The organism is Kitasatospora sp. GP82 (assembly GCF_029892105.1).
In the GTDB taxonomy this organism is placed as follows: domain Bacteria; phylum Actinomycetota; class Actinomycetes; order Streptomycetales; family Streptomycetaceae; genus Kitasatospora.
In genome coordinates this window covers 115,344-172,567 of sequence record NZ_JARZAJ010000015.1, presented here as the reverse complement: position 1 = coordinate 172,567, position 57,224 = coordinate 115,344, and the positions used below count along the sequence as shown (strand labels likewise).

Sequence of the window (57,224 nt, the reverse complement as noted above, 5' to 3'; positions counted from 1 at the left end):
TGAAGGAGACCGGCCACACCCTGGTGCCGCTCTCCCTCTACTTCAAGGACGGCCGGGTCAAGCTGGAGCTGGCGCTCGCCGTCGGTAAGAAGCTGTACGACAAGCGGCAGACGCTGCGTGAGAAGCAGGACCGCCGCGAGTCCGACCGCGCGGTGGCCGCGGCCCGCCGCCGCCAGCGCTGACCTTCTACACGACTGTCGCAGTTCTGTACCAAGGAGCCCTCGCTGTCGGAACCGGTGTTTCCCGTCAGTACGATCGCCCGGTGAACGTCTCCCTGCTTCAAGGCTGGCTCCCGGCCACGATGAAGGCCGTGGCCGTGCTGGCGCTGCTGGCGGCCATAGGCTGGCGCGACTCCGGCTGGCGGCTGCGCCGACTGCCGATCGCGCTGGGCGTGGCCGTCCTGCTCACCGTGCTCTCCGCGCTGGGTGTGCTGTACCTGTCCGGGGTCACCGACCCGCTGCCGGTCAGCCTCTGGATCTGGCTCGGCGTCGCGATCCTGGCGCTGGCCGTCCTGGTGGTCGGCTGGCGCGGGGCGCGCTGGTGGCAGCGCGCGACCGTACCGGTGGCGGTGCTGCTCGCGGTCGCCACCGGCGCGAACGTGATCAACCAGGAGACGGGCTACTACCCGACCGTCGGTGATGCCATCGGCGAGCTGAGCGACCAGCCGTTGCCGAGTCAGATCACGGTGGACCAGGCGAAGGGCATCACCGGCAAGACCGCCACCGGCCGGATCGTCACGGTGGACATCCCCAACACGGTCAGCGGCTTCGCCCACCGTCAGGAACTGGTCTATCTGCCGCCGGCCTGGTTCCGCAGCAAGAACCGGCCCAAGCTGCCGGTGGTGGAGATGGTCGGCGGCGAGTTCTCCGCTCCCGACAACTGGGTGCGGATCGGCAACGCCGCGCAGACCGCCGACGCGTACGCCAGGAAGCACCACGGCTACGCGCCCGTGATGGTCTTCGTGGACCCCAGCGGCGGCTTCAAGGTGGACACCGAGTGCGTCAACGGTCCGGCGGGGAAGGCCCAGGACCACCTGACCAAGGACGTTCCGCCCTATGTCGAGACCACCTTCGGCACCGCCACCGACCCCCGCAAGTGGGGCGTGGCCGGCTGGTCGATGGGTGGCACCTGCGCCCTCACCATGGCGGTGACCCACCCCGATCTCTTCGGCCACTTCCTCGACATCTCCGGCGACCTCGGCCCCAACACCGGCGACAAGCAGCAGACGATAGCCAAGCTGTACGGCGGTGACGCCGCCGCCTGGTCCGCCAACGACCCGCTCACCGTGCTCGCCCACCACCCGAAGTACCGGGGGATGACCGCCCTTCTGCTGGCCGGTGACCAGGAGAGCCGCCAGACCGGCCAGATGAAGCAGCAGCTCGAACCCGCCCTGCACAAGGCGGGAATCTCCACCCGGGTCGCCGTCCTGCCCGGCAAGCACGTCTGGCAGTTCGCCGCCACCGCCTTCGAGCACGACTTCGCGATGCTCGCCGAGCAGGTCGGCACCCCCGGCTCCCGCCCGGCCGCCACCCAGCCGCCGGCGGTCGCGCCCGCCCTCCCTTAATGAGCTGGACCCCTGCCCGTCACTGCGCGTACCATGACTGAAGCACCACCGGAGCGGCTTGCCGGTCCGGAGATGCCAGTAAATAGTTGCTTGCCAACAAAACATGGGGATGATCGGTTTCGACAGGGGAAGTCGAAACAGGGGAAGCGAGCCGAGGAACGCGGCAATGATCTCGTTAACCATCTGCCGCAAAAATATAATCGCCAACTCTAAGCGCGATTCCCAGCAGTTCGCTCTCGCAGCCTGATCTGCGAAAGTGAATGGGTGTCAGACCGGGGAGTTCCCGACCCGGACCCTGGCATAATCTAGGGAACTCAACCCGCCACTCGGGCTGCGAGGGTGGTGGGGAAATCAAACAGCAGCTGGGCCTGTTGGCGGCTTGTCCGCGTGACTGCCAGGGCCGAGAAAATCACAGCGGACTGCGCTCGGAGAAGCCCTGAATCCACTCCACTGGACCCGGGTTCGATTCCCGGCATCTCCACCAGACCCATGTGCATGTGAGCCGTCCTCCGTCCCGGAGGGCGGCTCTCGTGTTTTCGCGACCGGCTCGGGTCCGCTCCCGCGACGGGCTCGGCCTGCCGCGCAACACGACGGAAATCGGAGCGACCCGGGGGCGTCACCGCTGCGCGGGAGGATGACCGTTCCCACCCGATGACCCGGATCACCCCCGGACGGCCCGGGAGCACCCCGCCCGGACCCCTGCGCGGCCGGCCCCGGGAAGCCCCACCCGAAGGACCCCGACCATGGATGTCCCGATCCCAGGCACCGCCCACGTCCCGCCGCTGGCCGGCTTCACCATCGGTGTCACCGCCGCCCGCAGCTCCGACGAGCTCACCACCCTGCTGCAACACCGGGGCGCCGCCGTACTGCGCGCCCCCGCGCTGCGGATCGTGCCGCTCGGCGGCGACACCGAACTGCTCGCCGCCACCCGCGCCCTGCTGGCCGCCCCGCCCGACCTCGCGGTCGCCACCACCGGGATCGGCTTCCGGGGCTGGACCGAGGCCGCCGAGGGCTGGGGTCTGGGCGACGAGCTGGCCGCCTGCCTCGGCAAGGCCGCACTGCTGGCGCGTGGTCCCGAGGCCGAGGCAGCGATCCGGGCCGCCGGGCTCCGGGAGCAGTGGTCGGCCCGGTCGGAGTCCTCCGTCGAGCTGCTCGAGCGGCTGCTCGACCAGGGCGTGGACGGCCGCCGGATCGCCGTCCAGCTGCACGGCGCGCCGCAGCGCGACTTCGTCGACTCGCTGCGGGCCGCAGGTGCGGACATCGTCGAGGTTCCCGTCTACCGCTGGCTGCCGCCCGTCGACAGCGCCCCGCTGGACCGCCTGCTGAACGCCGCCTTCACCGGCGCGCTGGACGCCGTCACCTTCACCAGCGCCCCCGCCGCCCTCGGCCTGCTCGACCGCGCCGCCCGGCGCGGCCGTACCGCCGAACTGCTGCACGCCCTGCGCCGCGACGTCCTGCCGGTCTGCGCCGGCCCGGTCACCGCCGCGCCGCTGGAAGACCTGGACGTACCCACCGTCCGGCCCGAGCGGACGCGGCTCGGCGCCATGGTGCAGACCCTCACCGCCGAACTTCCGCTCCGGGCCCGCCGTCTCGCCGTCGCCGGACACCGCCTCGAGCTGCGAGGCCAGGCCGCGCTGGTCGACGGCCGGCTGCGGCACGTACCGCCCACCGGGATGGCCCTGCTGCGGGCACTGGCCCGACGCCCTGGCTGGGTCGTACCGCGCGCCGAACTGCTGCGGGCCCTGCCCGGCAGCGGCGGCGACGAGCACGCCGTCGAGACCGCGATGGCCCGCCTGCGCGCGGCCCTCGGCACACCCCAACTGGTCGCCACCGTGGTCAAACGCGGCTACCGCCTGGCCACAGACCCTTCGGCTCCGGGACGGTGAGCAGGCAGCGCTCTCAGGGGCGCGGGGAACTGCGCGAGACGGAAGGGGCTCATGCTCTGTTCCCCGGAGCGCAAGCGGTCGCGGGGTGCGACGTGACGCCCGATCCCGGCTGACCGCCACCATCTCCCGTTTCGCGCAGTTCCCCGCGCCCCTGAAGGCCTGCGGCCCCCGCGCCCCTGAAGACCTGCGGCCCCCGCGCCCCTGAATGCCTGCAGCGCCGGGTTTCCGGGCTGACGGTTGGCATCGGGGGGTTTGCTGCGCCCGTGGGGAGGGCTGTCTGGCGTAGGATCATCCGTCCGCCTTCTGTCCCAGGGGCGGCGATCCATCACCCGCAGACGCACCTCAGGGGGCTCTTTGGGCGCGCACGGCTCAGCCCAGCATTTCACCGCCGCAACCACCGAGGCCATGCACAGCACCGCCATGCACAGCACCAGCACCGCCGACACCACCGCCCACCCCGACAGCACCGGCGTTCTCGCCGTCGGCACCGACATCGGCACCGACATCGGCACCGACATCGGCACCGACATCGAGGTCGACGGCGACACCGTTCGCGATCGCGAGATCGCCGAGGAGCAGCGCCACCTCGACACCGTCTACCACCGTCTCGAGGAGAAGCTCGCCGAGGCCGAGTACATCCTGGAGGACGCCGTGAAGCGGGTCCAGGTCGGTACGCCGGGTGCGCTCGCCGAGCGCGACGCCCAGGTCTACCGCGCCGGTGCCCACCTGCACCGGCTCAACAGCGAGTTCGAGGACTTCCTGTTCGGCCGGATCGACCTCCAGCAGGCCGACGCGCCCGAGGAGCACGGCATCCCCTCGCAGACCCCGCTGGACGCGGCAGACCCGGCCGTCGCGGAGACCCTGCACATCGGCCGCCTCGGCGTGCTGGACGCCGAGTTCGGCCCGTTGGTGATCGACTGGCGGGCTCCCGCCGCCGCGCCGTTCTACCGCGCCACCCCGGTGGAGCCCGGCCGGGTGATCCGCCGCCGGGTGATCCGTTCCAAGGGCCGCCGGGTGATCGGGGTCGAGGACGACCTGCTGCGCCCCGACCTGACCCCCACCCTGGACGGCCGCGAGCTGGCCGTGGTCGGCGACGGTGCGCTGATGGCCTCGCTCGGCCGGGCCCGCAGCCATTCGATGCGCGACATCGTCTCCTCCATCCAGAAGGAGCAGGACGAGGTCATCCGCGCCGCCGCGGCCGGGGCGACCCTGGTCACCGGCGGCCCGGGCACCGGCAAGACGGCAGTCGCCCTGCACCGGGCCGCCTTCCTGCTCTACCAGGACCGCCGCCGCTACGCCGGTGGCATCCTGGTGGTCAGTCCGACCCCGCTGCTGGTCTCCTACACCGAGGGCGTGCTGCCCTCGCTGGGCGAGGAGGGCCAGGTGGCGATCCGCGCGGTCGGCAGCCTGGTGGACGGCGTCGAGGCGGAGCGGTACGACACGCCCGAGGCCGCCCACGTCAAGGGCTCGGCCAGGATGGTGCAGCTGCTGCGCCGGGCGTCCCGCGCCGCGCTGGAGCTGAACGCGCCGACCGAGCTCAGGGTCTTCGCCCGGGGCGAGGCGCTGCGCCTGGACGCCGGCCGTCTCAAGGCGGTGCGCGGCAATGTGATCGGCAGCGGCGGCACCCCGCTCAACCTGCTGCGCCCGCGTGCCCGCCGGCTGCTGCTGGACGCGCTCTGGCAGGAGGCGATCAGGCATCTGCCCAAGCCCACCGACCACTACGGCCGCGAGCAGCGCCAGGAGGAGAAGGAGTCCTTCGACGAGTACGTCTCGGACGAGGCGTCCTTCCTGGACTTCCTCGACGCCTGGTGGCCCGTCCTGACGCCGCGCCGGGTGCTCGCCACGCTCAGGCACGCCCGGCACACCAACCGGATCGCCCGTCGCACGGTCGCCCCGGACGAGGCGCGGCTGCTCGGCGCGTCCTGGCGTCATCTGACCGACCGGGGCGAGGGCACGCTGTCCACGCACGATGTGGCGCTGATCGACGAGCTGCAGCTGCTGCTCGGCGAGCCGGCCCGCCCGAAGGCGCGAGAGGTGGACGCGGTGGACATGCTGACCGGTCTGGACGAGGTCACCACCTTCGCCGATCGCAGTGCCCACCAGCGCGAGCGGGTGCCGGTGGAGCGCCGTGAGTACGCGCACGTGATCGTGGACGAGGCGCAGGACCTCACCCCGATGCAGTGGCGCATGATCGGCCGCCGTTCCCGGATGGCGACCTGGACCATCGTGGGCGACCCTGCGCAGTCCTCCTGGCCGTACCCGCAGGAGGCGCAGGCCGCGCTGGACGAGGTGCTCTCCGGCAAGCCGCGCCGCCGCCACACGCTCACCGTCAACTACCGCAACCCGGCGGAGATCGCCGAGGTGGCGGCCAAGGTGCTGGCACTGGCGGCACCCGGTACGCCCTCACCGAGCGCCGTCCGCTCGACCGGGACCGAGCCGCGCTTCGCGGCGGTGCACGACCCGGCGCCGGAGGCCTTCGCCGCCGCCGCCCGGGCCGAGCTGACCCGGTTGCTGGCCGAGGTGGACGGCACGGTCGCCGTGGTGGTCCCGATGGACCGCCGGGCCGAGGCCGCCGAGTGGACCGCGGGTCTGGGCGAGCGGGTGGTCGCGCTGGGCAGTCTGGAGGCCAAGGGCCTGGAGTACGACGCCACGGTGGTGGCCGATCCGACCGGGATCGCCGGTGAGTCGGAGGCCGGGCTGCGGGTGCTGTACGTGGCGCTGACCCGGGCCACCCAGCGTCTGACGGTGCTCTCCGGGCCGGACGACCTGCCGGACGCGGACGGCGTCCCGGCGCTGCTGCACGGCTGAGCGCCGGGGCCTGGGGAGAGGCTCCGGACGGCCCGTCAACGACGAAGGCCCCCACCGTCGGTGGGGGCCTTCGCCTGTTATGTCAGTGACACCGACCCGCCATGCTCGCCTCGCGGCAAGTGGTCGCTCGAAGCGACGAAGGTTGGGCCCGGGGGCTTGGATCGAGCCGGTGTCTCGTCCAATGTAACGCATCGCTGCGGGAAGGCCAGCGGCTCGCGGCAGATTTTCCGCGTCCGGATGCCGTGACCGGAGGGTCCGTTGTGGACCCCGTGCAATTAATGACCAATATTTCTGGCTACTCACTGGTAGGTGCGACCATCGAGGTCTAGCATGCGCTGGGCAGTCTTCAACAAACTGTTGAACAACTGGCCCTGCTGCCAACCCTCTCAGTGGATGGAAGAAGGACGTCGATGGCGACGGTGCCAAGTGTCTCGAACTCGATCACGGTGCGTCTGGAGGTCCCGGCCACCGGCAACGCCGTGAGCTCGATCACGACGGCCGTCGAGTCCTCCGGCGGCTCGGTGACCGGCCTGGACGTGACCGCCTCGGGTCTGGAGGCGCTGCGGATCGACGTGACGGTGGCGGCCGCCTCGGTCGCGCACGGCGAGGAGATCGTCGAGAAGCTCCGGGCGATCGACGGGGTGACCATCGGCAAGGTCTCGGACCGCACCTTCCTGATGCACCTCGGCGGCAAGATCGAGATGTCGTCCAAGCTGCCGATCCGCAACCGTGACGACCTGTCGATGATCTACACCCCGGGTGTCGCCCGGGTCTGCATGGCGATCGCCGAGAACCCCGAGGACGCGCGTCGCCTCACCATCAAGCGCAACAGCGTCGCCGTGGTCACCGACGGCTCCGCCGTGCTGGGCCTGGGCAACATCGGCCCGCAGGCCGCACTGCCGGTGATGGAGGGCAAGGCGGCCCTGTTCAAGCGCTTCGCGGGCATCGACGCCTGGCCGATCTGTCTGGACACCCAGGACGCCGACGAGATCGTGGCCATCGTCAAGGCGATCGCCCCGGGCTTCGCGGGCATCAACCTGGAGGACATCTCCGCGCCGCGCTGCTTCGAGATCGAGGCCCGGCTGCGCGAGGCCCTGGACATCCCGGTCTTCCACGACGACCAGCACGGCACCGCGATCGTGGTGCTGGCCGCGCTGACCAACGCGCTGCGCGTGGTCGGCAAGGAGATCGGCGACATCCGCGTGGTGATGTCGGGCGCCGGCGCCGCCGGTACCGCGATCCTCAAGCTGCTGCTGGCCGCCGGTGTCGAGCACGCCACCGTGGCCGACGTCCGCGGCGTGGTGCACAGCGGCCGTGACGACCTCAACGACAGCCTGCGCTGGATCGCCGAGCACACCAACCGCTCGGGCCGTACCGGCAGCCTGAAGGAGGCCGTGGCCGACGCGGACGTCTTCATCGGCGTCTCGGCCCCGAACGTGCTGGACGGCGACGACATCGCCACCATGGCCGACGGTGCGATCGTCTTCGCGCTGGCCAACCCGGACCCGGAGGTCGACCCGGCCGTCGCCCGGCAGACCGCCGCCGTGGTCGCCACCGGCCGCAGCGACTTCCCCAACCAGATCAACAACGTGCTGGTCTTCCCGGGGGTCTTCCGCGGTCTGCTGGACGCGCAGAGCAAGACCGTCAACACCGACATGATGATCGCCGCCGCCCGTGCGCTGGCCACCACCGTCGCGGACGACCAGCTCAACGCGAACTACATCATCCCCAGCGTCTTCCACCCGGACGTGGCCAAGACCGTGGCGTCCGCCGTCCGTGAGGCCGCGCTGGCAGCTCGCGAGGGCGAGCCGATCCCGGCGAAGCCCACTCCGGGCATCGTCGGGACGCTCGACACGACGTCCTTCCCTGCCGTTCGAATCTGACCGGAGTGTCGCGCCCGGTGTGTTGCACAGTCGGTCAAATGTGCGATTAGCCACCATACCCGCCCTTACATGCCCCGAACCCTTGCGACACAAGGGGAAGGGGCGTGTTTGGGCTTGTCGGTGCCAGGGCGTACGGTAGCCCTGCACGGGGCGGCGTGTCCGACAAGTACGGAACGTCCCCTCCGGCCTCTCGGCGTGTCGTCCCGACCGCCGCCCGCTCCGGTCCGCCGGAGCCGACGGAGCGTCACAACTCCGTCCGGCGGGCGCTGTTCGGGTCAACCACGCCGGGGCCCGATTGGCTTTCTCAGTGCCGGTCGGGGCAGGATTCGTACCCAGGCAGTGCGGTTTGAGGCGCTTCGGGGTGCAAGCCCGACCCCTGACCAACCCTCGCCTGAACGAGCACAGTGTGCGGACCAGCGGCCCGCCGGGTGCCCCCGGAGGGTAACCGATGGGGCCCCCGCACACGCAACGCGAACAGACCACAGGAGTACACATGAACCGCAGTGAGCTGGTGGCCGCTCTGGCCGACCGCGCCGAGGTGACCCGCAAGGACGCCGACGCCGTGCTGGCCGCCTTCGCCGAGGTCGTCGGCGAGGTCGTCGCCAAGGGTGACGAGAAGGTCACCATCCCCGGCTTCCTGACCTTCGAGCGCACCCACCGTGCCGCTCGCACCGCCCGTAACCCGCAGACCGGCGACCCGATCCAGATCCCGGCCGGCTTCAGCGCCAAGGTCAGCGCCGGTTCGAAGCTCAAGGAAGCCGCCAAGGGCAAGTGACGTCAGGCTCTGCGGAGCCTCGTCCACCAAGACGGTGATGGCCGGTCTCCCCTCGGGGAGACCGGCCATCGGTCGTTGTACGGCGCTTGGTCAGGCCGTGACGAGCTCCTCGGAGGGCAGCTCGACGTGGGCGCCGAGGTCGCGCAGCTTGGCCATGAAGTTCTCGTAGCCGCGGTTGATCAGGTCGATGCCGTGCACGGTCGAGGTGCCCTCGGCCGCCAGCGCCGCGATCAGGTACGAGAAGCCGCCGCGCAGGTCCGGGATGACCAGCTCGGAGCCGATCAGCTTGGACGGGCCCGAGACCACCGCGGAGTGCTGGAAGTTACGGGCACCGAAGCGGCAGGGGGTGCCGCCCAGGCACTCGCGGTACAGCTGGATGTGCGCGCCCATCTGGTTCAGCGCGCCGGTGAAGCCGAGGCGCGACTCGTACACCGTCTCGTGCACGATTGACAGGCCGGTGGCCTGGGTCAGTGCGACCACCAGCGGCTGCTGCCAGTCGGTCTGGAAGCCGGGGTGCACGTCCGTCTCCAGGGCGATCGCCTTGAGCTCGCCGCCCGGGTGCCAGAAGCGGATGCCCTCGTCGTCCACCTCGAAGGCGCCGCCGACCTTCCGGAAGGTGTTGAGGAAGGTCATCATCTCGATCTGGCGGGCGCCCCGGATGTAGATGTCGCCCTTGGTGGCCAGGGCGGCGCAGGCCCAGGAAGCGGCCTCCAGGCGGTCCGGCAGGGCGTTGTGGTTGTAGCCGCCCAGCTCGTCCACACCGGTGATCAGGATGGTGCGGTCGGTGCCCATCGAGATGATCGCGCCCATCTTCTGCAGCACGCAGATGAGGTCGACGATCTCCGGCTCCACAGCCGCGTTGCGCAGCTCGGTGACGCCCTCGGCGAGCACCGCCGTCAGCAGCACCTGCTCGGTCGCGCCGACCGAGGGGTAGGGCAGCTCGATCTTGGTGCCGTGCAGCCGCTGCGGGGCGACCAGGTAGGTGCCCTGCGGGTGCTTCTCGATGGTGGCGCCGAACTGGCGCAGCACCTCGAAGTGGAAGTCCACCGGCCGGCCGCCGATGTCGCAGCCGCCGAGCCCGGGGATGAAGGCGTGGCCGAGGCGGTGCAGCAGCGGGCCGCAGAACAGGATCGGGATCCGCGAGGAGCCGGCGTGCGCGTCGATGTCCGCGACGTTGGCGCTCTCCACGTGCGAGGGGTCGAGGATGAGCTCGCCGTCCTCGTCACCGGTGCGCACCGTCACACCGTGCAGCTGGAGCAGCCCGCGCACGACCTTGACATCCCGGATGTCGGGGACGTTGCGCAGTCTGCTGGGGCCCTGCCCGAGCAGTGCGGCGACCATGGCCTTGGGGACCAGGTTCTTCGCTCCGCGGATCTGGATCTCGCCTTCCAGCGGGTTACCGCCGTGGACCAGCAGCAGGTCGTCGGTCATCGTTCTCGCAATCACGGGATGCCATGGGGAAGGGGCAGGGGCCTGCGGAGGCGCTGTACGAGTGGCAGCAGGCACGCGGCAACCATGGCTCGATCGAGACAGGGGGCCACACCACCTGTAGATGGTAATGGCCGGGTGATTGGTTCCCTTGCGCCCTATTGGTGATCGTGCTCTCTGCGGGCGCGACGCGGCGGTCGGGTTGGGCCGTACGAGTGTTCGTCGGCCGCTGCGGGGTTTCGTGTTGGGCGCCCGCCGGAGCCCCGACTGCGGGATCATGTGGGCATGACACCGGCCCTCTCGCACACCGGCCGACTCCTTGTCGCGACGCCCGTACTGACCGACCCGAACTTCCTCCGGTCGGTGGTGCTGCTGCTCGACCACGATGCCCAGGGCGCGCTCGGCGTGGTGCTCAACAGACCCACCCCGATCGAGGTGGGCAGCGTGCTCGACGGGTGGGCCGACCTGGCCGGTAGGCCTTCGGTGGTCTTCCAGGGCGGTCCGGTGGCGCTCGACTCGGCGCTCGCCGTCGCGGTGGTGCCGGGCGAGCCCGGGCAGGCCGAGCCGCTCGGCTGGCGGCGGGTGCACGGGGCGATCGGGCTGGTCGACCTGGAGGCGCCGCCCGAGATCCTGGCCGGGGAGCTGGGCGGTCTGCGGGTCTTCGCCGGGTACTCGGGCTGGTCGCCGGGACAACTGGAGAACGAGGTCGCCGAGGGCGCCTGGCACCTGGTGGACGCCGAGCCGGGCGACATCTTCTGCCCCGACCCCGAGCGGCTGTGGCGCTCGGTGCTGCGCCGGCAGCGCGGCCCGCTCGCGATACTCGCCACCTACCCCGACGACCCGACGCTGAACTGACCCCCTGGACCGGGCGAGCGGACCCGCCCCTCGACGTGCTGGCCCGGTCGAGAGCCGCCCCCATAGACTTGGCACCTATGAGCACTCTTGAGCCCGAGCGCGGCCTCGGCACCGGCACCCTGGTCGAGCCCGTCCCCCAGGTGTCCAGCGGGGACGGCGACCACGAGCGCTATGCCCACTATGTCCAGAAGGACAAGATCATGGAGAGCGCCCTGTCGGGCACTCCCGTGGTGGCGCTCTGCGGCAAGGTCTGGGTGCCCGGCCGCGACCCGAAGAAGTACCCGGTCTGCCCGATGTGCAAGGAGATCTTCGAGGGGATCGACAAGCCGCAGGGTGGCGACGGGGAGCAGTAGCCCCTGGCCGTACCGGTCAGTGGTCTATGCCAATACTGCCCGCGCGGGGCGGGATGGTCCGCATGGCTGACATCCCTGTGGATCCCGTCCCTGCCCCGTTGCGTGCTGTCCGGGCACAGCCCGCCGAGGAGTTCCCCCTCGGACCGGCCACCATGCTGACCGCCGAAGCCGGCCTGGAGGACGCCGAGTCCTGGCTCAGGTCCGCCCTCACCGCCGCCACCGGCCTGCCGCTGCGCCCGGGCTCGGCCGGTACGGCCGACGCCGTCGAACTGCGCCAGGACACCGCTCTCGCCCCGGAGGCGTACCGGCTGACCGTCGCCGACCGGCGCGCCGTCATCACCGCAGGCGGCCCGGCCGGGGCGCTCTGGGGTGCCCAGACCCTGCGTCAGCTGCTCGGCCCCGACGCCTACCGGCGGACGCCGCTGCGCCGCACCGGCTGGGCGCTGCCGGTCTGCGAGATCGAGGACGCCCCCAGGTTCGGCTGGCGCGGCGTCCTGCTGGACGTCTCCCGGTACTTCCCGCCCAAGGCGGACGTGCTGCGCTTCCTCGGCCTGATGGCCGTGCACAAGCTCAACGTCCTGCACCTGCATCTGAGCGACGACCCGGGCTGGCGGATCGAGAACCGCTTCGAGCCCGTCCCGCCGCCGGCGCTCTGACCGGCACGTGCGCCCCGCGCCCCGGGAGGTGTCACTTCTGCTCCGCCGGCCCAGTCGCCCCCGCGCCAGGGCGGAAAATGCGACCGAGATCATCCGCCGGGCCGGTGACACGGGGGCCCGGCCGGGCGAAGATGGATCCCCCAGGAATGCCGGTGCGGGGAACTCGCCCGGGTGGCGGCGCGTCAAGAACTGGTGACCATCCGATCCCGTTCGGACGGCATCACGACGGACTCCGGCCGGATTCGTCCGGGATTCCGCCAGCTTGCCCGCGTAGGCCGGAAAATGATCACCGCGCTTTGTGTGCCAGAGTTGCCCAACCCGCACCGATCGCCCGTACCCTACGGGCCAGGCTGTACTGCGGGGACGGGGCCCAGCAGTTGATGAGCAAGTGGAGCACGGTGGAATCCTGGTGAACCGGACGATCATGCTGCCGGCCTCGCTCGACGAGGCCGTCGAGGCACTGGCCGCCACCCCCGGCGCGGTGCCGGTGGCCGGAGCCACCGACCTGATGGAGGCCGTCAACGCCGGACGGCTCCGCCCGGCCGCGCTGATCGGCCTCGGCCGGATCACCGAACTGCGCGGCTGGCGCTACGAGGACGGCGGCACCGCCGTCCTGGGCGCCGGACTCACCCATGCCCGGATGGACCGCCCCGACTTCGCCGCGCTCATCCCCGCCCTCGCCGACGCGGCGCGTACCGCGGGCCCGCCGCAGATCCGCAACGTCGGCACCCTCGGCGGCAACATCGCCACCGCCGCCCCCGCCGGTGACACCCTCCCGGTCCTCACCGTCCTGGAGGCGACCGCCACCCTCGCCCGCGCCGGCGGAACCCGCGAGGTGCCGATCAGTCACCTGCTCACCGGCCTCGATCCGCTGCGCCCGGGTGAGCTGCTCACCTGGGTGCGCGTCCCGCTGCTGCACGCCCCGCAGGTCTTCCTCAAGGCCACCGGCCGCAGCGGCCCGGCCAGGGCCAGCGCCTCCGTCGCCCTCGTGCTCGACCCGGCCCGGCGCGCCGTGCGCTGTGCGGTCGGCGCCGTCGCCCCCGTACCGCTGCGGCCGCTGGAGGCCGAGGCCTGGGTCGCCGGGTGCATCGACTGGGACGCCCGGGGCGAGGAGGGCGCCGCCCTGATCGACCCGGCGGCGGCTGCCGCCTTCGGTGAGTACGTGGCCGGGGCCTGCATCCCCGACGGTGCGCTGGACGGCCCCGAGGGGGCGGGCGCACTGGCCGCACGGCTGCGGCGTACCGTATCGGTGCTGGCCCGACGGGCACTGGGAAGGGCGCTGAAGTGACGACGACGGACCCGATCGACTCCGGCGCGATCGACCCCGGCACGGTCGACCCCGGCCGGCTCGGCTCAGGACCGGTCGAAGCCGACCCGCGCGGACCCGGTCCGCTGGATCCGCTGGGTTTCAGCCCGGTCGAGTTCGGCGGCGACGGACGGCCCTGCGCCTCGTACATCCTGCGCGTCAACGGCTTCGAACGGCCCGTCACCGACGCCTGGATCGGCGAGAGCCTGCTCTACGTGCTGCGCGAGCGACTCGGCCTTGCCGGGGCCAAGGACGGCTGCGAGCAGGGCGAGTGCGGGGCCTGCTCGGTGCTGGTGGACGGTCAGCTGGTGGCCGGCTGCCTGGTACCCGCCGCGCTCGCCTCCGACAGCGAGATCGCCACGGTCGAGGGCCTCTCCGCGGGCGGCGCGGCCAGCGATGTCCAGCAGGCGCTCGCCGACTCGGGCGCCGTCCAGTGCGGCTACTGCACCCCCGGCCTGGCCGTGGCCGTGCACGACCTGCTCCAGCGCAATCACCGGCCCAGCGAGGTCGAGGCCCGCCAGGCGCTCTGCGGCAACCTCTGCCGCTGCACCGGCTACCGGGGCGTACTGGCGGCGGTGCAGGCCGTCGCCGAGGCGCGCGGAACCGAGGAGGAGACCGGCGAGGACGCGGCGGTGGCCGAACCGGCGGCGGAGCCCGTTGCCGGGGCACCCGAGACCACCGAGCCGCTCGCCGCCCCCGTCGAGGACACCGGCATCGCCCAGCCGTCGGCCACCCAGCCGGTGGCTCCCCAGCCCGTGCCGCCCGTGTCCGCCCAGGTCGCGGCCGACCTGCCGCCGGCCGGGGAAATGCCGCTGTACGCCGACTCCGAAGCCTGGGTGGAGGCCGAGGCCCTGTACCCGGCCGAACCCACCACGGCGGGCACCGGTGTCGGCATCGACTACGGCACCGTCACCGTCCACCAGACGGGTATCTACGAGCCCTACCCCGGCTACACCGCCACCCCGGCGCACGGCACGCCGTACGACTCCTCCTACGAGTCCCAGTCCTCGTACGAGGCCCCCTACGACGCGGCCTACGACACCGGGTACGGCCAGAGCCACTACGAGGCCACCCCCGCCCATGGCACCGCGGCCGACGGCCCGGTCTACGACGGCGCGCCCGTCCACGGCACCCCGTACATCCCGACCCCCGCGCACGGCACGGCCTACGCGGAGACCGCCGCCGGGTACGAGGGCTACGACGGCACCACCCCAGCCCACGGCATCCACCTCCAGCCTTCGGCCGGAGGGACCTCCATCTCCGAGGACGACCACGCATGAGCAAGCGATGCGAGCGAATTGTTGACGGGTGCGCGTTGAGCGAAGCGAACACCGGCCGTAGCGAGGTGGACGCATGAGCGAGCGGAGCGAGCGAATCATTGAGGGGTGCGCATTGAGCGAAGCGAACACCGAGCGCAGCGAGGTGGACGCATGAGCTCGCCGACCGACATCTCCTCGCCGGCCGAACTCTCGCCGGCCGGCGCCGAGGAGGCGCAGGGCGCCGAGCCCTTCGGCCTCGGTGGCTCGGCCCTGCGCAACGACGCCCTCCCCAAGGCGCTCGGCATCTATCCCTATGCCGCCGACCTGTGGGCCGAGGGCCTGCTCTGGGGTGCCGTCCTGCGTTCGCCGCACCCGCACGCGCGGATCGTCGCCATCGACACCACCCCCGCGCTCGCCCTCCCCGGTGTGCACGCCGTGGTCACCGCCGCCGACCTGCCCCTCGGCCCCGAAGGCATCCCCGACGGCGCGCCGTCGGGTCCGATCGTCGCCGACCGGCCGATCCTCGCCTCCGGCGTGGTCCGCCACCACGGTGAGCCGGTCGCCGCCGTCGCCGCCGACCACCCCGACACCGCGAGGCTCGCCGCCGCCTCGATCCGGGTCGAGTACGAGCTGCTGGAAGTGGTCACGGACCCCGAGCAGTCGTTCAACGTCCCACCGCTGCACCCCGAGGGCAACCTCTTCCGGCACCTGCCGCTGCGCACCGGCGACCCCGAGGCCGTCGGCGAGATCATCGTCGAGGGTCTCTACCAGGTCGGCCGCCAGGACCCGGCCCCACTCGGCGCCGAGGCCGGACTGGCCGTACCCCGCCCGGACGGCGGCGTCGAACTCCACCTCTCCTCCACCGATCCGCACGGCGACCGCGACCGCACCGCCGCCTGCCTCGGCCTCGAACCCGACCGGGTCCGGCTGGTCGTCACCGGCGTGCCCGGTGCCACCACCGACCGCGAGGACCTCTCCTTCCAGGTCACCCTCGCGCTGCTCGCGCTGCGCACCGGCCGTCCCGTGAAGATGACCCTCACCCGCGAGGAGTCCTTCCACGCCCACACCAGCCGCCACCCCGCCCTGCTGCGCTACCGCCACCACGCGGACGCCGAGGGCCGGTTGGTCAAGGTCGAGGCCCAGATCCTGCTGGACGGCGGCGCGTACGCCGACGTCTCGGCGGAGGCACTGGCCGCCGCCGCCGCCTTCTCGGTCGGGCCCTATGTGTGCCCGAACGTCTTCGTGGACGCCTGGGCCGTCCGCACCAACAACCCGCCCGCCGGGCGGATGCGCGGCGAGGGCGCCCTGCAGACCTGCTTCGCCTACGAGTCCCAACTCGACCAGCTGGCCGCACAGTTGGGCGTCGACCCGCTGGAGATCCGCCGCCGCAACGCCATGGCCACCGGTGACCCGATGCCCACCGGGCAGGCCGTCACCTGCCCCGCCCCGGTCGCCGCCCTGCTGGACGCGATCGCCGACTCCCCGCTGCCCGCCCTGCCGCTCGACGACCCCGAGGCCGACTGGCTGCTGCCCGGCGGCCCCGGCGGTGCCGGTGACCCCGCCGCCGTGCGGCGCGGCATCGGCTACGCCCTCGGCATGGTGCACATGCTCGGCGCGGAGGGCGAGGACGAGGTCTCCACCGCCACGGTGCGGGTCAGCGGCGACCACGCGACCGTCATCTGCGCCGCCGTCGACTCCGGACAGGGCTTCGCGACGCTGGCCCGCCAGATCGTCCAGTCGGTGCTGGGCGTCTCCGAGGTCTACATCGCACCGGTGGACAGCGACCAGTCGGCCGCGGGCCCGTCCGCGCGCGGGCGGCACACCTGGGTGTCGGGCGGTGCGGTGGAGCGCGCCGCGCTGATGGTCCGCCACCAGCTGCTCCAGCCGATCGCAGCCAACTTCGGCATGTCGGTCGAACTCCTCACGATCGCCGACGGCAAGATCAGCTCGTACGACGGGGTCCTCGGGATGCCGGTCAGCGAGGCCCTGGAGGGCAAGGAGCTGTGGGCGACCGCCCAGTGCCGCCCCCACCCCACCGAGCCCCTGGACGAGTCCGGGCAGGGCGACGCCTTCGTCTCCATCGCCTTCTGCGCCATGCGCGCGGTGGTGGACGTCGACATCGAGCTCGGCGCCGTCCGGGTCGTCGATGTGACGGTGGCCCAGGACGTCGGCCGCGCCCTCAACCCGCGCCAGATCGAGGACCGCATCGAGGCCGCGGTCGCCCAGAGCATCGGCCTGGCCCTCCTCGAAGACCTCCGCACCGAGGGCGGCCGCATCCTCAACCCCTCCCTCACCGGCTACCGCCTGCCGACGGCTCTCGACACACCCGACGTCAGGATCGCCGCCCTGCTGGAGGAACGCGACGTCGTCGCCACCTTCGGCGCCAAGGCCGTCAGCGCCGTACCCGCAGTGGTCGCCCCGGCGGCCGTCGCCGCAGCCGTACGCGCCGCCACCGGCCTGCCGGTCGGACGGCTCCCGATCCTGCCGGAGGACGCCACCGTCGGCTGAGCCGCGGCACCCGCCGATGGTGAGCCAACTACGGCGTGCAGAAGCCGTGCAGAGCCGTGGGCCCCTGCCCCGTTCCGGCTCGGCGGGCGATACGATCGAAGCGCCGTCTGCTTGTACTCACGCCGGTACAGGCGGACTTCGGATGTCTACTGACGGGGTGACGGGGAAGCGATGACGCTCAGCAGGACCATGCGCGCACTCGGCGCCACCACACTGGCCGGCGGCCTCCTCCTGACCGCCACCCCCATCGCGAGCGCGGACCAGGTCCGCGACGCGCAGTGGCCGAACCAGTACTTCGACCTGCAGAAGGTCTGGTCGGTGAGCCAGGGTGACGGCGTCATCGTCGCGGTCATCGACAGCGGAGTGGACGCCAGCCACCCTGACCTGACAGGGCAGGTGCTGGACGGTTACGACCCGAGCGGCAAGGGCCTCAACGCCCACCCGACCGATCCGCACGGCACCAGTATGGCCAGCGCCATCGTGGGCCATGGCCACGGTGCCGGAAACGCGGAGGGCGCGCTCGGGTTGGCGCCAGGCGCAAAGGTCCTGCCGATCTACAAGGCGGACGCGAGTGACAGAAGCGCTGATGCCGAAGACATCAAATGGGCCGTGGATCATAACGCCAAGATCATTAATATGTCCATCGGTGGCACAATGCCGGATGCTCAGATGGCCGATGCGGTGGCCTATGCAGCCAAGCACGATGTACTGATCGTGGCGGCGACCGGGAACAACGGGGTCACTCCTGTGGATTACCCCGCGAGGTACCCGGGGGTCCTCGCGGTCGGCGCATCGGATCAGGACCGCAAGATCTGGTCCCAGTCGAACTACGGCCCGGAAGTGCTTCTATCAGCTCCTGGGACGCGGATCGTCGGCGCTGGGAGCTGTAGTGGAGGCCAGTACTGCATCGGTGACGGCACTTCTGGATCTACCGCCTACGTGTCTGCTGCCGCAGCCCTCATCCGGGCGAAATTCCCCAATCTGACGGCTGGCCAGGTGGTAAACCGGTTGGCGAAGTCGGCGTACGTTCCGGCTGGACTGCAGGCATCCAAGCTTCCCGACCAGCACTACGGATACGGCATCATCCGGCCGTACGAGGCGCTGACCCAGGACATTCCAGACGGTTCGGCCCAGGGTCCGCTTGCCAAGCCCGATGGTGCCGGTGACACAGCGAGTGCTACAAAGACGCCCGCCGCAACGGCTTCTGGTACTAGCAGCCCGGGGGTAGTCGGCCCTGGGCCCGTCGCGCAACCGCCAGTGATCAAGTCGAACTCGACCGCCTCCACCGTGCTCTACGCCGCCGGTGTCGGTGTCGTCCTGCTGGCCGGTCTGATCGCGGTGATCGTGGTCGTCTCCCGCCGCCGCAAGGCCGCTGCCCAGCCTCCCGCCTACGGCTCCCAGCAGCCCTACGGCACACCGCCCGCGTGGCCGCAGCAGGGCCAGCCGCCGTACCCGAACCAGCCGCAGCAGCCCTACGGCAACCAGGTTCCGCCGCCCGGCTACCCGCCGCAGCAGCCGCACCAGAACAACCCGTACGGCCAGGGTGGGAACCAGCAGCGCTGAGGGTGTGTCAGCACCCAGAGAGTAAGCGCTACCATCGAACGCCCTAGCCATCAAGCTGTCGCCCGGGCATTCGGGCACCATTACCACCCGCCGGAGCCAGTGCCAGACGGGGAAGCATCGACACTCCAGGGGGAGAGAGCCGCATGTCCAGCGGATTCCGGGTAGATACAAGCGAGTTGGAGGCGGTCGTCAGGCGACTGCGGGCCCTTCAGCAGAACCTTGGCCAGACCGCGAACAAGTCCAAGTACAACACCGTCATCTCGCGCAACGATCTTGGCGGCGACTTCGCCGAGGCGCAGACGCTCCACTCGGCGCACGACGGTATGCAGCAGTTCCTGGCCGGGATGATCTCGGACCTGGACTCCTTGATCAACGACTTCGGTGACAAGACCAAGGCGGTCAACGACGCCTACCGGAACGACGACGAGGCGCAGAGTGCCAAGATGAAGCAGCAGGAGGGGTCTGTCTGATGGCCGGCGAGAAGACGAACTTCGAGCAGTACGACCTTGTCCCGCTCAAGCAGATGCTCGCGAGCTCCAACCCCGGGCGGGTCTCGGAGGTCAGCGACCACTGGCAGAGCGTCGAGACGGAACTCCGCAGCGCGGCCGACGAACTCCAGAAGGCGGTTGAGCACGCCACCCAGAGCTGGGAGGGCGACGCCTCCCAGGCCTTCGTCAAGCGGTCCCAGGTCATCCAGACCAGCATGACGAGCACGGCCGACCACGCCGGGAGCACCTCCCGGGCGATGAAGTTCGCCGGCACCGCGCTGGACCAGGCCGCCCAGACGATGAAGCAGATCCAGGTCCCCAGCTCCCTGGACAGCGGGCTGAAGTTCATGGGTGACCTCGGCGACCGCTCCGACGCACAGTTCAAGGCGGACGTGGCGGGCGGCATGGACCGTTTCACCGCCGTCAACAAGAACTACGACCAGCTGTCGGCGACCGAGATCTCGCACCAGTACGCGATCGGCGTCATGGAGCAGCTGGGTCCGCAGTACACCCAGGCTGCCAGCTACCTCACACCGCCGGTCCAGGATGGTCATTCGAAGCAGGAGGGCTTCCCGCCCCAGCCCGACAACCCCACCCCGCCCGGTGTCGCCCCCTCCCCGATGCCCCCCATGCCGCACAACCCGTCCCCGTCGGGCCCCGGTGGTTCGGGTGGTCCCGGTGGGGTGGATCCGGGTGGTGCCGGTGGGGTGAACCCGGGGGGTCCCGGGTTCCAGCAGCCGCACATCCCGGCTCCGTCGGGGCCGGGGCACTCGGGCCTCCCCGGTGGTCCGGGGACGCCGGGCAACCCGCTGCCGGGGATGCCGACTTCGCCGATCGTTCCGCCCAGTCACACCGGGATCGACTCGCTCCCGCCCTCGTCCACGCTGCCCCAGCCGGGCACCGGCACGCTGCCTGGCGGCGGCCTGCCCGGTGGTGGCCTGCCGGGCGGTGGTGGCCTGCCGGGTGGCGGCGGTCTGCCGAGTGGCAACGGCGGTGGGCTGCCGGGCGGTGGCCTTCCGGGCGGTCTCGGTGGCGGCGGAGTCCTCGGTGGCGGCGGCGGTCTCGGCGGTGGCAGGACCGCTCCGACCAGCCGTCCGGGGTCCGGGTCCATCGGTGGCACGGGTGCCGGCGCGGGTGCCTCGCGTGGCGGTGTCGGCGGTGCTGGTGCGGGTTCGGGTTCCGCCGCGGGTACGGGTGCCGGCCAGGGCCGTCCGGGTATGTCCGGCATGGGCGGCGCGCACGGTGGTGCCGGTGCCGGTGCGGGTGGCAAGGGCGCGGCCGGCAAGAGCGGCAGCGGTCTGGTCCGGCGCAGTGGCGGTACCATCGGCGGTGCTCGTGCGGGTGGCGCCAGTGGGCGGGCCTTCACCGAGGGCGGTTCGGGTCTGGGCAAGGCTCGTGCCCAGAACGGTGCCCCGGGTGCCGGGGGTGCCCACGGGGCTCCCGGTGGCGCGGCGGGCAACAAGAAGAAGGGCAAGAACGGCAACCGCCCGGACTACCTCGTCGAGGACGAGGACACCTGGCGTACCGGCGGTTCGGCCAACCCGCCGGTGATCGAGTAGCGGATCGAGTAGCCGGCTCTCCAGGGCCAAGGCCAGGGCCAAGGCCAGGGCCAAGGCCAAGGTGTGGGGCGCACCCGAGTTCGGGTGCGCCCCACGCTGTTTTTTCGGGCGACGTTCGGCGAAAAGAAATACCGAATTACCGATCGGCGGCAATTCGTCGACCGGTAATTCGGCAGGTGGTGCATGGAGGCCATGACGGGAATCGAACCCGTGTAAACCGCTTTGCAGGCGGTTCCCTGAACCACTCGGGCACACGGCCGTGGCAGGCGACGGACTCGGTCCGTGCCGGGCAAGAGGATGATCGGGCGCAACAGGTGCAACAGCCCTGACAGATGCAACGGCCCTAGCAGGCGCAACAGGCGCGACAACAACAGCGAGCGGCACAGGTGCGCGGCGTCGCGATGCTCGCCGTCCTCCTGCTCATGGCCTGCTCCTGTCGTTTCGGCCCCGATTCGATCGGGGCGCCGCGTCGATGAATTCATCATATGCGGCGGCGACGGGGAAGCGTCAATATCCGAATATGAATTCTGTGTGTCGGCGTGTGCTACGGTCGACCGGAAGAATCGAACGCAGGTGAGTTGATCGCCCCGGACGAGGCGCGTCGTACCCGGTATGACAAGACGGCGCAGTACAGCGGCAGAGCCCAGTGAGGCTCGGCCGTCCACAACTGCGGAGGAGAGTCGGGTCATGGCCTGGGTGGTTCTGATCGTCGCCGGTGTGCTGGAGACGGTGTGGGCGGTTGCCCTGGAGGCGTCGAAGGGGTTCTCGCGGCCGGTGCCGAGCCTGGTGTTCACGGTGGCGCTGGCGCTGAGCATGGGCGGGCTGGCGTATGCGATGCGCGGCATCCCGCTCGGTACGGGCTATGCGGTGTGGGTGGGGATCGGCGCGATCGGTACGGCGCTGTACGGCATGGCGGTGATGGGGGACGCGGTGACGGCGGCCCGGGTGACCTGTCTGGTGCTGATTCTCGGCGGTGTGGTGGGGCTCAAGGTGCTGCACTGACGCCTGTTGCGGTCTCGCGGTCCTAGGACCGAAGGGGGAGGAGCTGCGGGACTGCAGGTCAGGAGTCAAACAGCCAATAGGCACTTACGATTATCGGCATGACCACAGCCTTTCCCACCTCCGAGACCCCGCCCAGGACACCTACGCCGGCAGTTGGCACGGACACCGGAGGCGTACTCAGCAGCCCGTACCGGGCGCTGACGCTGGGGATCGTCTCGGTGGTGCTGCTGCTGGCCTTCGAGGCGACCGCCGTGAACACCGCGATGCCGGTGGCGGCCCGGCAGCTGGACGGCCTCGGGTTGTACGCCTTCGCCTTCTCCGGCTACTTCACCAGCACGCTGTTCGCGCTGGTGGTCTCCGGGCAGTGGTGCGACCGCAGGGGCCCGATGGCGCCGCTGTTCACCGGGATAGTGGTGTTCGGGGCCGGGCTCGTGGTCGCGGGAACGGCCCCGGACATGTGGCTGTTCGTGGCGGGCCGGGCGATCCAGGGGCTCGGCGGGGGGCTGGTGATCGTCGCCCTGTACGTCGTGGTCGGGCGGGCCTTCCCGGAGCGGTTGCGTCCGTCGGTGTTCGCGGCGTTCTCCTCGGCCTGGGTGCTGCCCTCGATCGTCGGCCCGCTGGTGTCCGGTGCGGTGACCCAGCACCTGGGCTGGCGCTGGGTGTTCCTGTCCGTACCGGTACTGATCCTGCTGCCGCTGGCCGTGATGGGACCGGCGCTGCGCCGGAGCGAGCAGGAGCAGAGGAAGCTGGAGACGGCGGCGGGCCCCGAGTTCGACCGGCGGCGTACAGCGCTCGCGGCGATGGCGGCACTGGGTGCGGGACTGCTGCAGTACGCGGGTCAGCGGCTCGACCCGCCGGCGCTGGTTCCGGCGGTGGCGGGGGCCGGGCTGCTGCTCCCGGCCGTGCTGCGGCTGCTGCCACCGGGGACACTGCGGGCGGCGCGCGGACTGCCGACGGTGATCCTGCTGCGCGGGGTGGCGGCGGGTGCGTTCTTCGCGGCGGAGGCTTTCATCCCGCTGATGATGGTGACCCGGCGCGGGCTCTCCCCGACGATGGCCGGGCTGACCCTGACCAGCGGTGGGCTCTCCTGGGCGCTGGGTTCCTGGCTCCAGGGCCGTCCGGGTGCGCAGCGCTACCGGGAGGCGATGATCAGGACCGGCTTCGTGCTCACGGCGGTGGCGATAGCCGGAGCGGCGCTGGTGCTTGTCCCGGCGGTCCCGGTCTGGGTCGCGGCGCTCGCCTGGGCCGTGGGCGGGGTGGGCATGGGCCTGACGGTGGCGAGCGTCAGCGTGCTGATGATGAAGCTGTCGGCTCCCGAGGACGCCGGTGCCAACTCGGCCTCGCTGCAGATGAGCGATGCGCTGGGCAATGTGCTGCTGATCGGCCTGGCCGGAGTGCTGTTCGCGGGCCTGGGCGGCGGCTCGGTGGCGGCCGCCCAGGACTCGCCGGTACCGGCGGCCGCGTTCGCGGTGATCTTCCTGGTGATGACCGCGGTGGTGCTGTTCGGCGCTCTGGTCTCGGGACGGGTACGGAACCGGACCTGACCGCGGGACGGCCTGACCGCGGGTCGGAGGCTCAGGCCCGTGCCGAAGGCGAGGCCGGCGCGGGAGCCGGGCGGGGGACGCCCAGGAGGGTCTTCCAGCCCCCGGCCGGCGCTTCGCCGGGGCTGAGCGACTGGAGCTTGCGCAGCACCGCCGGGTCCTGGACCTCCAGCCACTCCACCAGCTGACGGAACGACACCAGCCGGACCTCGGGCCGTCCGGCGATCGTTTTGAGGGTCTCCTCGACGGCGTCCATGTAGATGCCGCCGTTCCACTGCTCGAAGTGGTTGCCGATGTAGAACGGTGCCCGGTTGGTGGCGTACGCCCGCTCGAAGCCCGCAAGGTAGGAGTCACGCGCCTGGGTGCGCCAGGCCGAGTACATACCGGAGTCGCCCTTGGTGTTGGCGCCGGACTGGTTGTACATGATGTTGTAGTCCATCGACAGCACCTGGAAGCTGTGCCCGGGGAAGGGGATGGACTGCAGCGGGAAGTCCCACAGTGCGCCGCCCTGGAACTTCTGCGGCCACATCTGGAGCCCGCCGGGCCCGCTGCTGTCGTACTTCCAGCCGCGCTGGGCGGCCGTCGGCAGCAGGGTGCGCTGGCCCTCCAGACACGGGGTGCGGCCGCCGATCAGCTCCTTGCGGTAGTCGAAGGGCAGCGCGGGCAGGTCGGTGAAGCCGGTGTTGGTCTTCCAGTTCATGACGAAGTCCATCGCCTGCCCGATCTCGCTGTCCCACTCCTCGGGGGACCAGTTGGCGACCCCGGTGGTGCCGCAGAAGTGGCCGTTGAAGTGGGTGCCGATCTCGTGCCCCTCCGCCCAGGCGGCGCCGAGCTGCTCCAGGGTGTCGTGGATGTGCTGGTCGCTGAGGTAGCCGATGTCACTGGCACCGGTCGGGTGCTGCGGCGGGTTGTAGAGCTCCCGTTTGGACTCGGGCAGCAGGTAGAGGCCGCTGAGGAAGAAGGTCATCGAGGCCCGGTGCTCCTTGGCGAGCTTCCGGAAGCGGCTGAACAGCCGGTTGTCCATCTCGCCCGCGCCGTCCCAGGAGAAGACCACGAACTGCGGTGGCCGTTCGCCGGGCCCGAGCGGTTCGGCCTTCGGCTGGTGCGGCTGGGGGCCGGTGTCGGAGGTGGAGCCGTCCCCGATCAGGACGGCGGCGGGCTTGGGAGGTCCACCGGGACGTCCCGCGGCGGCGTCCTCGGGCGGGGGGGCCGCGTGCTCGCCGTTGCTGCCCCTGGTGCCCGCGCAGCCGGCGGCCAGGGTGGCCGCGGCACCGGCGCCGGCGGCGAGCAGGGTCCTGCGGGAGAGCGCGTCCATGATCACGTCCGTTCCTGGGGCCGGCCACGCGATGGGGTGGCCGTGCGGTGGGGTCGGCGGTCCGAGAACTCCGATCGCTGCATCGGTGCGGGCCGGATCGGGCCACAGCATCGCATGTGACGCACCGTCGGCTCGGGGAGGCGGGGCGCAGGCGTAGGGTGATCTCCAGGCCCGCGGCCGTACGACTCACCCGCCCGGCGCAGCTACCGGTCGGCCCGGGACCCGGAGGTGCGCCAGTCATGTGGCAGCCGGTACTTGACGCCTACCGGGACCGGATCGTCGAGTCCGGTCGTCAGCCGCTCTTCCTGCTGCTGCTCGGGCTGATCGGCTCGTTCCTGTTCATCCGCTTCGGCGTCCGGATGATCCGACGCGGCACCAGCTGGTGGCCGGGCAATGTCACTCCGGGCGGCCTGCACATCCACCATGTGGTCTTACTGCGGCTCTCCCGCTCGGTGCTGCGCTTCCTCTCCCGCTGGTGGCAGCTGGAGTCGCTCTACCGCGCCAACGCCAAGTACCAACCGGTGTGGGAGCCGCGCTTCCTGCTGTACGAGAAGTCCTCCGAGCTGCCCGCGATCGCCCTGGCCAACGCGCTCGCCGAGGGCTTCCTGACCTGGCCGCGGCTGCGCACGGCCCCGCGCCCCTGAGGCTCCCTCGAGGAGCTCACCCGTTCGGGGCAGGGCGGGAGGGGGAGTGCGGGTGACCGGACGTCAGGGCGGTGAGCTGCGGTCATCGGTGCCGCCCCGGCCGAATGGGGGGTAGGGGATCCGACCGGTTGCGGATGTCCCGGGCCGATGACGGCGGTTGACTGGGGTGGATCGTCGGACAGCGGAGCGCAGAGGGAGTACGGGTGGGCGGGCAGCCGGACAGAAGTCCCTGGCCGGGAACGCTGGCGGCAGGCACCGCCCTGGTGCTCGGCGCCTGGATGGTGCACGGCGGCGGCCTGCACCTGCCTCCGCTGCCCAGCCTCGCCCAGGGTTTCGGCGGTGCCACCTCACCCGCGCTGCTCGTCCCGCCCCGCGCCCGCGCCGTGCCGACCCGGATCAGGATCCCGGCCCTGCGGGTGGACGCCCCCGTCACCGGCCTCGGCCTGGACTCCGCCGGACGGCTCCAGGCCCCGGCCGACACCGACCGCAATCTGACGGGCTGGTACCGCGACGGCATCACCCCGGGCCAGCGCGGAACCGCGATCGTGGCCGGGCACGTCGACACCCGGGACGGTCCCGCCGTCTTCTACGACCTCGGCACCCTGCACAAGGGCGACCAGGTGGAGATCACCGGTGAGGACCGGGGCTCGGCCTTCTTCGTCGTGGACGCCGTCGAGGTCTACTCCAAGAAGGGCTTCCCGGACGCGAAGGTGTACGGCCCGGCCCCCGACTCGCAGCTGAGGCTGATCACCTGCGGCGGCGGTTTCAGCGCGGCGAAGGGCTACGACGCGAACGTCGTGGTCTTCGCCCACCTGGTGCGCAGCCTGCCCGGCAGCTGACCGGGCAGCGGCCGCCGGCCGCGCCGCGTACGCCAGGCGATCCACCCGGACAACAGTACTGAGGAGCACGATGAGCAGCCGGCCGCTGGCGGCGTGGAACCCGGCCGACTGGTCGCTGACCCACGGCGCCGTCCCGTACACCGTGCTGGCGCTGGGCCTTGCCGCCCTGCCGGTCCTCGCGGTCTCCCGCGGTCGGCACTGGTGGAGCCGCCGCTTCCCGTGCGCGGTGGTGGTGGCGGCGGTGCTCACCGTGCTGTTGCAGTTCGCCGTGGACGACTGGTGGCAGCCCTTCCCCGACAGCCTGCCGCACCGGGTGACCGCGTGGATCGGCGTCGGCATCCTGGCCCTGCTCCTCATGCTGATCCGGCTCTTCCCGCCGCGCCTGCTGCGCCGGCGCGGCCGCCTCGGCGTACTGCTCGCCGCCCTGCTGGTCCTGGTGATGTCCGCCTCCCAGGTCAACCGGTTCTTCGACCAGTACCCGACGCCTCGGGTGCTGGCCGCCTCCTGGTTCGGCAAGGCCCACAGGCTGTCCAGCAGCACGGCGGCGGACACCGTCGCCGCCCCGCCCGGCGGGACGCTCGCCGAGGTCTGGCACCGGCCCGCGGACCTGCCCGGAAAGGGCACCGTCTCCACCGCGCCGATACCCGGCACCAAGTCCGGCTTCAGGGCCCGGGGCGCGTACGTCTACCTGCCGCCCGCCTACCAGGCCGACCCCCGGCCGCTGCTGCCCGCCCTGGTGCTGATGGCGGGTCAACCGGGAGCGCCCGCCGACTGGGTCAACTCCGGCAAGCTCCCCGAGCAGCTGGACGCCTTCGCCGCCCAGCACGACGGCCTCGCCCCCATCGTGGTGGTCGTCGACCAGATCGGCTCGACCTGGGGCAACCCCCTGTGCATGGACTCCCGGATCGCCAGGTCGCAGACCTACCTGGCCGAGGACGTCCCTGACTGGATCCACTCGCACCTCCAGACCGCCACCGGCCGCCGCTCCCTCGCGATCGGCGGGCTCTCCCTCGGCGGCACCTGCTCCCTCCAGCTCGCCGTCAACGCCCCCCAGGTGTACGGCGCCTTCCTGGACATCTCCGGCCAGCAGGAGCCGACGCTGGGCAGCCACCGCAAGACCGTCAAGGAGGCGTTCGGTGGCGACGAGGCCGCCTTCGAGGCCGTCGATCCGCTGCATGTCATGGCAGGCCGGCAGTTCCCCGACACCGCGGCCTCCTTCGTCGTGGGCGCGGGCGACAAGGAGTACGGGCCGCAGCAGCGCAAGGTCTACGCGGTCGCCGTCGGGGCCGGGATGCAGGCCAGGTTCGCCACCGTGCCCGGCGGGCATGACTGGAACACCTTCCGGGCCGGGCTCGGCCAGAACCTCCCCTGGCTGGCCCAGCAGACGGGACTGATCCGATGACCGAGACCGCACCGGAGCCCGGCCCCAGAACCCCTCGGCCCGAACGGGGCTGGCACCGCTGGCTGCGCGTCCTCGGCGCGATAGCCGCCCGGCTGCGTACCGCGCCGCTGACCATCGCGCTGCTGGTGGCGCTCTGGGCGGTAGGCGGGGCCACCGGGAGTCTTGGCCAGGGGCCGCCCGAGCAGCTGCTCGAACACACCGGGGTCGGCCTCTTCACCCTGGAGAACGGCCGCTGGTGGACCCCACTGGCCTCGCTGCTGTGGTGCTCGGGCATCGGCGCGTACGTGGCGACCAGCCTGATCCTGCTGCTGGTCGGGCCCGCCGCCGAGCAGCGGATCGGCACCCCGGTGACCGCCGCCGTGCTGGTGGCCGGGCAGGTGCTCGGCAGCCTGCTGGGCACCGGAGCCGTCCGGCTCGGGATCAGCGCCGACCTGGGCTGGACCCTGGACATCCAGGACCAGCTGGCCGTCGGCCCGGCCATCGGCCTGTTCGCCCTGGCCGCCGTGCTCAGCTACCGGCTCACCGTGCTCTGGCGCCGACGGCTGAGGCTTCTGGTGCTGCTGGTACCGCTGGTGATGATGCTCTACGTCGGCCACCTGCAGAGCGTCCAGCGGATGGCCGGGGCACTGGTCGGGCTGGCGCTCGGTGTGCTGATGCAGCGTCGGCTGCCCGCCAGGCCGCAGCGGGTCTCGCACAGCGAGGCCCGGGTGCTGGTCGGCCTCTGTCTGCTCGCCACCGCGCTCGGACCGCTGATCGCCTCGCTCTACCCGGACGCCATCGGTCCGTTCAACACCCTCGGTGACCTCTACTTCTCGCACGTCCCCACCGCCCAGGAGGTGATCGACGCCTGCGCGGAGTCCACCGCCGCCTGTGCCCATGAACACTCGGCGCAGCGGTTCTTCGACTCCCCGGGCCGGCTGATGGCCGCCCTGATGCCCGTCCTGCTGCTGGTGCTCGCCGAGGGCCTGCGCCGGGGCCTGCGGGCGGCCTGGTGGCTCACCGCCGTCACCGAGCTGCTCTGGACCGGGCTCCTCGGCTGGCTGCTCGCCCTCAACTACGCGGACTTCGCCGCCGACGGCGGCACGGGCTACCTCTACGAGCTGATCGGCGAGGCGCTGCTGCTGCCGGTCCTGATGCTGGTGCTGCTGCTGGTCACCCGGCGGCGCTTCGACCAGCGGCTGCCGCGCCGCGACCTGCGCCGCCTGGCGGCGGTGATCGGCGGGACGCTGCTGCTCAGCTGTGGCGCGTTCGTGGGGATCGGCTGGCTGGTCAGGGACCAGTACGAGCCGACGGCCACTCTCGGGCGGCTGCTCGCGGGGGTGCCCTCGGAGCTGCTGCCGCCCGCGTACAACGACCTGCTGCCGGGGTATCCGATCGCGGTCGGCGGGACGGCGCAGACCCTGGAGATCTACTGCGGGCTGCTCTTCTGGGCCGTAGCTCTGACGGCGGTGCTGCTGGCCTTCCGCCGCCCGGTGGTGCACGCGGACGCCGAGGCGGCGGCCCGCGCCCGCGAGCTGCTCACCCAGTACGGCGGCTCTACCCTCTCCTTCATCTCCACCTGGGACGGCAACCACTACTGGTTCGACCAGGACGGCAAGGCGGCCGTCCCGTACCGGGTGATCGCCACCGTCGCGCTCACCACCGGCGACCCCTTCGGCGAACCGGCGGCCCGTCGGCGCGCGGTGGCCGGATTCGCCGGGTACTGCGACTCCCGGGGGTGGACGCCCTGCTTCTACAGCGTCACCCCCGACACCGTCGCCGCCGCCGACGAGCTCGGCTGGCGCTCGCTCCAGGTCGCCGAGGACACCGTGGTGCCGCTGCCCGGCCTCGCCTTCACCGGCAAGAAGTGGCAGGACATCCGCACCTCGCTGAACAAGGCGGCCAAGCAGGGCATCACCGCCGAGTGGTGGAGCTACCAGGACGCGCCGATCGCCATCACGGACCAGATCCGTTCGATCTCCGAGGAGTGGGTCTCCGACAAGGGCCTGCCCGAGATGGGCTTCACCCTCGGCGGTCTGGCCGAACTGGCCGACCCGGCGGTGCGGATCCTGATCGCCGTGGACGGCGAGGGCACCGTGCACGGTCTCACCAGCTGGATGCCGGTCTACGAGCTGGGCGAACCGGTCGGCTGGACCCTGGACTTCATGCGCCGCCGCGCCGAGGGCTTCCGGGGCGTGATGGAGTTCCTGATCGCCTCCGCCGCGCTCGGCTTCAAGGAGGAGGGCGCCCGTTTCCTCAGCCTCTCCGGAGCCCCGCTGGCCCGCGCCGATCGGGGCGAGCCGCCCACCGCCTTGCAGCGCACGCTCGACTGGATGGGCAAGGTGCTGGAACCGGTCTACGGCTTCCGCTCGCTGCTCGCCTTCAAGGCCAAGTTCCAGCCCGAGTACCGGCCGATGTTCATGGCCTACCCGGACCCGGCCGCGCTGGCCAGCATCACCCGGGCCATCGGCAAGGCGTACCTGCCGCACCTGACACCCGCCCAGGGCGTCCGGCTGATGCGGAAGCTCTCCTCGTGACCGGGTGACGGCCGCTCACGCCGGGAGTCCGCGCCGCCCGGGGCGGACTGTGGGGTCCGCCCCGGGCGGCGCGTGCGGGGCCCTGCGTGCGCCGTTGCGGTCAGCCGAGCAGCTCGGCCAGCGCCCGGTCCGGGTCCAGATGGCGCAGCTCCTGGTCCTTGGGCACGGCGAGGTAGCTGCGCCACAGGAAGCGCCGCAGGTCCCGCTCGGCGAACTGGAGCAGGGCGACGCCCTCGGGCGCGCGCAGCTCGACCATGGTCCGCAGGCCCAGGGCCGGCCGGACGTGCACATCGCCAAGCCCCGAGGGCAGGTCGAGTCCGGCCGCCAGCAGCTGGCGGGCGAAGACCCATTCGACGCCGGGCGGCGGTTGCGGGCTGTCCGGCTCCTCGGCGAAGGGCGCCGGCGTCGGCTCCGGACCCGCCTCCTCCAGCGCGTACTCGGCGGGGAAGGTCATCCGGATCGCCAGTGGGTCCTCGGTGAAGTAGCGCAGCGTCACCGCGAGCAGGGCGGTGCGGTGCGTGGAGACGATCAGGCGGGCCTGGGCGGCCTGCTCGACTGCGGCGGACATGTGGTTCCTCCCGATGGGCGCCCCGGCGGGCACGTGGCCTGTGCGGGTCTAGTGAGGGGTGGGTCGGGGCCGACCCGCACATACGGGAGAGTCGGGAGGGGCTCGTGTTCTTACGTGCCTTCCCGAGGGAAATAGTGTGATCTGCATCACGTCCAAGCGGCGTGATCGCGCGGGCCGGGGATCCGCTCTCCTCCAAGTCGCCCACCGGCCGTGGCGGCGGGTGGGGGCGCCGCGGCGGAGCGGTTGCCGGGTGCTGCGGGAGTGCCGGGTGCGAGGGGTGCGGCGGGCCCGTGTCGGGCGGCGGGATGGGGGGTCTGCCGGTAGGCTAGGCGGGTTGTCCGACCGCCGTCCAACTGCGGGGCGGGGCCGCAATGATGGCCCTGACCTGCGACGATCCCCCCTCCGGAGACCGTGAGTACTGCCGCCGCTTCAGCCATGGCCCCGCTGTTCTCGGACGCCGAATCGCACAGCGTCGCCCGGTCAGCCGCAGCTCCCTCGCACCACCTGTCCCCGGCCTTCCCCGGCCGTGCCCCCTGGGGCACCGCCGGCAAGCTCCGGGCCTGGCAGCAGGGTGCGCTGGACAAGTACATCGAGAAGCAGCCCCGCGACTTCCTCGCCGTCGCGACCCCGGGCGCAGGCAAGACCACCTTCGCGCTCACCCTGGCCTCGTACCTGCTGCACAACCATCTGGTGCAGCAGGTCACCGTCGTCGCTCCGACCGAGCACCTGAAGAAGCAGTGGGCCGAGGCAGCCGCCCGGATAGGCATCAAGCTGGATCCGGCGTACTCCTCGGGCCCGCTCTCCAAGGAGTACGACGGCATCGTGGTCACCTATGCCGGTGTGGGCGTCAATCCGATGCTGCACCGCAACAGGACCGAGGCCCGCAAGACCCTCGTCATCATGGATGAGATCCACCACGCCGGTGACTCCAAGTCCTGGGGCGAAGCCTGCTTCGAGGCTTTCGAGCCCGCCGCCCGCCGTCTGGCGCTGACCGGTACGCCGTTCCGCTCCGACACCAATCCGATCCCCTTCGTCCAGTACGAGGCGGGCGGCGACGGCATCCGCAAGTCGGTCGCCGACTACACCTACGGCTACGGGCACGCGCTCGCCGACCATGTCGTCCGCCCGGTGATCTTCCTCTCGTACAGCGGCAACATGCGCTGGCGCACCAAGGCCGGGGACGAGCTGGAGGCCCGCCTCGGCGAGCCGATGACCAAGGACCTGATCGCCCAGGCCTGGCGTACCGCGCTGGCCCCGCAGGGCGAGTGGATCCCCAATGTGCTCAGCGCCGCCGACCGGCGGCTCACCGAGGTCCGCAAGGCGATCCCCGACGCCGGCGGCCTGGTGATCGCCACCGACCAGAACGTGGCCCGCGCCTACGCCAAGATGCTGCGTGAGATCACCGGCGAGAAGGTGACCCTCGTCCTCTCCGACGAGGCCGAGGCGTCCAAGCGGATCTCCGACTACGCGGCGGGCGACTCCCGCTGGATGGTCGCGGTCCGCATGGTGTCCGAAGGCGTCGACGTGCCCCGCCTGTGCGTCGGGGTGTACGCCACCTCGATCTCCACCCCGCTGTTCTTCGCGCAGGCCGTGGGCCGCTTCGTGCGTGCCCGCAAGCGCGGCGAGACCGCCTCGGTCTTCCTGCCGACCGTGCCGATGCTGCTCGGCTTCGCCAACGAGATGGAGCTCCAGCGCGACCACGTCCTCGACCGGCCGAAGAAGGAGGGCGAGGGCCTCTTCGACGAGGAGGACCGCCTGCTCGCCGAGGCCGAGAAGGCCAACGACGGCCCTGACACGGCGGGTGGCGACGAGTTCTCCTACGAGGCGCTGGGCTCGGACGCGGTCTTCGACCGGGTGCTCTACAACGCCATGGAATTCGGCATGCAGGCGCACCCCGGCAGCGAGGAGGAGGAGGACTACCTCGGCATCCCCGGCCTGCTGGAGCCCGACCAGGTGCAGATGCTGCTGCAGAAGCGCCAGCACCGGCAGATCCAGCGCAGCAAGGCCAAGCCCGCCGAGGAGGCCGACCTGCTGGAACTCCCAGCCGAGGACCGCCCGGTGGTGACCCATCAGGAACTGCGCGAGCTGCGCAAGGAGCTGAACGCCCTGGTCGCCGCCTGGCACCACCGCACCAACCAGCCGCACGGCACCATCCACAACGAGCTGCGCCGCCAGTGCGGGGGGCCGTTGACCGCACAGGCCACGGCGAACCAGCTGAAGGGCCGGATCGCGAAGATCCGGGAGTGGGCCAAGTAGCCGGGGTGGTCGCGTGGCTGAGCCTTCGGTGGCCGTGGACCGGAGCAGTCGCTCCAGTCCACGGTCCAGCTGCTCCGGGCTGAACCGGGCCCCGAAGGGCCGACTGTGAAGTACGGGATGCAGTCCGCGCAGCTCAAGGAGACCGAGGAGTCACGACGAGCAGGGTGTGCAGGTCCCGCCAGTCCTGCGGCCCGGGCGGAAGGGGGTCTTCCGGGCTGATCGCGAAAGCGCATATCGTCCCCCCGTCGGTCGCGGTTTTCCGGTTGGCCGGTTTTTCGGCGGGGCCTTCGACCGGCCGTCTGCGCCAAGTTGGGCGTCGAGAGCCGGGGTGCGGCGGTGGCGGTGGCGCTGCGGGAGGGACTGTTCAGGGTGGCTGACGCCCCGGGGGCCTGTCCGGAGTACGAAAACGATACGAACTGGTGGTCGATTAAGGCATAGGGAATTGCCCCGGTTCATCCCGTTCTGAAGGGCGGGATACCCAATTTCCTTCCCGAATTTTGGACAGGCTCTTCCGTCATAGGTCCCTCCTTCATTACGTTCTGCCCCACACTCGCTCGACGGTCCACCCACCCGAGACGGGCACCGCACGGCTGTGCGCTCGTCGATGACGCCGACGCACCGCTCAAGCGCGGACACCCATTCCTGCGCACCACCCCACCCCCACCCCCGGCACCCCGCCTGGCCCCGGCATGCCCGGAGGGCATCGGTGAGTGCCGCAGAAAGGAATGTGTGCGTCGTGACTGCCGAGACCTCCCAGACACTGGACCGCGGTGTCCGGGTCCTCAAGCTGCTCGCCGACTCCGAGCGAGGGCTGACCGTCACCGAGCTGGCCGCCAGACTCGCGGTCAACAGAACCGTGGTCTACCGGCTGCTGGCGACCCTGGAACTGCACGGTCTGGTGCGCCGGGACATCGGCGGCCGGGCCAGGGTCGGCCTCGGCGTGCTCAGACTCGCCCACCGGGTCCATCCGCTGCTGCGGGAGGCCGCCCTCCCGGCGCTGCGCAGCCTGGCCGAGGACCTCGGCGCCACCGCCCACCTCACCCTGGTGGACGGAAACGAGGCGTTGGCCGTCGCGGTGGTCGAGCCCAGCTGGACGGACTTCCATGTCGCCTACCGGACGGGGCTGCGCCACCCGCTGACCGAGAGCGCGGCAGGGCAGGCCATCCTCCAGGCGCGTACCCTGCCGGGCCAACGCCGTCCGGAGGCCGGATTCGTCATCGCCCAGGCGGAGGAGCAGTCCGGCGCCAGCGGGGCGGCGGCCGCACTGGTGGGGCTGAGCGGGATAGAGGGCAGCGTCGGTGTGGTGATGCTGAGCGGCCTGGTGCCCGAGCGGGTCGGCCCGCGCGTGATGGAGGCGGCGACCGAGGTGGCGGACGCGCTGCGGTAGGCGCGTCCATCGACGGTCACGGTGCGCCCCTGATGGGTTACCCCTTGCCGCTCGCACCTCGGTCGGTGTGTTTGGATGCCCGTGTGCCCGATGCGAAGCTGCCCGCAGCCCTGACCGCTCCGAAGACCCGCGCCCTCACCCTCTGCGGCGTGCTGGTCGGCGCGCTGCTGGGGGTGGCGGCCTTCGCGCCGCTGCCGTACACCCGGACGATGCCGGGCTCCACGTCGGACGTCCTCGGTGCGTACGAGGGCAGGCCGGTGCTCACCGTCACCGGTGCGCCGACCCGGCAGACCGACGGCCAGCTGCGGATGGTCACCATCTCGGCGACCAGCCCCGGCGAGAGGATCAGCCTCTGGACGGCGCTCCGCTCCTGGGTGGACCAGGACGAGGCCGTACTGCCGTCCGAGGCGGTCTACCCGCAGAAGGACCCGGCCAAGGCGGAGCAGGAGACCCGGCACGAGATGACCCAGTCCCAGGACAGCGCCACCGTCGCGGCCCTGAAGTACCTGAACCTGTCGCCGGAGAAGGTCAAGGTGCAGGTGGACCTGGGCGACATCGGCGGCCCGAGCGCGGGTCAGCTGCTCGCGCTCGGGATCATCGACAAGCTGGCCGGTGACGGCAAGGGCGGCGACCTGTCCGGCGGCAAGGTGATCGCGGGCACCGGCACCATCGACGAGCAGGGCAATGTGGGCGCGGTCGGCGGTGTCCCGCTGAAGACCCAGGCCGCGGCCAGGGATGGCGCGACGGTCTTCCTGCTGCCCCAGGCCGAGTGCTCGGACGCCAAGGTGAACACCCCGGCCGGTCTGCGGCTGGTCCCGGTCAGGACGCTCTCCGACGCGGTCGCCGCGCTGGACGCGCTGAAGGCCGGCGGCTCCGTACCCAGCTGCTGAGCGGCGGGCCGGACGGCGCGCCCCTACTCCCGGGCGGCCTGCTCCACCAGGGGCAGGACCCGGTACGGGACGGGGTTCTCCAACGCGATCGCCGTGGACGCCCGGACGATCCCCTCGAAGCCCACCACCCGGTCGATCACCCGCTGGAGATCGCCGTTGGACCTCGCCACGATCCGCACCAGCATGTCCCCCTGCCCGGTGATGGTGTGCAGCTCCAGTACCTCGGGCACCGAGGACAGATGAGCCCGTACGTCCGCCCCCTGGCCCTGCGAGATCTCCAGGGTGGCGAAGGCCGTCACCGGATACCCCAGCGCGGCCGGGTCCACCTGCGGCCCGAAGCCGCCGATCACCCCGCGCGCCTGCAGCCGGTCGAGGCGGGCCTGTACGGTGCCGCGCGCCACCTGGAGCCGGCGCGAGCACTCCAGCACCCCGATTCTCGGCTCCTCGCTGAGTAGTCTGATCAACTTTCCGTCGAGCGCGTCGATGGCGTCGTTGGGGGAGTGCACGGCGGCTCCGTCCGATGGGCAATCTGTCCAGCAGAGACTGCTATTTTCCGGCCCCGTCACGCAGCTTGCCCAGGATGAACCGGAACAGTTGCGCATCGGTGTGGCGGGCGCCACGCTCCCTGCACAGCCTCGTGGCGCGGGCCCCCACACCGTGCCACGGGACGACCGGGGAGGCGCTCTTGACCGACATCTTCGTCCCCGCCCGGCGCACCGACGCCGTCGTCCTCGCCGTCGGCGACGCCCGCAGGACGGCCCACTACTACTGCGTCGCGCTGGCCATGCGATGTACCGCGTACTCCGGGCCCGAGACCGGCAACCCGGAGACCGTCTCCTACGTCCTGGAGTCCGGCACCGCCCGCTTCGTCGTCACCTCCGCGATCCGGCCGTGCTCCGAGCACGCCCGGCGCATCGCCGAACACGTCGCCGCCCACGGCGACACCGTCCTGGACCTGGTCATCGAGGTGCCCGACGCCTACGCCGTCTACGACTACGCCGTCGACCGGGGCGCCACCCCCGTCACCGAGCCGTACGAACTCAGCGACCGGTACGGCACGGTGGTGCTCGCCACCATCGGCGGTGACGGGCCCGCCCGGCACGTCCTGGTCGAACGCACCGGCTACGCGGGCCTCTTCCTGCCCGGCTACGTCCCGCCGCCGAACGCCGTCCTGCCACCGCGCTGCTCGGTGTACGCCTGACGGGGAGCCGGTCAGCGCACCACGCTCTGGACGTCCGGCGGATGCCCGTTCCAGGTGGCGAACACCGAATTGGCCTTGCTGCCCTGGGAGAAGTCCACCCGCAGCCAGCCCTCGCCGTGCCACACCTGCATCTGCCAGCCGGGGTCGGGCGCCGCCGAGACCAGGTCGGCCCGGTCCGGTTCCATGCTCAGAGCCACCCGCCCGCCCGGGACCAGGACGCTGCGCACCGAGGCGTCCGCCGCGCTGCCCTGGGCGGTCGACCGGCCGGCCGACGGGGACGGCGGGGCCGACGCGGAGGGCGACGCCGACGCGGTTTCGGACACGGTGGGCGAGGCGGCGGGAGAGCCGGCCGAGGCGGCCGACGCCGCCTGCTGCGCCGACGGACCGTCAGAGACCCGCCCGCCGGGGGACGGCAGCGGGACGGCCCGGGGCTGCTCGAAGGCGGCGTCCGTCAGCACCGCGTGCACACCGAGCCAGGACAGCGCCACCGCCGCCGAGGTGGCCGCCACCCAGGCGGCGAGTTGCACCAGTCCGTTCCGCATCGCGAGCACATCCTGCCGCATCCCGGCTATCGGCAGGTCAGCACCCCTGGAAGTCGGCAGGGACCGTCCTGCCCTGCCCCTGAGGTACAGACCACGCCACACGGATGGCGTACCGTGCAGCCCCATGGCAACAGTGCTCGTGGTCGAGGACGACCCCTTCGTACGCTCCGCCCTCATACGGCACCTGGCCGAGTCGGGCCATGCCGTTCGCAGTGTCGGCACCGCGCTGGAGGCACTTCGCGAGGTCGCCCAGGTCGGCTGCGACCTGGTCATCCTCGACCTCGGACTGCCCGACCTGGACGGCGGCGAGGCCCTCAAGATGATCCGCGGGCTCACCAATGTGCCGGTCATCATCTCCACCGCCCGCGACGACGAGGCGGAGATCGTCCGGCTGCTCAACGACGGCGCCGACGACTACCTCGTCAAACCGTTCTCCGTGGAGCATCTGACAGCCAGGATGACCGCCGTGCTGCGCCGGTTCGGCGGCGGCAGCGCACCCGTCGCACAGATCCTGCGGGTCGGCGGACTGGCCATCGACGCCCAGCGCCGCGAAGCCGTCCTGGACGGGCGGGCACTCGACCTCACCCGCCGAGAGTTCGACCTGCTCGCCTTCCTCGCCGCCAGGCCCGGCGTGGTCGTCCCGCGCAGGGAGATCCTGGCGGAGGTCTGGCGCCAGACCTACGGCGGCGACCAGACCATCGACGTCCACCTCTCCTGGCTGCGCCGCAAGCTCGGTGAGACCGCGTCGAAGCCGCGCTATCTGCACACCGTACGCGGCGTCGGCGTCCGGTTGGAGGCGCCGTCGGGCGATCCCACATGACGCGGGTGAGCTCCCGCAGTCCCTCCCCCGTGTCCAGCGCCGCCGGTGCGTCCGGGGCCGCTGGGCGCGGAAGGCACTCGCTGCGCTGGGCGCTGATCAAGGCAGCCGTCGCCGGAACCACCATGGTGGCGCTCGCCTTCCTGATCCCGCTCGGGCTGATGGTCCAGCAGACCGCCAGGGACCGGGCCTTCACCTCCGCCGAACGGCAGGCCGCCGCCCTCGCGCCCGCCCTGGCCATCACCACCGACCGGGACGCCATCACCCGCGCTCTGGCCAGTACCGACGCCGGGGCCCGGGAGCGGGTGGCCGTCCACCTGCCCACCGCGACCGGTCCTGACACCGTGGTCGGCACCGGACGGGCCGACGAAGTCGACGTCTCCACCGCCGCCGGCCGGACGAGTCCTGCGGACGGCGCCTCGGGCGGAGCCCCCGCCCGCTCCTTCACCGCCCATGTCCCCGGCGGCTTCGCACTGTTGCAGGCCGTCGCGGTCGAGGGCGGACGGGTCGCCGTGGTCGAGGTGTACGTCGCCGACGGCGACCTCACCCGGGGCGTCGACACGGCCTGGCTGGTGCTCTCCCTGGTCGCTCTCGCCCTGGTGGTGATCTCCGTGCTGGTCGCCGACCGGATGGGTGCCAGGATCGTCGCCTCCGCCCGCCGCCTGGCCGGGGCCGCCCGCTCCCTCGGCGGCGGTAACCTCGCCGTCCGCGTCCCGGTCGAGGGACGGCAGGCCGAGGGCGCCCCCGAGGAACTGCGCGAGGCCGCCCACGCCTTCAACTCCATGGCGGACCGGGTCGTCCATCTGCTCGCCGCCGAACGCGAACTCGCCGCAGACCTCTCCCACCGGCTGCGCACCCCGCTCACCGTGCTCCGGCTCAACGCCGCAGGCCTCGGCGAGGGCGACGCCGCGGACGCCACCCGGCACGCGGTGGCCCAACTGGAGCGCGAGGTCGACCAGATCATCCGCTCGGCGCGACGCGCACCCGACGACGCACCGCAGGTCGCGCTCGGCTGCGACGCGGCGGAGGTGATCCGCGAACGGGTCGGCTTCTGGTCGGCGCTGGCCGAGGACGAAGGCCGCCGCTGGCAACTGGCGGGCGCCGAGGGGCCCGCACCGGTGTCCGTCCAGCGGGGCGACCTCGCCGCCGCCGTGGACGCACTGCTCGGCAACGTCTTCCGGCACACCGCCGTGGGTACCGCCTTCTCGGTGGACGTCCTGGTGACCGGAACCGGCGTCATCGTGCTGGTCGGGGACGCGGGACCGGGCTTCGCCGACCCCGTTGCAGCCCTGCGACGCGGTGAGGGCCAGGGCGGCGAGGGCTCCACCGGGCTCGGCCTCGACATCGTCCGCAAGCTCGCCGAGGCCACCGGCGGGGACCTCGCGCTCGGCCGCTCCGCCGTGCTCGGCGGCGCCGAACTCCGCCTCCGCCTGCAGAGCCACCCCGACGGCACCGCGCCCCGCGCCACCCGCCGGCGGGGCACCGCACGGCGCCGGATTTGACGGTACGTCAGTTCCCTGTGCGGACAACCGCGCCCGTTGAGGTACTGCCTGGCCGGCCGCTGTTGCCGGACCTCTTCCTTAAGGGCGTCCTAACGGAGGCGTTGGGCTCGCTGAGGTGGGCCGATCGGCCCCCGAGGCGCCGCTAGCGTCTGCGGGGTCGGGGCCCGAGCCCCGTTCGACCGGTCTTCTCGTGGAGGTACGCAGACCATGACGCCCCAGCGCAGTCGACGTTCAGGAAGCCACCGGCGCAGCCGGAAGGGAATGGTCGTCGGGGCGTCGGCGCTCGCCGCCGCCGTCGTCGCGGGCGGCGCGGTGGTGCTCGCCTCCTCCGCCAGCGCCGCCTCGGTCGGTGCCGCCTACAGCAGGAGCAGCACCTGGGAGAACGGCTACACCGGGCAGTACCTGGTGACCAACCCGGGCGGGAAGGCGATCGAGGACTGGACGTTGAGCTTCGACCTGCCGTCCGGCGCGAAGATCGACTCGCTCTGGAACGCCACCTTCACCGCCGCCGGGCAGCACATCACCGTCAAGCCGCAGTCGTGGAGCCGGCGGATCGAGCCGGGTAGGACGGTCGAGGTGGGCTTTGTCGTCCAGGGCTCCGGTGCGGCGCAGGCCGAGCCGGGCAACTGCCTGATCGACAACGCCTCGTGCACGGCGGGCACCGGGCCGACCCCCGTCCCCTCCGGTCGCCCGACCACCGCCACGCCGACCCCGACGGCCAGCACCCCGGCGACCAGCTCCCCGACGGCTCAGCCGCCCACCCCGAGCGCCACCGCGACCACCGCGAAGCCGACCCCGAGCACCTCGCCGACCGCCGCCCCGGTCAGCGGCGCGCGTTTCTCCCCGTACGTGGACACCTCGCTCTACCCGCCGTACGACCTGGTCGCCACCGCGAAGGCGACCGGTGTGAAGAACTTCAACCTCGCCTTCGTCGTGTCCGGCGGCGGCTGCACCCCCAAGTGGGGCGGGGTCAGCGACCTGTCCGGTGACGCCGTCGCGGCGCAGATCGGTGCGCTGCGCGCGGTCGGCGGCGACGTCCGGGTCTCCCTCGGCGGTGCCAACGGCAGTGAGCTCGCCACCGTCTGCTCCTCGGCGGCCGAGCTGGCCGCCGCGTACCAGAAGGCCGTGGACGCCTACGGCCTCACCGAGCTGGACTTCGACATCGAGGGCGGCGCGCTCGGCGACACCGCCGCCAACACCCGCCGCGCCCAGGCCGTCGCGCAGCTCCAGCGGACCGCCGCCGCCAAGGGCCGCACCCTGGACGTCTCCTTCACCCTGCCCGTCCTGCCCAGCGGTCTCACCCAGGACGGCATCAACCTGGTCGCCGACGCCAGGAGCAACGGCGTCGCGATCGGCGCCGTCAACATCATGGCGATGGACTTCGGCGACGGTGTCGCCCCCAACCCGAACGGCCGGATGGGCAAGTACGCCATTGACGCCGCCACCGCCACCCAGGCCCAGCTGAAGAGCGTGCTCGGCCTCGGCGACGGCGACGCCTGGGCGAAGGTGGCGGTCACCCCGATGATCGGCGTCAACGACGTCGCCACCGAGGTCTTCACGGTCGCGGACGCCGACCAGCTCGCCCGGTTCGCCGCGAGCAAGCACCTGGCCTGGCTCGCCATGTGGTCCGGCACCCGCGACAAGGGCTGCGCGGGCGGCGCCCAGACGTACGCCGACGCGACCTGCAGCAGCATCGTCCAGCAGCCGCTGGACTTCACCCGGGCCCTCGGCGCTTACACCGGCTGACCCGTCTGCCTTCCGCTCACCTCGGGACCGGGGGCGCTGCCGCAAGAGTCGGCCGCGCCCCCGCCTCCGTCAGGTAGTGTCGCTAGCTGGTCGACCCGAGGACGGAGCGGAACGTGACAGCGGTGCAGGAGCAGCAGAGGGTGCCCCAGCGGCGGCCCCGCCAGGACGGCTCTGCCCCGGCAGAACGGCGGCGCATCCTCGCCGCCCCCGTCCGCGCCCTGCGTGAGGCCCCGCGCCGACCGCTGGCCATCGCCACCGGTGCGGCCCTGTTCTCGCTGCTCGCGTACGCGATCGTCCGGCACTTCGCCGGCACCTCGATGGTGGACATGATCGTCTACCGTGCCGAGGGCTCCGCCGTCGCCCACAACGAGGACCTGTACGCGCTCCGGGTCACCCAGTGGAACCTGCCCGCGACCTACCCGCCGTTCGCCGCGATGCTCTTCGTGCCGACCGCCTACGTCGGCGTCAGCCTGCTGCGGGTCCTCATCACCACCGGCAACCTGGTCCTGCTCGGGCTGCTCGCCCACTTCTCCTTCAGGCTGGTGGGCTGGCCGCGCCGTGAGCTTCGCCCGATCGGCGTCATCCTGGTCACCGGGTTCGGGGTGTGGCTGGAGCCGGTCTTCACCACCCTTCGCTACGGGCAGATCAACCTGGCCCTCGCCTGCCTGATCCTCTGGGACCTCACCCGCCCGGACGGCCGCCGCAGCAAGGGCGTCGCCATCGGCATCGCGGCCGGGATCAAGCTCACCCCCGGCCTGTTCGCCGTCTATCTGCTGATCACCGGCCGGGTCCGGGCCGCCTTCGTGGCCGGTTTCGCCTTCCTCGGCACCTTCCTGATCGGCGCGCTCGTCCTTCCCGACGCCACCTACGGCTTCTGGACCAAGTACCTCTACGACTCCTCCCGGGTCGGCAGGACCGAGGTCGTCGACAACCAGTCCGTACGCGGTGCCGCCGCCCGGCTGATGCACACCGCCGACCCGGGCACCCTTGCCACCCTCATCGGCGCACTGGTCGCGCTCGCCGGTCTGGCCACCGCCGCCTGGGCGTACCGCAGCGACCGCTGGCTGCCCCGCTCCGAGGCGTGGGGCGTGTGCACCGCCGCCGTCACGGCGGTGCTGGTCTCGCCGATCAGCTGGACCCACCACTGGGTGTGGTGCGTCCCGATGCTGGTGCTGCTCGCGGCCGAGGCCGCCCACGAGCGGTCGCGTCCGGCAGCCGTCCGGCGGGCCCGCTGGCGGCCGATCCTGGGCGCGACGCTGCTGGCCTTCCTCTCCTTCGCGATGTGGATCGTGCCGCACAAGGGCGAGCTGGACCGGCACCTGCCGGCACTGCACCAGGCGCCCGCCTCGATCTACCCGCTGGTCGGCCTCGGCTTCCTGGCCGTCTCCGCGCTGCGGGTGCACTCCCGCCGCCGGGCGGCGGGCGCACCGCTGGTACGGCTGCCGCGGCAGCGGACCGACAGCGTGGCGGGCCCGGCGACGGGTGCCGCCCCCGAGGAGCGCCAGCAGGCCCCCGCGGCCCGCTGAGGCCCCGGAGGCCGCCCGTACCCGCCGAACCGGTTCCAGTCGCACCGGATCCTGCCGCACCGGTTTCGGCTGCTCACGCGAGCAGCTCGGCGAGGGAGTCGTCCAGGTCGAGCGCCGACAGCTCGGCGCCCGGCGGCACCAGCCGGTGCGCCCGCTCCAGCCACGCCGCCACGGTGGGCAGCGGCGCCTCCAGCAGCGCGTCCCCCGCCGGGGAGGTCAGCGCCATGCACAGCACGCTGTGCCGTCCGGACCGGGTCGGCCAGATCCGCACATCCCCCTGCCCGCACGGCCTGAAGGTGCCCTCGACCAGCAGCTCACGGGCGAACACCCAGGTCACGGGCGCGCCGCTGTCCAGGTGGAAGGTGATGTGGACGGCGAACGGGTCGTGACTGGTGTACGACAGCCGGGCCGGGACGGCGATGCTGCGCTCCGGGGAGAGCACCAGGCTGAGTTCGAGCTCCTGCTCGACGACGGCGACAGGCCTGTCCATGACCGGTTCCTCTCATCTCTGCGGGGCTGCTTCCGAGCCCCTTCAACGGGAGAGAGCGCGGCGGGCGGAAGGTCTTACACACTTTTGGCGGATGCCTGCGGATGGACCGGGATTCCCTCAACTGCCATCCGCCGCCGCCCGGAGGTACTACCCTTTGTGACTGCCTGACGACTGTCCGCCGCATCGCTGCGGCGGCTCGTCCGAGCCCGCCTGCGCTGATGCGCTGAAGCCCGCAGCTTCTTTGCCCCGCAGTTCCTTCCTGCCCCGCGGTGGACTCGCCCCGGAGTCCTCCGCTCCGCTGTACCCCCCCGGCGCTGCAACGAAAGAAGAACCACATGACGGACCGGCCCTTCGTCGGCGGCGCGGACATCGCCGTCGGCCCGACGCCGGGCTACTACCCCGACCCCTCCGTTCCGGGTTTCGTCCGCTACTGGGGCGGGACCGCGTGGGTGCCGGGCACCAGCAGGCCCGCGCCCGAGGCCGGGGAGGTGCTGGAGCCCCCGCGCTTCGCAGCCCGTCAGGCCCCGCCCGCCATGCGGTACGTTCCGCCGCCGGTCGCTCGGGCGGCTGCCCCCGGTGTACCGCCCGCACCCCCGGCCGGGGCGGTCGGCGAGACCGGGCCGCTCTTCTTCGACCAGACCTCGGGCGGCGCCTCCTTCACCCTGGCGCCGGAGGCGGAACTCGAACTCGCGCTGGAGCTGCGACCGCGTTCGACGGTCGAACCCGTGGCGGCCGCGCCCGCGCCGGCTCCAGTGCCCGCGCCCGCGTCTCCGCCCGTGCCCGCGCCTGCGCCCGTGGCTGTGCCCGCGCCGACGGTGCTGCGCGGGCCCGAACCCGAGCCGCCGACGCCGATCGGCCAGGGCCGCGGCCCGGAGCAGGGTGCCGCGGCCGTCCGCCGGCAGGCGGAGCCGGAGGACTCGCAGCGCCGGGTCTCCTGGGGGGCTCCGCAGGCGGGAGCGGGCGCCGCCGAGGTCCAGGCGCCTGCGGCGGTCGCGCCTGCTGCTCCTGCGCCGACCGCACCGGCTGCACCGACCGCACCGGCTGCACCGACCGCACCGGCTGCACCGGCCGCTCCTGCTGTGGCTTCCGTGCCTTCGCCTGCTCGTGCTCTCGCGCCAGCTGCTCCTGCTCCTGCCGTGGCCGTGGCCGAGAGCCCCGCTCCGGCCGCGAAGCCGCGAGCCGCAGCCGCAGCCGCAGTCACAGTCGCAGCCGCGGCTCCGCGCAGGACCGCAGCCCGCACCCGGCCCCGACCGGTCGCGCGTCCGGCCGGTCTCGGCCGCCGTCTGCTCGCGCGACTGTTCGACAGTGCGGTGGTCGCCGTGGTGGCGGTCGCCGCAGGAGTCCCGCTGCTCTCCTCGGCGACGGCCCACCTCCAGGACAGGCTCCAGCACGCCAAGTTCGTCGCCCGGGTGACGGGCCATGCGGTGGACGTGTGGCTGGTGGACGGGGTGGTGCTCGGCAAGGCCGGTGCGCTGATCGGTCTGCTGGTCCTGACGGGTCTCCTGTACGAGGTGCTCCCGACCGCCCGGACGGGCCAGACCGTGGGCAAGCGGCTGGCCGGCGTCCGGGTGGTCCGTACGGCCCCGTCCGGTCGGAGCGGCGGGTCTGCCGAGCCGTCCGCCCAGCCGCCGGCGTTCGGCTGGTCGCTCACCCGATGGATCGTCAGGCAGCTCTCCGTGCTCTCGGTGATCGGCCTGCTGTGGCCGCTCTTCGACTCCGCGGCGCGGTGCGGCTGGCAGGACCGTGCCGCCCGCACCAGGGTGGTGCGTTGCTGAGGGGGAGTCACCGTCCGGGTTGCTCCCCCCAAAACGGGCGAAATATCCCAACATCGTAGTAATGCCGATGTTCTACTCGAACCATGAGCAACCAGAACCCCTCAGGCCCGGAGCCGGAGGGGGGCGGCAAGCCCTCCTCCGACAAGCAGCAGCCCCCGGCGGCGGGTACGCCGTCAGATCCGTACGGCACGCCTCCGCCGCCCCCGCCCGCTGCGGGCCCGTACGGTGCACCTCCGCCCCAGCCTCCGCAGGGCGGCCCGTACGACACCCCCGGCAGCTACGGTGCGCAGTACGGCGCCCCGCCGCCCGGGTACGGCTCGCCGTACCCCCCTGGCCCGGGCGCCGAACCCGGCACCGGCGCGGTGCCCGGTATGCCCCCGCTCGGCAGCTGGCCCAACCGGATCGCCGCCAAGCTGATCGACTACATCGGGATCCAGATCATCGCCGCGGCCATCGTGCTGCTGTTCAGCAACCTGAGCGAGCAGAACGGCTTCGTCGGCGCGACCTGGCTCGGGTACGCGATGTACCTGGTCTACGAGGGGCTCATGCTGAGCCGTGACGGCCAGACCGTCGGCAAGAAGCTCATGAAGGTCAGGGTCGCGATGCTGAGCGACGGCAGCAGCCCGACCGGTGCCGCCGCGTGGATCCGGTCGGCCGTCTTCGTCGCCCCCGCGCTGCTCTGCTGCGGGCTGCTCTGGTGGCCCGTCGACGGACTGTTCGGCGTCTTCGACAAGCCGTATCGGCAGTGCATCCACGACAAGGCGGCCAGGACGGTCGTCGTCTCGACCGCCTGACGCATCGCACGTCCGAGCGCCCCCGCCCGAGGGTGGCCGCAGGCCGTGACCAGAGGGATCCAAGCCCGGTGGTCACGGCCTGCGCGTCTCGGGCTCGTGCCCTCGGCCCCGCTCCGGCCCCGCCACCCGCTCGGCGGCGCGGGAGGTCAGCGCTGGCGGGCGAGCGCGGGTGCGGGAGGCTGCCGATCCGCAGGGCGCTGGGCGGCGGCCGGGTGGGCCGGCCGCCGCCGCCGGGAGGCGGTCATCAGCAGCGCCGTCGCGAGTGTGCCGAGGGTGACGGCGAAGGCGACCAGCACCGCGACCGCGAACACCGCCGTCGCGCCGGACACGGCGAGCAGTGCCACCGTGGTGGCGACGACGATCAGGGTGCCGATGCTGAGCTGGGCAAGTGTTGGGCGCGGCATGGCGGTTGATCCTTCGCGCGAGATCCGGCTTCCGAGGGTCGTGCAGAAGGTCTACCCATGGTCCCCCCATGGCGGTAGCCCGGTAAGCACAGCCTAATTCGGCATATGCGGGGCAGGAAGGGGCGCACGGGCTCACGCTCCGCCCGTGCCGTGCTGCGGGGTGATGGTGCGTCATCGGACCGTTCGTCGAGGCGCAGGTCGGAGGCCGCTCCCGGGCGGTCGGCCGGGCAGGCTCCGTCAGCCGGCCGACCGGTACGCCCGGGAGGCGGGTACCTGCCGTCACCGCCCCTGTGCCGGGCTGATGCGATCGGCGCGGCCGCCGACGATCCGGCCGATGTTCTGGAGCGAGGGGCCTCCCTTGCCGTTCTTGCCGAAGTAGCTGTCGTGGGAGTCCTCCACGCTGCCATCGGCCACCTCGAAGCACCTGGCCCCGAACTCGGCGCTCGCCGGATCCTGCCCGAACCACAGGCCGTGCGGGTCGGCCGCCCGGTGCCCGGCCGCGGCGCCGAACGGTGGGACGACGACCGCACCGACACCGGTGGCGACGAGGTCCCTCGGCGAGGGCAGATGGCTGACCGGGTCGTGGCCGGCCGATCCCACGTACACATGGTCGGCGCCGACGCTGAATTGGGACGCCCGCTCGGCGCCGGTCCCCGGGCTGCCGACCAGGACGACGTCGTCGGCGGACAGCCGGCTGGTCCGCTGGGCGGCCTGACCGACCAGCAGCGAGCCGTAGCTGTGCCCGATCGCGGTGACGTGCGCGGGCTCGGGCCCCTGGTGGCTGCTGCGCAGACCGGACAGGAAGCGGTCGTACGCCGCGGCGCCCTCCACGGCCCGGTCCATGGAGGCGACGGAGGCGCCGTCCAACAGGGGTGCGTCGTAACCGAGCCAGATGATCGAGGCGGTACTGGGCACCTCGCCGGCGTCCGACTGCGCCTGTGCGGCGGCTGCGTGGACCCGCAGGGCGGTGGAGGCGTCGCCGGCGCCGATCCCGGCGAGCGTGCTGTTGAGGCCGGGCACGAGAGCGGAGACGTGGCGGGCGGTGTCCGGGTCGCCCCAGCTGAGAACGGCTCGGCCCTGGCCCTGTTCGCCGAGGGCCAGGAGCAGGAGCGGCGGCCGGGAGCCGGGTCCGCCGCCGTCCGGGAAGCCGCCGGTCAGTCGGCGCTGGATGGTCTCGAAGCCGTCCAACTTCCGCTGATCGGCGGGGGAGAGCGGCTGCGGGCGGCTCCGGTAGGTGTCGAGCAGCCGTGCCAGTACGAGGCGGTTGGCCTGGTCGCGGGCGGCGGCCGGGACGCCGTCGAGACCGCCGAGCAGGTCGGGGTGGTCGGTGATCAGCCGCTGCTGCTCGGCCGGCGTGAGGCCCTGCCACCAGTCGTGCACCTGCGCGGGTGTGGCGTCGGCGGCCGGCCAGCCGGCGTCGGTCAGCTTCCGGCCGAGACTGCGGATGCGGTCGAGGCGGGTGGCGGCCGCGTCCGGGCCGAGTGCGAAGCCGTCGCGTGCGCTCACCGCCAACCGGTCGAGCAGTGCGGCGACTTGGCGGTCGGCGGCGTCCGCCTCGGCGATGGCAGCGCTGATCCGGGTGGTGAGTGCACGGGCTCGGACGGAGGGGGCGTGGTCGTGGTAGTCCGGGTCGTGCCGGTCCGCCGCACGCGGTGGCGGAAAGCCGACGACCCCGTCGGGCCCTACCGTGAACCCGGCGCGGCCCGCCTCGTCCGCGGCCGAAAGGAGCTTGGCCTGGGCGAGTTCGAAGGCTTCGGCGGCGTTGCGGAGCAGGATGCCCATGCCCTGCAGGGCGGTGTGCGAGCCGTCGAGACGACGGTTGGTGCGGGTCAGGGCGGTGGTCGCGGCCTCGGCGGCCGAGCCGGTCCAGTTGCCGCCGTGGGAGATCCAGCGGACCGCGTCCTTGATTACCTCGTGGTGGACCTCGTTCGCCAGGCCGAGCGCGTCGTAGGCATCGGCGGCGGCGCGGAGGGCGCCGGGACGGGCCGAGTGCAGTGTGCCGAAGTCGACCATCAGTGACCGCCGCCCCGCAGGCCGACGGCTGCCTGCTCGTGCGGGGCGGCGAGCTGCTCGTGCGGGGCGGGGATCCGGGCGGCCGGTGCCGGGGCCTGCGCCGGGGCTTGTGCGAGCGGCGCCGGGGCCTGTGCGGACGGGGTGCCGTTGCGGGGCTCGGGCGGGGTGCCGTTGTGCGGCACCGGTGGGGCGCCGTACGACGGTCCGGGCAGGGCCTCGTGGGCCGCGGCGTCGGCCGCCGCGTAGTTCTGGGCCGTCGTGATCAGATTGGCGCCGTTGGCGTCCACCTCGGCGGCCAGTGCGCGGAGGCAGCCCGCCCAGGACTCGGTGCACTCGGCCAGCGCCCTGCCCGTACGCCAGCCCGACAGGCCGCCCACCGCCTCCTCGGACGGCCCCTGCATACGGACGATCTCGGCGGGCATCGCGGCGGCCACCTCCTGTGTATGGCGGCCGACCTTCGCGAGACCGTACGGATCCACCTTAAGTGAGGCTCCACCGGCGGCGTGCATCGCTCCCCTTCCCGTCCTGGGTCGTGAGGTTGGTCCTGCGTCCACAACCTTACTGATACCGCATGCCATGCTACGCAGGGTAGTTGGGGAGGGGTGGGGCGGTCGGTACGGTGGAGCCTCGAAGTGTGCTCGTCGTCGTTGGGGGATCGAACCGTGGCTGTGCTCGTGGACTGGCCTGCGACCGAGGCCGAGGCGAGGGCCGAGCAGGAGCGCCTGCGGGCGCTGGTCGAGCCGTACGGGCCCGGGGCCGCCGAGGTCTCGCTGGTGGCCGGCGTCGACGTCGCGTACGACGACGAGCGGGACGTGGTGGCGGCTGCCGCCGTTCTGCTGGAGAGGTCGACCCTGGAGGTGGTCGAGGAGGCCACGGCGGTCGGTCGGATCAGCTTCCCGTACATCCCCGGTCTGCTGGCCTTCCGCGAACTGCCCACGGTGCTGGAAGCCCTGGCCGGCCTGGGCCGCACCCCCGACCTCGTCGTCTGCGACGGATACGGCCTCGCCCATCCGCGGCGCCTGGGCCTCGCCAGCCACCTCGGAGTGCTCGGCGGCCTGCGGACCATGGGTGTGGCCAAGACCCCGTTCACCTTCACCTACGAGCAGCCGGGCCCCGAACGCGGGGCCTCGGCGCCGCTGCACGACACGGACACCGGAGAAGAGGTCGGCCGGGCACTCCGTACCCGGCCGGGCGTGAAGCCCGTCTTCGTCTCGGTCGGACACCGCATCTGCCTCGACGAAGCCGTCGACATGGCACTGGAGTTGGCACCGTCCTACCGCCTGCCGGAGACCACCCGGAGGGCTGACTCGCTCTGCCGGCGGGCCCTGGCGGCCGCAGTGGGGGGTTGTTGACGGGACGGCGACGGAAATCGGTGGAATTCGGCTGCTCAGGCGTGGGTATGGGGATGGCGGGAGCCGTGCTGCCGGGGTCTGTGCGAGCCGGTCGAAGCCGGGGGCGCAGCTCCAGTTGCAAGGCGGCGTTCTGACGGTCACTGACATGTGTTAGACATGAGGGTCAGCGGCCGGTCATGGTGGGTGACGGACAGTTCGATCGGTACTGCGGGTGCCTCCGGTACTGCGGGTACTGCCGGTGCTGAGGGTACGGAAGTCAGAGAAGGTACGGGGGAGGTACGAGGTCGTGAGCACGGGGAGCGGTTCGAGCGGGGGCTCGGGAGCCGGCTACCGCGTCGAGGTGGACGGCCTGCGGGCTTTCGCCACGCAGGTGCGAGGTCTGCTGAGCGAGTTCCAGACGAGCGCGGACGGCACGCGGACGCATGGGCAGAGCGGTGTCGGCCGCGCCGCGTTCGGCAGCTTCGCCGAGGCCGAGGCGCTGCACGACAAGTACGAGGCAATGCGCGACGGCCTGCGCGACGTACTCAACGCGCTCCAGGACGCGATTGACGAGGCCCAGCGCAAGGCCGACCTCACCGCCGCCAACTACGAGGAGCAGGAGGACGAAACCGCCCGCCACCTCAAGGTCGGCTCCGACGGCTGGTCGGTCGGCAACCCCTCGGCGGCCGTCACCCGGGCCGCCTACGGCTCCCGCACCGGCACCTCCGGCCAGGCACCCTCGCCGAAGGCCCCCGCCGGCAGCGCTCCGGCGGGCAGCGGCGACCCGCAACCGACGTGGTAGGCACGGGCGTCGTGGGTAGCGGGAGCCGTGCGGTCGGCACCGCTGCCAGGGCGAAGAGGACCAACACGGGGACGGGAGGCGTCCGAGCATGAGTGACTTCACGAACTTCAACGGCTACAGCCACGGTGACATGCGCCGCATGGTCCAATCCATGGACTCGGGCGGGGTCATGTCCGCCAGCGACCCCTGGCGCAAGGCCGCCGCCACCCTCAAGCAGATCCGTACCGCCCTCAACACCGCCTCGGGCGACGCCACATCATCCTGGGAGGGCGCCACCAGCGACGCCTTCTACAGCAAGATGACCAAGCTGGCCAACAGCGTCAACAACGTCGCCGCCTACGCCAACGACGCCGCCGTCACGCTCCAGATGATGTCCGAGGCGATCGACCAGGCCAAACACGACATGCCCGAAGAACCCGACTTCCTGGACAAGGTCGGCGACGCCATCAGCGACACCGCCAAGTCCGCGGTAGGCGTGGACAACGAGGACACCCGCACTACCGTCGCCGACGCCAAGAAGGCCCAGGCCGTCGCCGTCATGGAGACCCTGGCGGCCAAGTACCGTGCGGGTTCTGCGAATTTGAAGCCACCGCGACCTGGAATTGATGACCCGACAGATATTCCGCCCCCGGACTCCTCCGGAGCCGAGGCGATCAGCGGCTTGTTTGTCGGCGCCGGTATGGGACTTGCTGGAGCGGCTGGCAATACGGGTGACGCGCAATCCAGTCCCCGGTCTTCCAGCTCTCGCTCCGGTCACAGCCCGGAGTCGCCCAGGCCGGTCGCCGTTGCGCCGACCGATCCTGGAATCAGGGGCGGTACGGCCAATCCGGCTCCCCATGCCCCGTCCCCCGGAAATGTCGGCCCTGGCACGGGGATCGACGGTGGCGTGACGATGCCGAAGGCGGGGGGTGTCGGGGGCGGGCCGCTCGCTCCCGGAGGAGGAGGCGGTGCCACCGGCACCAGCGGTATTCCGGGGGGCGGCGGCTTCTCGGGCGTGGTCGGGGGAGGTCTCGGCGGCGGGGGGCTCGCCGGCGGGGCCAAAGCTGGTGCATCTGGCGGCCGCGGCGCTTCGGGGCGCAGTGCCCTCGGTGCTGAGGGTGGAGGTAGCGCGGTTCGCGGTGGCGGTGCGTTCGGTGCCGGCGGTATGCGTGGTGCTGACGGTGGCGTCGGCGGTGCTGCAGGAGGTGCTCGTCCGGGCCAGGGTCTGGGGAAGCGTTCGGGCGGGGCGGCGGGCGAGGCCGGATCCGGCGGGGCCGGGCGACGCTCGTTCACCGAAGGCGGCTCGGGCATCGGCCGGAGTCGTGCGCAGGCCGGTCAGACGGGCCCCGGCGGTGCCGGGCATGGGATGCCCGGGGGCGGGAAGGCCGGCAAGAAGGACAAGAAGAAGGGCGGCGAGCGTCCCGACTACCTGGTCGAGGACGCCGAAACCTGGGTGTCGGAGGAGAAGGCCAACCCGAACGTGGTGGAATGATTCTCTGCCCGTAGGACAGTCGGACCTGACCGGCCGTCCCGCAGATCGCGATGTCTGTGGGACGGCCGCTTCAACGAGTGGGGTGACTAGGCTTGACGACCAGCCGACCGGTGCGCGGTATGGCCGTGCTCGCAGCAGGAGCCCTGCTCTGGGGCCTCAGCGCAGGGCCTGCCAGCGCGGATAATATCCGCGACGGGCAGTGGGCAATCAAGAAGTATGATGTGGCAAACAAGGTCTGGCCTATCAGCCAGGGCGACGGCGTGGTGGTTGCTGTTATCGACAGCGGTGTGGAAGCCGACCATCAGGACCTTGCGGGTCAGGTTCTCCCCGGAATGGATTTTTCGGGTGAGCAGGGTGACGGGACCGTTGACAAGCTTGGTCACGGTACGGGAATGGCTAGCTTGATCGCTGGCCATGGGCATGGCGATCAGGCGGGAATCATCGGCCTGGCACCTAAGGCGAAGATTCTACCCGTGCGTATCGCTATTTCTCCTTCCGGTGATATCAACGGTGGGCAGGACAGGCTCCCCGAGGCGCTGAGATTCGCAGTCGATCACGGTGCCAAGGTGATCAATATGTCTTTCGGTGGTGGCGCTGATTCTGCAGTTCGTGCGGCAATAAAGTACGCCATTGACAAAGACGTTGTCCTTGTTGGCGGCGCTGGCAACCTTGGGAACCATAATACGCCGGTAAATTACCCTGCGGCTGTTCCTGGGGTGGTAGCCGTTGCTGCCGTTGATCAGCAGGGAAATATTTGGGAGAAGTCGAACCGCGGGCCAGAGATTACGTTGGCGGCCCCCGGCGTGGGTATCTACTCCGCAGGAAATAAATCTGAGAGTGACTACCGTGCGGCCGATGGAACCTCGGACGCCACCGCCTACGTCTCGGCCATCGCGGCGCTGATCCGGTCCAAGTATCCGGATTTGTCGGCGGGGCAGGTCATCAATCGGATGATCAAGTCGGCGGTGGCGCCGCCCGATGGCTCGAAGGTGCCGAACAACAGTTACGGGTACGGGATTGCGTCGCCCTCGAAGGCGTTGGCGCCGAACCCGGCTGTTGACGGTGGGTCGAAGGACAACCCGTTGTTGGGGCGGGTGGAGTCGCAGGGGGGTCCCGATGGCGGGGACGGTGGGGCGTCGCAGTCGGCGGCGCCCGGTGACGGGAGTGGCAAGGGGAGTGGGCAGCAGCAGGCTGCGCCGCTGAAGAAGGAGGACGGCGGGGGCGTCTCGATGGCCGTTTATGCGGTCATCGGGGTTGTTGCGCTGCTGGTGATCGTGGGTGTGGTGCTGGTGGTCCGCCGTTCGGGTGGGCGCGGGTCTGGTGGCCCTGGCGCTCCGGGCGGGTCCGCCGGGTCCGGTGGGCCCGGCGGTCCGGTGGGGTATGTGCCTCCGGGCGGGCAGCAGCAGTACCAGCCGTATCCGCAGGGGCCGCAGGGTCAGCAGCCGCCGCAGTACTACCAGCCGGAGCCGCCGCCGCCGGCCTCGGAGAATCCGTACCGCTGACACGCCCACGGACCGCGGAGTATCCCCGCATGCGAACGGCCCTTCGGATAGGGATGGCTCGTCCATCGCCTATCCGAAGGGCCGATTGTGTTCATCTCGACGTCGATGCTGAAGAAGTTCGCCACCCGTGCGGTGTGTTCCGCGGTGCTGATGGCGGCGCCGCTGGTTGCTGCGCAACCGGCGGTCGCCGACGGGACCAATGGGCCCAAGACGCCGCAGGAGGCTGCGGTCTGCAGCGCTCTGCTGGGCCGGCTCGGGCTCACTCCTTCGAGTGTTGCTGCGCTCTGCGCGGTGCAGGGCAACGCCGGCTGATGCCGTACCGGGCAGCGGGCAGCGGGCAGCGGGCGGCGGTGTCGGTCGCTCGGCAGCGGATGCCCGCCACTCGCTGCGCAGAGCGGCCATCCACAGGACGTCGTACCGTTGCCCCTCCCACATGTGGGCGTCGCGCAGGCGGCCTTCCAGGCGTGAAACCGGCCTTCTGGTGGTGAAGTGCTCCCCGGCCGAGGCCGGGGGATTCCTGCTTACCTTGCGGCAGCGGGCTTGACGCGGTGGGCGCGCCTGACGACTGCCCTCCCGGCAGCCGGGACGAGCGCGACTACGACAGCGAGTCCACAGCCTTCCGCATCGCCCTCAGCCCCGGCCGTGGCCACGGCACTGAGGCAGCCCGCCTCCTCTTGTGGCTCTGGATGGCGGGCGGTTCGCCGGTGTGGGAGGCGGAGTTGCCCGAGGGGCGGCATGTGCGTGACATGGATCCGGCGCTGTGGCCGGCCGAGGCCCGGCGGGGAAAAGGAGTTGCCACCGCTCGGAGAATGAGGCGTATGAACAACTCCGCCCCGTCCGGCTGGACGGTTACCGAAGCTCCGGTCGGCCACCCTGATGCCATGGTGCTGCGGCGTGCCTACGCCGAGGAGCTGATCAGGCGTTACTGCGACCGCCCGGCGGCGGAGTCCGAGATCGTCGAGGTGGTGGGCGACGGCAGCGACGTCAGTGAGCCGCAGGGTGTGTTCCTGGTCGCGCGGGACGGTGAGCTGCCGGTCGGCTGCGTGGGGATGCGCTGGCTGGACGGCGGGGTGGCGGAGTTGACGCGCGTGTTCGTCCGGGTGGAGGCCCGGCGCGGTGGGGGCGGGACCACGCTGGTGGGTGCGGCGGAGGAGGTGGCCCGGGCTCGCGGGGTCTCCAGGATGCTGCTCAACACCCGCAAGGACCTCGTCGAGGCGATCGCGCTGTACGGGCGACTCGGCTACCGGGCGACCGAGCCGTACGGGGACGACCCCTATGCGGAGGTCTGGCTGTCCAAGGACCTGGTCCAGGGCTGCCCTGCGCAACCCCCGGCACAGTGACCCGGGCACAGTGACCCGGGAGCCGGGCCGGCGGCCACGAGGCGCGGTGGACGAGGACGGCACGCTCCTGGGCGCCGCCGAGACACACCCCAACCAGGCGGGGCCGGGCTCGCACATGGCCAATGCGCGGTTCATGGTCCGCCCCGGCCGGTCCGGGCGCGGAATCGGCCGGGTACTCGGCGAGCATGTGATCGAACAGGCCCGTGCGGACGGCTACCCGGGCGATCCAGTACAAGGCGGTCGTCGCGACCAGCACCAGGGCGGGGGAGCCGGAGCAGGGTGGCCGCCGGAGGGGAGCGGGCCGGGCGGCACTGGCAGGATCTTGGCACTCCCTGGCGGTCCGGCCGCTGGTGGAGCCGAGGGTGGCCGGGCCATCCTGGACGCATGATCACACCTGACACCAAGGACTGGACCTGGGTCCTCGAGTTCCCCTGCCCGGACTGCGGTCTGGACACCCCTGCCGTCGTCCGTGAGGACGTCGCCGCGATGGTGCGCGCCAACGCCGCCGCCTGGGTGGCCCTGCTCACCGAGCGCTCCGAGGAACGGTTGCGCCGGCGCCCCCGTCCACAGGTGTGGTCGGACCTGGAGTACGCCTGCCATGTCCGGGACGTCTTCCGGCTCTTCGACGTCCGCCTGGACCTGATGCTCACCCAGGACGGCCCGCTCTTCGCGAACTGGGACCAGGACGAGACCGCCGTCGCCGAGCGGTACGGCGAGCAGGAACCGGCGGTCGTCGCCGTGGAGTTGGCGCAGGCTGCGGAGCGGCTGGAGGCGTCCTTCGCGGCCGTCTCCGGCGAGCAGTGGCAGCGCACCGGGAGCCGGAGTGACGGCGCGCGCTTCACGGTGGAGTCGTTCTCGCGCTACCTGATCCACGACCCGGTGCACCACCTCTTCGACGTCACCGGCGCAAGGCCCTGACGCACCGTCAGTCGACCGTCCGGGCCGGAAGTCCGTGCGGCCTGGCTTCGGCGATGACCTGCTCACCGGCCCGCCCGGTCCGGACGGTGAGCAGGAAGCGGTGCTCCTTGCCGACCCGGCGCGGCTCGAAGGCGATGTGGGCGAATGGCGCGGCGGTCGTGCTCGTCCTGGCCAGCCGCTCCAACTCGGCCTCCACGAGCGCCCACTCCTCGGCCGGTACGTACTGGCGCATCACGGAGTGCCAGACCACGGTCAGTGTGCCCTCGGCCGGCTCCACGGCGCCGAGGAACTCGGCGGCCCCGAGAGGTTCGACCGGTACGGGCGTCGTGGCGGCCAGCTGGAGTGCGCCGTCCAGCCTGGCGGCCCGGGCGGGCTGGTCGGCCCAGACGTACGCGCGCAGGGCGAGTGAGCCTTCGGGGGAGACGGGGTCGATCGGGGTCAGGTCGCAGCCGCGCCGTTCGGTGACGGAGACGGTGGGCTGCGGGCCGGTGAGCCAGGCCGGCGGGGCGCCGTGCCAGGCGTCCGGGAGCAGTACGGGGGACTCGGCCTGGCCGTATGCGAAACCGGCGGACTCGTAACGGAAGCGGTCCGCGAGGAGGTTGAGCCCGGCACTGGCACCGAGCTCGAAGATCCTGACCGGGAGCGGGTACCGGGCCAGGGCGTGCAGTAGGCCGGTGATCAGCAGGTTGGCGCGGCCGACCTCGTTGGTCTGCGGGGGACGGGTCATCCAGTCCCTGATCCAGGGGAGTTCGGCCGCGACGGTGCTCCGGAAGGCGGACCAGATCGCGTCGGTCTCGCCCGGGTCGAAGGAACCGCCGGCGCTCGGGTAGTGGGCGGCGAGTGCCGGGGCCCGGCCGGTGAGGACGAGTGCGTGCACGCCGCCCAGCAGCCGCAGCGCGATCGCATCGGGTCCCGGAGCGTCCTCGTATCCGGCGATGGCGGCGGCGCACGGGCCGCCGTCCCGGACGTCCCGCGCCACTCGTCGGAGCAGGGCGGCGTACAGCGGTGACTCCAACTCGGCGCAGGCGTCGGCCTGGTGCCCGATCATCGCGATGGCGTGTTCGAGGGACATGCGAAGGACTCCTACCGGGTCGTGATCCACATCGAGATCATCTTTCGCCCGGCAGGGCCCGCGAGTAAACGGCAGGGCGGGTGATTGCGATCACGGCGGGAGCGGGGTGATCACCACTCGGCCGGCTCGTGCCTCAGGGCGTGCCGCAGTTGGCTGGCGATGCTCGCGGTGTCGGCGCCGACGACATCGGCGATCTCCGGGGTGGCGAGGCCGACCACATAGTGCAGGATGGCGAGGTCCTCCTCCATGGCGGCGGGCCGCTGCTCGGGGACGCCGGAGGTGATGCGGCCGTCGGGGCCGTCCGCGCTCATGGGGCTGTCGGGGTTCTCGATCCGCTCCGAGACGATGGTGCGCAGGATCTGCCAGGCTTCGGCGGCCGGGTTGGGACTGCTCAGCACCTTTGGCCAGACCGTGGCCAGCGCCCGGAAGGCCAGTTCGACGATCTCCGCAGCGTGGTCCCGGTCGCGGAACCACACCCGGGCGTAGCTGAGGTACCGGGGATGGTGAAGCTCCCGGAAGGCCGTGAACTCCAGTGGCATGGCGGAGAGTTCACCCAAGTCGTAGCCGATGGCCCGGGCCTCGTCCGAATTGCCGAGGCCGGTGGAAGGGACATGACTGTCAGTCACATCGGCCTCTCGATCTGGTCTCGGCAGCAAGGGAGCACCCGATGCTCACTCTAGGCCCTGCGGTGGCTGCTTTGAGTGACAAGTCTCATCAGCTTCCCGGA

General features: G+C 71.8%; 46 protein-coding genes, 1 tRNA gene, 1 other RNA gene, 4 pseudogenes and 1 riboswitch (1 of these 53 only partly in view). Of the genes and pseudogenes, 40 read left to right on the top strand and 12 right to left on the bottom strand.

Annotated features, from left to right (window positions below; genetic code table 11):
• The 7 genes from smpB to P3T39_RS18110 form a co-directional block, all read left to right on the top strand.
• A protein-coding gene (gene smpB / locus P3T39_RS18140; RefSeq protein ID WP_280698852.1) for an SsrA-binding protein SmpB crosses the window boundary here: on the top strand, positions 1-182 show its final stretch. Its footprint begins 295 nt before the window's first position; 182 of the gene's 477 nt are visible here — the last part of the coding sequence; its start codon lies beyond the left edge, outside the window; it ends in the stop codon at positions 180-182.
• Between the two features lie 80 nt (positions 183-262).
• A complete protein-coding gene (locus tag P3T39_RS18135; RefSeq protein ID WP_280698849.1) occupies positions 263-1,564 on the top strand; it encodes an alpha/beta hydrolase-fold protein in 1,302 nt (433 codons plus the stop codon).
• A gap of 105 nt (positions 1,565-1,669) precedes the next feature.
• Positions 1,670-2,048, top strand: a transfer-messenger RNA (tmRNA) gene (gene ssrA / locus P3T39_RS18130).
• Positions 2,049-2,307: 259 nt separating this feature from the next.
• Positions 2,308-3,450, top strand: coding sequence for a uroporphyrinogen-III synthase (locus P3T39_RS18125; protein WP_280698847.1), 1,143 nt, complete (start codon positions 2,308-2,310; stop codon positions 3,448-3,450).
• A gap of 405 nt (positions 3,451-3,855) precedes the next feature.
• A complete protein-coding gene (locus P3T39_RS18120) occupies positions 3,856-6,258 on the top strand; it encodes a UvrD-helicase domain-containing protein (RefSeq protein WP_280698846.1) in 2,403 nt (800 codons plus the stop codon).
• Positions 6,259-6,668: 410 nt separating this feature from the next.
• Positions 6,669-8,141, top strand: coding sequence for an NAD-dependent malic enzyme (locus P3T39_RS18115; protein WP_280698844.1), 1,473 nt, complete (start codon positions 6,669-6,671; stop codon positions 8,139-8,141).
• A 493-nt stretch (positions 8,142-8,634) separates the two neighbouring features.
• On the top strand, positions 8,635-8,916 hold the full coding sequence (locus tag P3T39_RS18110; protein WP_280698842.1) for an HU family DNA-binding protein: 282 nt from the start codon (positions 8,635-8,637) through the stop codon (positions 8,914-8,916).
• Positions 8,917-9,006: 90 nt separating this feature from the next.
• Here the strand turns inward: P3T39_RS18110 and murA are convergent, their stop codons facing one another.
• On the bottom strand, positions 9,007-10,347 hold the full coding sequence (gene murA / locus P3T39_RS18105; RefSeq protein ID WP_280698840.1) for a UDP-N-acetylglucosamine 1-carboxyvinyltransferase: 1,341 nt from the start codon (positions 10,345-10,347) through the stop codon (positions 9,007-9,009).
• A 282-nt stretch (positions 10,348-10,629) separates the two neighbouring features.
• On the opposite strand from murA, the gene P3T39_RS18100 reads away from it, so the two are divergent.
• From P3T39_RS18100 to P3T39_RS18060, 9 genes and pseudogenes are all read left to right on the top strand, one after another.
• Positions 10,630-11,199 (top strand): YqgE/AlgH family protein, encoded by a 570-nt coding sequence (locus P3T39_RS18100; protein ID WP_280698836.1) that lies wholly within the window; start codon positions 10,630-10,632, stop codon positions 11,197-11,199.
• Positions 11,200-11,276: 77 nt separating this feature from the next.
• Entirely contained in the window at positions 11,277-11,552 is a 276-nt protein-coding gene (locus tag P3T39_RS18095) for a DUF3039 domain-containing protein (RefSeq protein ID WP_280698834.1), read from the top strand.
• Between the two features lie 53 nt (positions 11,553-11,605).
• Positions 11,606-12,172 (top strand): annotated as a pseudogene (locus P3T39_RS18090) (glycoside hydrolase family 20 zincin-like fold domain-containing protein); the annotation flags it as partial.
• Between the two features lie 460 nt (positions 12,173-12,632).
• Entirely contained in the window at positions 12,633-13,496 is an 864-nt protein-coding gene (locus tag P3T39_RS18085) for an FAD binding domain-containing protein (protein ID WP_280698924.1), read from the top strand.
• Between the two features lie 158 nt (positions 13,497-13,654).
• Positions 13,655-14,113 (top strand): annotated as a pseudogene (locus P3T39_RS18080) ((2Fe-2S)-binding protein); the annotation flags it as partial.
• 831 nt (positions 14,114-14,944) lie between these two features.
• The gene (locus P3T39_RS18075) at positions 14,945-17,281 is read left to right on the top strand and encodes a xanthine dehydrogenase family protein molybdopterin-binding subunit (protein WP_280698831.1); all 2,337 of its coding nucleotides are present in this window, start codon (positions 14,945-14,947) and stop codon (positions 17,279-17,281) included.
• 171 nt (positions 17,282-17,452) lie between these two features.
• Positions 17,453-18,844, top strand: coding sequence for a S8 family serine peptidase (locus P3T39_RS18070; RefSeq protein WP_280698829.1), 1,392 nt, complete (start codon positions 17,453-17,455; stop codon positions 18,842-18,844).
• A gap of 143 nt (positions 18,845-18,987) precedes the next feature.
• Positions 18,988-19,314, top strand: a complete 327-nt coding sequence (locus P3T39_RS18065) for a hypothetical protein (RefSeq protein WP_280698828.1) — start codon at positions 18,988-18,990, stop codon at positions 19,312-19,314.
• Positions 19,314-20,891: a WXG100 family type VII secretion target gene (locus P3T39_RS18060; RefSeq protein ID WP_280698826.1), complete on the top strand. Its 1,578-nt coding sequence runs from the start codon at positions 19,314-19,316 to the stop codon at positions 20,889-20,891. The genes P3T39_RS18065 and P3T39_RS18060 overlap by 1 nt, the downstream gene beginning before the upstream one ends.
• A 184-nt stretch (positions 20,892-21,075) precedes the next feature.
• On the opposite strand, the gene P3T39_RS18055 is transcribed toward P3T39_RS18060, so the two are convergent.
• Positions 21,076-21,150 (bottom strand) — tRNA-Cys (locus P3T39_RS18055).
• A gap of 308 nt (positions 21,151-21,458) precedes the next feature.
• Positions 21,459-21,521: riboswitch (guanidine-III (ykkC-III) riboswitch) on the top strand.
• 57 nt (positions 21,522-21,578) lie between these two features.
• Between P3T39_RS18055 and P3T39_RS18050 the strand changes: the two genes are divergently transcribed.
• Together P3T39_RS18050 and P3T39_RS18045 are read left to right on the top strand one after the other, a co-directional pair.
• Complete coding sequence (locus P3T39_RS18050; protein ID WP_280698824.1) at positions 21,579-21,893, top strand: SMR family transporter; 315 nt, start codon at positions 21,579-21,581, stop codon at positions 21,891-21,893.
• 98 nt (positions 21,894-21,991) lie between these two features.
• On the top strand, positions 21,992-23,437 hold the full coding sequence (locus P3T39_RS18045; RefSeq protein WP_280698821.1) for an MFS transporter: 1,446 nt from the start codon (positions 21,992-21,994) through the stop codon (positions 23,435-23,437).
• 31 nt (positions 23,438-23,468) lie between these two features.
• Here the strand turns inward: P3T39_RS18045 and P3T39_RS18040 are convergent, their stop codons facing one another.
• Positions 23,469-24,749, bottom strand: coding sequence for a hypothetical protein (locus P3T39_RS18040; protein WP_280698922.1), 1,281 nt, complete (start codon positions 24,747-24,749; stop codon positions 23,469-23,471).
• 434 nt (positions 24,750-25,183) lie between these two features.
• Between P3T39_RS18040 and P3T39_RS18035 the strand changes: the two are divergent.
• The 4 genes and pseudogenes from P3T39_RS18035 to P3T39_RS18020 all read left to right on the top strand — a co-directional run.
• Positions 25,184-25,393, top strand: a pseudogene (locus tag P3T39_RS18035) (phosphatidylglycerol lysyltransferase domain-containing protein); the annotation flags it as partial.
• Between the two features lie 278 nt (positions 25,394-25,671).
• Positions 25,672-26,232, top strand: coding sequence for a class F sortase (locus tag P3T39_RS18030; protein WP_280698920.1), 561 nt, complete (start codon positions 25,672-25,674; stop codon positions 26,230-26,232).
• A 70-nt stretch (positions 26,233-26,302) separates the two neighbouring features.
• Positions 26,303-27,634 (top strand): alpha/beta hydrolase-fold protein, encoded by a 1,332-nt coding sequence (locus P3T39_RS18025; RefSeq protein WP_280698815.1) that lies wholly within the window; start codon positions 26,303-26,305, stop codon positions 27,632-27,634.
• A complete protein-coding gene (locus P3T39_RS18020; RefSeq protein WP_280698813.1) occupies positions 27,631-30,150 on the top strand; it encodes a DUF2156 domain-containing protein in 2,520 nt (839 codons plus the stop codon). Before P3T39_RS18025 ends, P3T39_RS18020 begins: the two co-directional genes overlap by 4 nt.
• Before the next feature lie 100 nt (positions 30,151-30,250).
• Here P3T39_RS18020 and P3T39_RS18015 read toward each other — a convergent pair whose 3' ends face one another.
• Positions 30,251-30,718, bottom strand: coding sequence for an SsgA family sporulation/cell division regulator (locus P3T39_RS18015; protein ID WP_280698812.1), 468 nt, complete (start codon positions 30,716-30,718; stop codon positions 30,251-30,253).
• Between the two features lie 435 nt (positions 30,719-31,153).
• Here P3T39_RS18015 and P3T39_RS18010 point away from each other — a divergent pair, with 435 nt between their 5' ends.
• From P3T39_RS18010 to P3T39_RS18000, 3 genes are all read left to right on the top strand, one after another.
• Entirely contained in the window at positions 31,154-32,974 is a 1,821-nt protein-coding gene (locus P3T39_RS18010; protein ID WP_280698810.1) for a DEAD/DEAH box helicase, read from the top strand.
• 736 nt (positions 32,975-33,710) lie between these two features.
• Positions 33,711-34,361 carry a helix-turn-helix domain-containing protein gene (locus P3T39_RS18005; protein ID WP_280698808.1) on the top strand — a complete coding sequence of 217 codons (651 nt, stop codon included), beginning with the start codon at positions 33,711-33,713 and terminating at the stop codon, positions 34,359-34,361.
• Between the two features lie 83 nt (positions 34,362-34,444).
• Entirely contained in the window at positions 34,445-35,251 is an 807-nt protein-coding gene (locus P3T39_RS18000; protein ID WP_280698805.1) for a S16 family serine protease, read from the top strand.
• A 23-nt stretch (positions 35,252-35,274) separates the two neighbouring features.
• Here P3T39_RS18000 and P3T39_RS17995 read toward each other — a convergent pair whose 3' ends face one another.
• The gene (locus P3T39_RS17995; RefSeq protein WP_280698803.1) at positions 35,275-35,757 is read right to left on the bottom strand and encodes an Lrp/AsnC family transcriptional regulator; all 483 of its coding nucleotides are present in this window, start codon (positions 35,755-35,757) and stop codon (positions 35,275-35,277) included.
• 179 nt (positions 35,758-35,936) lie between these two features.
• Between P3T39_RS17995 and P3T39_RS17990 the strand changes: the two are divergent.
• A pseudogene (locus P3T39_RS17990) lies at positions 35,937-36,404 on the top strand (VOC family protein); the annotation flags it as partial.
• Between the two features lie 59 nt (positions 36,405-36,463).
• On the opposite strand, the gene P3T39_RS17985 reads toward P3T39_RS17990, so the two are convergent.
• Complete coding sequence (locus P3T39_RS17985) at positions 36,464-36,994, bottom strand: hypothetical protein (RefSeq protein ID WP_280698801.1); 531 nt, start codon at positions 36,992-36,994, stop codon at positions 36,464-36,466.
• 124 nt (positions 36,995-37,118) lie between these two features.
• Here P3T39_RS17985 and P3T39_RS17980 point away from each other — a divergent pair, with 124 nt between their 5' ends.
• The 4 genes from P3T39_RS17980 to P3T39_RS17965 all read left to right on the top strand — a co-directional run bounded on the left by P3T39_RS17980 (position 37,119) and on the right by P3T39_RS17965 (position 42,585).
• Positions 37,119-37,814, top strand: coding sequence for a response regulator transcription factor (locus P3T39_RS17980; protein ID WP_280698797.1), 696 nt, complete (start codon positions 37,119-37,121; stop codon positions 37,812-37,814).
• An 80-nt stretch (positions 37,815-37,894) separates the two neighbouring features.
• Entirely contained in the window at positions 37,895-39,313 is a 1,419-nt protein-coding gene (locus P3T39_RS17975; RefSeq protein WP_280698918.1) for a HAMP domain-containing sensor histidine kinase, read from the top strand.
• Positions 39,314-39,574: 261 nt separating this feature from the next.
• A complete protein-coding gene (locus P3T39_RS17970) occupies positions 39,575-41,059 on the top strand; it encodes a cellulose binding domain-containing protein (RefSeq protein WP_280698794.1) in 1,485 nt (494 codons plus the stop codon).
• Between the two features lie 113 nt (positions 41,060-41,172).
• Entirely contained in the window at positions 41,173-42,585 is a 1,413-nt protein-coding gene (locus tag P3T39_RS17965; RefSeq protein ID WP_280698792.1) for a glycosyltransferase 87 family protein, read from the top strand.
• Between the two features lie 73 nt (positions 42,586-42,658).
• Here the strand turns inward: P3T39_RS17965 and P3T39_RS17960 are convergent, their stop codons facing one another.
• Positions 42,659-43,075: an SsgA family sporulation/cell division regulator gene (locus P3T39_RS17960; RefSeq protein WP_280698790.1), complete on the bottom strand. Its 417-nt coding sequence runs from the start codon at positions 43,073-43,075 to the stop codon at positions 42,659-42,661.
• Positions 43,076-43,410: 335 nt separating this feature from the next.
• Between P3T39_RS17960 and P3T39_RS17955 the strand changes: the two genes are divergently transcribed.
• Both P3T39_RS17955 and P3T39_RS17950 read left to right on the top strand, forming a co-directional pair.
• The gene (locus tag P3T39_RS17955) at positions 43,411-44,850 is read left to right on the top strand and encodes an RDD family protein (RefSeq protein WP_280698788.1); all 1,440 of its coding nucleotides are present in this window, start codon (positions 43,411-43,413) and stop codon (positions 44,848-44,850) included.
• Positions 44,851-44,933: 83 nt separating this feature from the next.
• Positions 44,934-45,644: an RDD family protein gene (locus tag P3T39_RS17950; protein WP_280698787.1), complete on the top strand. Its 711-nt coding sequence runs from the start codon at positions 44,934-44,936 to the stop codon at positions 45,642-45,644.
• Positions 45,645-45,790: 146 nt separating this feature from the next.
• Here the strand turns inward: P3T39_RS17950 and P3T39_RS17945 are convergent, their stop codons facing one another.
• The 3 genes from P3T39_RS17945 to P3T39_RS17935 all read right to left on the bottom strand — a co-directional run bounded on the left by P3T39_RS17945 (position 45,791) and on the right by P3T39_RS17935 (position 48,540).
• Positions 45,791-46,048 (bottom strand): hypothetical protein, encoded by a 258-nt coding sequence (locus P3T39_RS17945; protein WP_280698785.1) that lies wholly within the window; start codon positions 46,046-46,048, stop codon positions 45,791-45,793.
• A gap of 279 nt (positions 46,049-46,327) precedes the next feature.
• A complete protein-coding gene (locus tag P3T39_RS17940) occupies positions 46,328-48,061 on the bottom strand; it encodes an alpha/beta hydrolase (RefSeq protein WP_280698783.1) in 1,734 nt (577 codons plus the stop codon).
• Positions 48,061-48,540, bottom strand: a complete 480-nt coding sequence (locus tag P3T39_RS17935; protein WP_280698779.1) for a hypothetical protein — start codon at positions 48,538-48,540, stop codon at positions 48,061-48,063. Before P3T39_RS17935 ends, P3T39_RS17940 begins: the two co-directional genes overlap by 1 nt.
• Positions 48,541-48,723: 183 nt before the next feature.
• Between P3T39_RS17935 and P3T39_RS17930 the strand changes: the two genes are divergently transcribed.
• The 8 genes from P3T39_RS17930 to P3T39_RS17895 all read left to right on the top strand — a co-directional run bounded on the left by P3T39_RS17930 (position 48,724) and on the right by P3T39_RS17895 (position 55,425).
• Complete coding sequence (locus P3T39_RS17930; protein WP_280698777.1) at positions 48,724-49,413, top strand: endonuclease V; 690 nt, start codon at positions 48,724-48,726, stop codon at positions 49,411-49,413.
• 286 nt (positions 49,414-49,699) lie between these two features.
• Positions 49,700-50,194, top strand: a complete 495-nt coding sequence (locus P3T39_RS17925) for a hypothetical protein (RefSeq protein ID WP_280698773.1) — start codon at positions 49,700-49,702, stop codon at positions 50,192-50,194.
• Positions 50,195-50,282: 88 nt separating this feature from the next.
• Positions 50,283-51,665: a WXG100 family type VII secretion target gene (locus tag P3T39_RS17920; protein ID WP_280698771.1), complete on the top strand. Its 1,383-nt coding sequence runs from the start codon at positions 50,283-50,285 to the stop codon at positions 51,663-51,665.
• Between the two features lie 119 nt (positions 51,666-51,784).
• Positions 51,785-53,167, top strand: coding sequence for a S8 family serine peptidase (locus P3T39_RS17915; RefSeq protein WP_280698769.1), 1,383 nt, complete (start codon positions 51,785-51,787; stop codon positions 53,165-53,167).
• A gap of 105 nt (positions 53,168-53,272) precedes the next feature.
• On the top strand, positions 53,273-53,479 hold the full coding sequence (locus tag P3T39_RS17910) for a hypothetical protein (protein ID WP_280698767.1): 207 nt from the start codon (positions 53,273-53,275) through the stop codon (positions 53,477-53,479).
• A gap of 506 nt (positions 53,480-53,985) precedes the next feature.
• Positions 53,986-54,507, top strand: a complete 522-nt coding sequence (locus tag P3T39_RS17905) for a GNAT family N-acetyltransferase (protein WP_280698765.1) — start codon at positions 53,986-53,988, stop codon at positions 54,505-54,507.
• A complete protein-coding gene (locus tag P3T39_RS17900; RefSeq protein WP_280698762.1) occupies positions 54,443-54,895 on the top strand; it encodes a GNAT family N-acetyltransferase in 453 nt (150 codons plus the stop codon). Before P3T39_RS17905 ends, P3T39_RS17900 begins: the two co-directional genes overlap by 65 nt.
• Positions 54,892-55,425, top strand: a complete 534-nt coding sequence (locus P3T39_RS17895) for a DinB family protein (protein WP_280698760.1) — start codon at positions 54,892-54,894, stop codon at positions 55,423-55,425. The genes P3T39_RS17900 and P3T39_RS17895 overlap by 4 nt, the downstream gene beginning before the upstream one ends.
• Before the next feature lie 7 nt (positions 55,426-55,432).
• Here the strand turns inward: P3T39_RS17895 and P3T39_RS17890 are convergent, their stop codons facing one another.
• Positions 55,433-56,497: a DUF2332 domain-containing protein gene (locus tag P3T39_RS17890; RefSeq protein WP_280698758.1), complete on the bottom strand. Its 1,065-nt coding sequence runs from the start codon at positions 56,495-56,497 to the stop codon at positions 55,433-55,435.
• A 110-nt stretch (positions 56,498-56,607) separates the two neighbouring features.
• A complete protein-coding gene (locus P3T39_RS17885) occupies positions 56,608-57,123 on the bottom strand; it encodes a hypothetical protein (protein WP_280698756.1) in 516 nt (171 codons plus the stop codon).
• Positions 57,124-57,224: the final 101 nt, after the last annotated feature.

Coding starts and splice junctions, on each gene's coding strand:
- P3T39_RS18125 (WP_280698847.1), top strand. CDS start 2,308: ATGGATGTCCCGATCCCAGGCACCGCCCACGTCCCGCCGCTGGCCGGC.
- P3T39_RS18120 (WP_280698846.1), top strand. CDS start 3,856: ATGCACAGCACCGCCATGCACAGCACCAGCACCGCCGACACCACCGCC.
- P3T39_RS18115 (WP_280698844.1), top strand. CDS start 6,669: ATGGCGACGGTGCCAAGTGTCTCGAACTCGATCACGGTGCGTCTGGAG.
- P3T39_RS18110 (WP_280698842.1), top strand. CDS start 8,635: ATGAACCGCAGTGAGCTGGTGGCCGCTCTGGCCGACCGCGCCGAGGTG.
- murA (WP_280698840.1), bottom strand. CDS start 10,347: ATGACCGACGACCTGCTGCTGGTCCACGGCGGTAACCCGCTGGAAGGC.
- P3T39_RS18100 (WP_280698836.1), top strand. CDS start 10,630: ATGACACCGGCCCTCTCGCACACCGGCCGACTCCTTGTCGCGACGCCC.
- P3T39_RS18095 (WP_280698834.1), top strand. CDS start 11,277: ATGAGCACTCTTGAGCCCGAGCGCGGCCTCGGCACCGGCACCCTGGTC.
- P3T39_RS18085 (WP_280698924.1), top strand. CDS start 12,633: ATGCTGCCGGCCTCGCTCGACGAGGCCGTCGAGGCACTGGCCGCCACC.
- P3T39_RS18075 (WP_280698831.1), top strand. CDS start 14,945: ATGAGCTCGCCGACCGACATCTCCTCGCCGGCCGAACTCTCGCCGGCC.
- P3T39_RS18070 (WP_280698829.1), top strand. CDS start 17,453: ATGACGCTCAGCAGGACCATGCGCGCACTCGGCGCCACCACACTGGCC.
- P3T39_RS18065 (WP_280698828.1), top strand. CDS start 18,988: ATGTCCAGCGGATTCCGGGTAGATACAAGCGAGTTGGAGGCGGTCGTC.
- P3T39_RS18060 (WP_280698826.1), top strand. CDS start 19,314: ATGGCCGGCGAGAAGACGAACTTCGAGCAGTACGACCTTGTCCCGCTC.
- P3T39_RS18050 (WP_280698824.1), top strand. CDS start 21,579: ATGGCCTGGGTGGTTCTGATCGTCGCCGGTGTGCTGGAGACGGTGTGG.
- P3T39_RS18045 (WP_280698821.1), top strand. CDS start 21,992: ATGACCACAGCCTTTCCCACCTCCGAGACCCCGCCCAGGACACCTACG.
- P3T39_RS18040 (WP_280698922.1), bottom strand. CDS start 24,749: ATGGACGCGCTCTCCCGCAGGACCCTGCTCGCCGCCGGCGCCGGTGCC.
- P3T39_RS18030 (WP_280698920.1), top strand. CDS start 25,672: ATGGTGCACGGCGGCGGCCTGCACCTGCCTCCGCTGCCCAGCCTCGCC.
- P3T39_RS18025 (WP_280698815.1), top strand. CDS start 26,303: ATGAGCAGCCGGCCGCTGGCGGCGTGGAACCCGGCCGACTGGTCGCTG.
- P3T39_RS18020 (WP_280698813.1), top strand. CDS start 27,631: ATGACCGAGACCGCACCGGAGCCCGGCCCCAGAACCCCTCGGCCCGAA.
- P3T39_RS18015 (WP_280698812.1), bottom strand. CDS start 30,718: ATGTCCGCCGCAGTCGAGCAGGCCGCCCAGGCCCGCCTGATCGTCTCC.
- P3T39_RS18010 (WP_280698810.1), top strand. CDS start 31,154: ATGGCCCCGCTGTTCTCGGACGCCGAATCGCACAGCGTCGCCCGGTCA.
- P3T39_RS17985 (WP_280698801.1), bottom strand. CDS start 36,994: ATGCGGAACGGACTGGTGCAACTCGCCGCCTGGGTGGCGGCCACCTCG.
- P3T39_RS17980 (WP_280698797.1), top strand. CDS start 37,119: ATGGCAACAGTGCTCGTGGTCGAGGACGACCCCTTCGTACGCTCCGCC.
- P3T39_RS17970 (WP_280698794.1), top strand. CDS start 39,575: ATGGTCGTCGGGGCGTCGGCGCTCGCCGCCGCCGTCGTCGCGGGCGGC.
- P3T39_RS17960 (WP_280698790.1), bottom strand. CDS start 43,075: ATGGACAGGCCTGTCGCCGTCGTCGAGCAGGAGCTCGAACTCAGCCTG.
- P3T39_RS17955 (WP_280698788.1), top strand. CDS start 43,411: ATGACGGACCGGCCCTTCGTCGGCGGCGCGGACATCGCCGTCGGCCCG.
- P3T39_RS17950 (WP_280698787.1), top strand. CDS start 44,934: ATGAGCAACCAGAACCCCTCAGGCCCGGAGCCGGAGGGGGGCGGCAAG.
- P3T39_RS17945 (WP_280698785.1), bottom strand. CDS start 46,048: ATGCCGCGCCCAACACTTGCCCAGCTCAGCATCGGCACCCTGATCGTC.
- P3T39_RS17940 (WP_280698783.1), bottom strand. CDS start 48,061: ATGGTCGACTTCGGCACACTGCACTCGGCCCGTCCCGGCGCCCTCCGC.
- P3T39_RS17920 (WP_280698771.1), top strand. CDS start 50,283: ATGAGTGACTTCACGAACTTCAACGGCTACAGCCACGGTGACATGCGC.
- P3T39_RS17915 (WP_280698769.1), top strand. CDS start 51,785: ATGGCCGTGCTCGCAGCAGGAGCCCTGCTCTGGGGCCTCAGCGCAGGG.
- P3T39_RS17910 (WP_280698767.1), top strand. CDS start 53,273: ATGCTGAAGAAGTTCGCCACCCGTGCGGTGTGTTCCGCGGTGCTGATG.
- P3T39_RS17905 (WP_280698765.1), top strand. CDS start 53,986: ATGAACAACTCCGCCCCGTCCGGCTGGACGGTTACCGAAGCTCCGGTC.
- P3T39_RS17900 (WP_280698762.1), top strand. CDS start 54,443: ATGCGGAGGTCTGGCTGTCCAAGGACCTGGTCCAGGGCTGCCCTGCGC.
- P3T39_RS17895 (WP_280698760.1), top strand. CDS start 54,892: ATGATCACACCTGACACCAAGGACTGGACCTGGGTCCTCGAGTTCCCC.
- P3T39_RS17890 (WP_280698758.1), bottom strand. CDS start 56,497: ATGTCCCTCGAACACGCCATCGCGATGATCGGGCACCAGGCCGACGCC.